Source organism: Actinobaculum suis (genome assembly GCF_900618115.1).
Lineage (GTDB): Bacteria > Actinomycetota > Actinomycetes > Actinomycetales > Actinomycetaceae > Actinobaculum > Actinobaculum suis.
Map to the genome: position 1 here is coordinate 1,382,583 of NZ_UYIO01000001.1, position 57,671 is coordinate 1,440,253.

A 57,671-nucleotide genomic window follows, 5' to 3' on the forward strand; every position below is an offset into this window, starting at 1 on the left:
GGCGGAAGTCACGCCCACCATAGTTCGCAATTCACGCACGTCTACCCGGCCGAGTTTTTCGCCAATGATTTCTACGCTTCCCGCGGTCGGGAAAAGCCGGGCCGCAGCTATTTGAATAAGCGTCGTCTTCCCCGCTCCGTTCGGACCGAGCACAACCCACCGCTCATCACTATTGACGTCCCACGTTACGCCGCGCAAAATCTCTGTGCCACCGCGGCGCAAGGCCGCGTTCTTGATTGCGATTACATCTCCCATAGCTCTAAGACTAATCGCAAATTTAGGACCACACGCCACCAGATCATGCTCGTTTTATATGCCACTGTTACAAGTTTCGGGCACCCGGTCGCTACCATCACATGGCAACAACCGGGTGCCCGAAGCTCTTATAGTGCCGGTTCTGGCAGACCGCGCCCACAACCGTCAAGCTGCCTAGTTGCCTGGCAGCCCCATACCTTCGAGCCGCTACTTACCAGCGAGCAGATCGCGGTAGAAATCCATGGTTTTTTCTGCGATCGAAGTCCACGAGAAGTGTTCTTCCACGCGGCGCCGGCCGGCCTGTCCCATTTCGCGAGCGCGCTCGCGGTTGGCAGTGACTTCGTTTAGTGCGGCGGCGAGGTCGGCTTCGAATTTTTCTGGATTAAGCGGGGTGCCACTACCGTCGTCTTTTTGTTCGATTGGTACCAGCAAACCGGTTTCGCCGTGCACGATGCAGTCGGGGATGCCGCCGGTATCGGTGCCTACTACGGGGATTCCGCAGCCCATTGCTTCGAGGTTGACGATGCCTAGCGGTTCGTAAATCGAGGGGGTGACGAATGTGGTGGAGCAGGATTCGAGCATGACGATTTGGGATTGTGTCAGTGTTTCTTCGATCCATACCACGCCTTCGCGTTCGGCTTGTAGTGCGGCTACGAGCTGGCGGGTTTCTTCCGCGATTTGGGGTGTATCGGGGGCGCCGGCGCACAGGATGACCTGTACGCTTTTATCTACTTGGCGCAGGGCGCGCAGCAAACCGGGCACGCCTTTCTGGCGGGTAATGCGGCCCACGAAAATGATGGTGGGACGGTCGGGGTCCAGGCCGTAGCTGCGGAAGTAGGTACGTGCTTCTTCCCAGCCTGCTTCGGTTTGCGGGGCTTTCCAGGCGTCGAGGTCGATCCCGTTGTGGATTACGCGTACCTTTTCTGGGGATACTGCCGGGTAGCAACGCAAAATATCTTCGCGCATGGCCCGGGAGACGGCGACTACTCCGGCTGCTCCTTCGTAGGCGGTGCGTTCCATCCAGCAGCTCAGATCGTAGCCGCCAGCGAGTTGTTCGCGTTTCCAGGGGCGTAGTGGTTCCAAAGAGTGGGCGGAGAGTACATGCGGGATGCCGTACAAGATGGAGGCGATATGGCCGGCCATATTGGCATACCAGGTGTGGGAGTGCACGATATCGGCGCCTTCTACGTCTTTTGCCATGGGAAGGTCGACGCCGAAGGTACGTAGGGCTCCGTTCGCGCCGTCGAGCGAAGTGGGGTAATCGTAACCGCTCACTTCTACGCCCGCGGGCATTTGTGCTAGTTCGGCAGCGCTGCGCGGCCCGTCAAAGGCGCGTACGTGGACTTCCGCGAGCGGAGCCAATACCTTCGAAAGTTCTTGTACGTGTACGCCTGCTCCCCCGTACACATGTGGCGGGTATTCGCGAGTCAAGAGGTCAATACGCATGGTTACCTTCCTTTTGTAGTGCGGCCAACTACTATTTTGGCTTCGCTCACTACGGTTTGCCAGATTTATTCCTGCCCGCGTGCTTTACTCGCGCGCAAGTGTTTCTTGCTGGTAAAGCCAGTGGCGGGTAGGAGCCCGGCCCCGAAACCCACGGCCGTGTGGGTGATCGTGAGCACACATGTGAGTGTGAGACAAATCTAGTTCAACCCTACCCGGGATTACAGTCTTGCTGGCAGGCCTTGCGGCACACTGGCGTGTGACTGCGATGTACGTATGGTTGCGTTGTTCGTGTGGTTGCGTTGTTCGTGTGGTTGCAATGTTCGCGCGGTTGCGGTGTTATTGCGCCCGGCCCCAGGATCGTAGGAGATAACTACGACGATAACTACGGCGTCGTAATAAGAAAGATGCAGAACCACGCCGGCACTGCATCTCACAATATGATACGCAGGGATGACTCTGCAAACGATAGCAAAAAGCACCTTCCGTTCCGTAAGTCCCTACACTTAAGCGGAAATATCGGTTAGGAAAGGCTAACAAAAGCCCCGAACTTACCGAAAACGTGTCGCACCCGTGGCACACCTCACTAAATAGGGTAGACTGGAGGTATGTCGAAAACCCCACGCGTATTAGCCATCGTCCTGGCGGGGGGCGAAGGTAAGCGTCTTATGCCGCTCACGAAAGATCGGGCCAAACCAGCGGTCCCCTTCGGGGGTATTTATCGCCTCATCGATTTCGCGCTGTCCAACATTGTAAATTCCGGATATTTGCAAATCGTGGTCTTGACCCAGTACAAGTCTGATTCTCTAGATCGCCATATTTCGCGCACGTGGCGTATGTCTAATCTCCTCGGGAACTATGTCTCCCCCGTTCCGGCCCAGCAGCGGCGCGGTACCAGCTGGTTTGAAGGTTCGGCGGATGCTGTCTATCAGTCGATGAATGTTATTGATGATGAACGGCCGGACTACGTGCTCATCACCGGGGCAGACAATATCTACCGTATGGACTTTTCGGCCATGGTAGACCAGCACATCGAAACCGGAGTAGGGCTCACGATTTCGGGTATTCGCCAACCCTTGTCACTCGCTCCTTCTTTCGGGGTGATTCATGCCCGTGACGATGACGCCACTCGGGTAGCCCAGTTCCTCGAAAAACCGCAAGATACTACCGGTTTGGGCTTACAGGACGATCCGGACCAGTTCCTGGCATCCATGGGTAACTACGTATTTACTACCAAGGCCCTCGTGGATGCTTTGCGGGCGGACGCCGCCGACCCGGATTCGAAGCATGATATGGGCGGTTCGATCGTCCCCATGTTCGTGGAGCAAAACGACTGCGGCGTCTACGATTTCACCTTCAATCGCGTCCCCGGAGAAGGTGAAGAACGCGATAAGGATTACTGGCGCGACGTCGGTACTATCGATTCCTACTACGCGGCCAATATGGATCTCATCTCGGTAGTTCCCGAATTCAATCTGTACAACGAAGATTGGCAGATCTACACCGGGTATACCGGGATTCCGCCGGCAAAGTTCGTGTACGGCCACCACGAGCGGCTCGGGCACGCCCTTGATTCGCTCGTCTCCCCCGGCACGATTATTTCCGGTGGCGAGGTAGTTGGCTCGGTCATTTCGCCGAAGGTACGCGTCAACTCGTGGTCTTCGGTACGCGAATCCATCCTTTTCGACGGCGTCAACGTGGGCCGCAACGCCACCGTGATCAAGTCGATCGTAGATAAGAACGTACAAATCGAAGAAGGCGCCCAACTCGGCGTCAACCACGATTACGATCGCGAACGCGGATTCTACGTCTCCGAAGGCGGGGTAACCGTAGTACCCAAGAACGCTATAGTGCGCCGCTAATGTGGTAGCCAGTGGCGTGCTGCCGCGTACGTGTTGCTAGCACGCGGGTGCTCCAGTGGAGCTCTGAGCACGCGGGTATCGCTACTACCGGTGGTTCTAACGACGACGCCGGGAGGCAGGCCATCTCCCTATATGGGACCGGCCGGCACCCCGGCGTCGTTTTCGCGTAAAACTTGAAAACACCAAATCGGCCAGCGGCAAACCTAGCTACCGCGTACCGTAGGACCAGCAAACACGCGTACCGTAGGACCAGCAAACACGCGGGTACCAACAAACACTCGGGTACCAACAAACACTCGGGTACCAACAAACACTCGGGTACCAGCAAACACTGGGATACCAGCAACCACGCGGCGAGCCGAACCACTAGCGAACTGGCAAACCGAACCCGAGGCGAAACGTGAGGAGCCACAATGAGCAAAGAGAGAATCGTGGTAGCACTGGGTGGAAACGCCCTTGGAAACACTCCCGAAACTCAGCTCCGACTCGCCGCTAGCACCGCCCGCAACCTGGTAGACCTTATCGCCCTTGGCGCCGAAATAATCATCACCCACGGCAACGGCCCACAGGTGGGCATGATCAAAGTCGCCACGGATTTCGCGGCCCAAGCCGGCCACAACCCGCACCTTCCCTTCGCCGAATGCGGCGCAATGTCGCAGGGATACATCGGCTACCACCTGCAACAATGCATCGATAACGAACTCCGCGCTCGCGGTATTGCTAAACCTTGCGCGGCAATTGCTACCCAAACCGTGGTGGATGCGGCAGATCCGGCTTTCGCTCATCCCACCAAACCGGTAGGTGCTTTTTATACCGAAACGCAAGCTCGCGCACTTGCCGCTGAAACCGGTAATACCTACGTCAATGACGCGGGGCGGGGCTGGCGGTGGGTGGTAGCTTCCCCGCAGCCGGTCGAAATCGTGGAGGCCCCAGTGATTGCGACGCTGGTGGAAGCCGGGGTGATTGTGATTGCTGCCGGTGGCGGTGGCGTACCCGTGGTAGATAACGGCACACTGGCTGGTACGGCTGCGGTGGTAGATAAGGATCGCACCGCCGCTTTGCTGGCATCCCAATTACAAGCCGATACGCTTCTAATTTTGACGGCGATTGACGCCGCCTACCGCAACTATGGGACACCCGCCCAAGAAAGGCTCGCCCAGCTCACCGTGAGCGCGGCGCAGAAAGCTTGTGAAAACGGAGAATTTGCGGCTGGTTCCATGCTTCCTAAAGTGGAAGCCTGCGTGCAATTTGTGCAGGGGCATCCGCACCGCCGGGCAATTATCACTTCTCTGGAAAAAGCTGCGGCTGGTCTGGCCGAAAAATGCGGTACAATTATCCACGATCACTAATAGCCCAATTGGCGGGCTGCAAGGAGCAGGCACCATGACAAGCGGAAATGCTTGGGACCCACAAAGCGGAAACAGGCGGGAGTCACAAAACGGCAACGCCTGGGAACCCAAAAACACGAATAGTGAGCCCTCCGGCGGCGGAACACAAAACCAGTACGTTTACGGCTCCGATTGGCAAGCCCAAACCAAAGCGGGCTACCAAACCGGAAACCAGCAGAGCCGCCAACCAGGAGCCGGTAATTACTATCCGGGATACGGGCAAGCTGGTCCCACCTGGAACACCGCGGGGCAAAACCCATACGGCACCTACCAGGCATATCCGCAAGGCGCGCCCTATAACTATCCATATGGTGCGCCCTACTACCAACAGAAGAGCCGCTTGATTGCGGGCCTGCTCGGCATTTTCCTGGGCGGCCTCGGGGTGCACCGCTTCTATTTGGGTTACACCGCCGTCGGCGTAGCCCAAATCGTGGTTTCGGTATTCACTTTCGGGCTGGGCTCCCTGTGGGGATTCATCGAAGGCATTTGCATTATCGCCGGGGCAGCGATCCAAGAAGACGTCCACGGCATACCGCTACGCGACTAGCCGCGCACTAACATGCGCGTAGCTGTGCACCGCCACGCGCATAGTACCGGCGCTAACCCAGCACACCCGTAGCCATCCCGACCCGTAGCCTAGGCCAGCGAAACGAGTTCCAAATAGTCATCAGACCACAAGTCTTCGTCGCCGTCTGGGAGCAACAGGACGCGTTCGGGGTTGAGGGCTTGTACCGCACCATCGTCGTGGGTTACAAGCACCACGGCGCCTTCGTATTTGCGAAGCGCATCCAAAATCTGTTCCCGCGAAGCCGGGTCTAGATTATTCGTTGGTTCATCGAGGAGCAAAACATTTGCCTTCGAAACTACAAGCATGGCCAGCGAGAGCCGAGTTTGTTCCCCGCCGGAAAGCACACCGGCGGGTTTTTCGGCGTCGTCGCCCGAAAATAAGAACGAACCGAGCACGGTACGCAAACCGGTTTCGTCATATTCGGGTGCCACGTAGCGCAAGTTATCCACAACGGTTTTCGAGGTGTCAATAAATTCGTGTTCCTGGGCGTAATAGCCCAGTTTGAGGCCGTGACCGGCAATGACCTCTCCCGAATCCGGTTCTTCCACCCCGTACAGTAACCGCAAGAGCGTAGTTTTACCGGCACCGTTCAAGCCCAACACCACGACTTTTGAGCCCCGGTCGATAGCCAAATCCACACCTGTGAATACTTCCAAAGAGCCATAAAACTTGGTTAGCCCTGTGGCGCGCAAGGGTGTTTTCCCGCAGGGGGCAGGCTCGGGGAAACGCAGTGCCGCCACTTTGTCTACCTGGCGTTCTTCTTCCAAACCGGCCAGCAGGTTCTCGGCGCGGCGAGCCATATTTTGGGCCGCCACCGCTTTAGTGGCTTTCGCCTGCATTTTCTGTGCCTGGGCGAGCAAAGCACTCGCCTTCTTTTCCGCGTTTGCCCGTTCCCGGCGGCGCCGCCGCTCATCAACTTCCAGCTGTTTGAGATAAGCATTCCAGCCGAGGTTGTAGACGTCGAGGCTGGCCCGGTTGGCGTCCAGGTGCCACACGCTCGTCACGGTTTCTTCTAGCAAGTCAACCGAGTGGGAAATAACAATGAACCCACCCGAATAGGTTTTCAAATAGTTGCGCAACCAGATGAGCGAATCATGATCCAAATGGTTCGTCGGCTCATCCAGGAGCAAGGTTTCTGCCCCGGAAAAGAGCACTCGGGCTAGCTCCACGCGCCGCCGCTGGCCGCCCGAAAGAGTTCCTAATTCTTGGGCGAGAATACGATCATCTAGCCCGAGCGAGGCCGCAATTTGCGAAGCTTGCGCATTCGCGGCCCACCCGCCCGCATTCGTGAACTCCTGGTCGAGCCGCACATACCGTTCCATCGCTTTTTGCTGCCGGTTGCCCGTGAGCTCAGACATTTGCCGCTCTGCTTTGCGGATCGCGCGAATGGTGGCATCAATTCCGCGGGCCTCTAAAATCCGGTCCCGTGCCAGCTGCTGCGGATCGCCACTGCGAGATTCTTGCGGCAAATAGGCCACGCTGCCACTCCGCGTAATCTGCCCTTCATAATCTACGGCATCCGAAGTGGTGCCTTCCCCGGCAAGCAAGCGCATCGTGGTGGTTTTGCCGGCCCCATTGCGGCCAACCATTCCCACGCGCATTCCCTTCGCAACGCGGAAGGAAGCATCTTTGAGCAGTTCGCGGCTACCGATACGTATGGTCAGATTCTGGGCACTAATCACGGTGCCCTAGTCTACGTCCCGTAGCCCTTTCGCGCACATTTGTGGTTGTGTCACGTTTGTAGTTATGTGCCGAAGCGAGCGCTAGCGCGGCGATTGCGAACCCAAGGGGAAGCAGAAGGATACCCGAGCATCCAGGAAGCAGGAGTCAGAGCAACTAGCAACGGCAGCACGCGATAGGGCGGGCACCGCCAAGTAAGACCAGCAGCTCCAGGCCTAAACCAGTAGATCCAGGCCTAAACCAGTAGATCCAGGCCTTTCGGCCTTGATGAAAAAAGCGCATACTGGAGGCGTGAGCACATCCTCTGCTGATTTTCCGCCTGAGCATCCGCGCGAACCGAAAGAGACCGCGGATACGGGCGCTGCCGTGCCGGTTCCGGAACGTAGCGGGCGGGTCGATTCGGTATCTGCCGCCGTTTTCGGGTTTAAGGATCCCACCTTGCCTGGTGACGGCACCGATTTTGCACCAACGGCAAAAGGCGCCACACCGGCAGGTGCCACACCGGCAGGCTCGGGACCTGCTAACACCAGGAGGAAAGATTCAATCGCACCTCCCGGCTCGGAAGGTACCCGCGGGCCAACGTTCTTCCTGGCAAGCGGTATTGGACTTTGGGGCTTGGTGGTAAGCATGACGGCGGAGGCTTCTCTCGTGCAGTCCCTGCTGGGCTGGTTGTTCGCCGCAGGAGCGCTAATACTTGCCGGTCGCACGCTCGCCCAACGCATGCGCTACACGGATGGGCCGATCTCGCGCCATGATACTGCGGCCGCGAGCCTAACCATTATTTTCACTTGCCTTGCCGTGGTGCTCAGTGCCTGGCCTCTCACCCAAGCACTCATGGCTTTATAAGCCAGCTTTTCACTACGCGCGGCCACGCGCCCTACGCCAACTTGGGCGCGGCCCCAGGGACTCGCTGCAAAAAAAAGACCTCAGTCTAAGACCTCAGTCTAAGAACTCAATGCGTTCGGCTACGGCTTTCGCAAAGCGGTCGAATCCGCCCTCTACGAGCCGCAAATATAGTTCGGGTTCAAAAGCTTCTGCTTCGATAAGTTGCGGCTTGCCCGAAGATGGCGTGGCCACATCCACGCGAATATAAAGCGGTAGGCCCGCGGTAGGCGCCCAGTTTTCTTGCCGGGAAACCATACCAATAGCGCGGATCGTAGCGCGTGCCAACTCTAGTTCTGCCGCGCTCGGTTCCACAATCGTAATCCGTTCCGTATAGGTGCCGCGGTAGAGCCCGCCCCCAAGTTCGAGCACCGGAGCTTTGCGCGTGGTATGCGAATACTCGCCGTTAAAGAAGAAAATTCCGCGTTCTGCCCCATCTTGCACGGTGTCAATTGCCTCTTGGACGATTACCGTATTGCCCGCGGAGAGAATCTTTTCTGCCAGGGCCTGCGCCTCTGCCCCATAGTTTTCAAACAGGCCGGTATTGCGCGAAGAAGCCGAAACCGCCGGCTTAATAATCAGCCGCCCCTTTACTTTGGCCGCCGCTTCCTGGGTTTCTTCCAACGTCCGCGCGTACGTAGTAGGAGGAATATTGACCCCTAAATCCGCCAAAACTTCCAAATAGTGTTTATCCGAATTCCAGGTGATCAGATCGGGATGGTTCAGCACATTGGTTTCTTGCCGAGCTTTTTGGAGCCAGGCCATAAACTCGGTGTACCGGTCCGGATAGTCCCACGGACTGCGAATAATTGCCGCTTTATAGCCGCGCAAAGACTTCCCCGAAGTCCATTCCACAATGTCTGCGTCTACGCCGTAACCGCGCAAAGCTTCCCGAATTGGTGCCAATTCCACGTCTACGTCACCGGAGGCACCCTTCGCCTGAGTAATAAGAGCCACGGTTCCCCGCGCATAGTCAGCTTGTTCCGCCTCGCCCACCAATTGCGAGTGTTCCGAGCTTGCGTTATTTGCGGTATCTGCCATGTGTTCCGTCTCCTTGCGCGCAACGGCGTGTTGTCCTGCGAAAACTGGGATCGAGTTTTCGTATTTTTTCGGTTACTAGTTTTTTTCGGTTACTAGTCTAGAGATTGAACCCGATCGCGCGAAGTTGATCGCGTCCATCATCGGTAATCCGGTCCGGCCCCCACGGCGGTAGCCACTGCCAGTTAATATCCACTGAATCGACGATTCCCGCCGTCGCACTCTCAATTTCCGCGGCAATATATTCATCGAGCGGGCAGGCCGGAGACGTCAAAGTCATATCCAAATGCAAATGCCGGCCTTCCGTAGTAATTCCGTATATGAGCCCTAGGTCCACAATATTGATCGAAAGCTCCGGGTCGATAACGTCTTTGAGAGCTTCCAGCACCTCCGCCGGATCTACGTCCTCCCCCTCGGCCAACGGGGCGGCCGACGCCGCGTCCCCTGCCGATTCCGTTCCCGCGGTTTCTGCCACCGCAGATTCCAGAGCCGATTCCGCGACAGGTTCTGCCACAGGTTCCGTGTTCACCGGTTCCGCAACAGATCCTGCGGCGGGCGCTGCCGGTGCGGGTGCAGTTGTGACCGGCGCCGCCGAGTTATCTGTCTCGATGGTCGCTACGCTTTCGTGTGCGTCTTTCTCCATTTTCGCCTCCCTATAATCCGCTCTGTGCCCAATTTTAGTTTTGCTGTGCGGGTGCCTCGGCGTGGTGTGCGCGGGCTGCCAGCGATTCCTCCGTTGCTTCGCGGGCTGCCAGCGCTTCCTCCGTAGCTTCGCGGGCTGCCATCCAGCCCAGAAGCGCGCATTTGATCCGCATGGGGAATTTCGCCACCCCCACAAAAGCGGTGGCATCTTCCAACTCGTCCGCTTCCTCTTCCGGCAGTTCTTTGCCGCGGCCATCCATCATTTTCCGGAAAAGTCCATACAGCTCGGCCAGCCGATCCACTTTTTGCCCAGCGATGAGGTCATTCATAATCGAGATCGAAGCCTGAGAAATCGAACACCCGTCACCCTGCCAGGCTAAATCGGAGATGGTTTCGCCGTCGTCGGAAAGCTTCACCTGCATATTCACTTTGTCACCACAAAGCGTATTCACTTGGTAAGACTCACCCTCCGGCGCTTCTAGCTCACCCTCGCCGTGCCGTTCCCGGGCCGCGTCCAAAATAATCTGCTGGTACAGTTCGTCCAGATCTCCCATACTTTCCCGTCTCTCGCTCGCTTATTCGCATCATGCTACGCGTCCATGCTTCCCGCACGGTAAGTTTCCAACTTTTGGAACCGTAACCGCGGCCCGCGTTTACGTAGGTGCCCCGGCCAGGGCGCCGATTGCGTACCTGCCGCTACCCGCCTCATTTCACGCTACTTTGCAGTAACTAGCTTTTACTCACGCTACTTTGAAGTAACGCCGTACCTGCCCCAAAGATTCCAGGAAGCTGTACACGTCCTCCGCGGTGTTGTAAATCCCCAGGCTGGCACGAGTCGAGGCGCCCACGCCGAAGTGTTGGTGGATCGGTTGCGCACAATGATGGCCCGTGCGCACAGCTATCCCCCGCGAATCCAAGAATTGGCCCACATCGTGTGGGTGTACACCAGCCACATCTACGGCTACAATCCCAGCCCGATCGCGCATGTCCAGCGGCCCGAGCACGCGCACACCCGGAATTTCTCGCAGGCCAGCCAATAGCAATGCGGTGAGTTGCTCTTCGTGGGCAGCCACTCGGTCCATCCCGATTTGCTGCAAATATTTCACCGCTAAGGCCAGCCCTACAATCTGTTGCACCGGCTGGGTGCCGGCCTCGAAACGCGCCGGACTTTCCGCGTAGCTCGTACCTTCCATGCGTACCTCAGCCACCATGGAACCACCGGTCAAAAATGGGGGCAGGGCCGCCAAGAGTTCAGCGCGCCCGTACAGCGCCCCCACCCCGGTAGGGCCATACATTTTATGCCCGGAAAAAGCCGCGAAATCCACGCCTAGCTCCGCGAAATTCACCGGCATGTGCGGCACCGACTGGCACGCATCGAGCACCACGAGCGCACCGTGACGATGCGCGTGTTCCACGATCGGCGCGACCGGCGTGACCGCCCCGGTCACATTCGAAACATGGGTTATCGCCACCACTCTCGTGGTCTTATCAATGCGCTTCAAAGTGTCCAGGTCAATACGCCCAGTTTCGGTAACGCCCAGCCACCGAAACTCGGCGCCCGTGCGTGCACACAGCTCCTGCCAGGGCACCAAATTTGCGTGATGTTCAGCCACCGTAGCAACAACGGAATCTCCCGGCCCGAGCGCGAACCGCCGTGCAGCCGGCCCGCCGCGCCCCTGCGCAGCATTCGAAAACGCATAGGCCAACAGGTTCAAAGATTCCGTAGAGCCGTGCGTCCACACGATTTCTTCCGGCCCGGCCCCCACGAAATCGGCAAGTACCTGCCGGGCTTCTTCATAGGCCACGGTGGATTCTTCTGCCAATTGGTGGCTGCCACGTTTCACGCCCCCATTGCGGTGGTTGACGAAATCGGAAATACCGGCAGAAACCGCGCGTGGTTGTTGCGCGGTAGCTCCCGAATCCAGGTAGACCAGCCTATGTTCGCCGCGGATTGGCTGCGCCAAGATAGGGAAATCTGCGCGCGGTACGAGCCTTCCGTCATTTTCGGTCACTGGGCCTAGGCCTCGCTCTCTGCCTCAATGTATTTGTCATAGCCTTCGGCTTCGAGCTCGGCAGCTAGTTCGGGCCCGCCCGTGCGCACGATCTGGCCGTTAGCAAACACGTGCACATAATCCGGTTTCACATATTCGAGGATGCGGTTGTAGTGCGTAATTAGCAGGAGCGAGTTTTGCGTGCGTTCATGCACGTCCATGATCCCTTCCGCAACCACCCGTAGGGCATCCACATCCAAACCAGAATCAGTTTCGTCAAGTAAGGCAATTTTCGGTTCGAGCAATTCCATCTGCAGCACTTCGGTCCGTTTCTTTTCCCCACCCGAAAAGCCGACGTTCAAATCCCGCTTGATGAAATCTTCGTCTACCCGCAGTTTGTTGGTTACTTGCCGCAAGCTCTTAGCCCACTCGCGCAGGCGCGGAGCTTCGCCGTCGATCGCAGTTTTCGCGGTACGCAAGAAATTTGAAACCGAAACTCCCGGCACTTCCACCGGGTACTGCATAGCGAGGAACAGGCCTACACGGGCGCGTTCATCCGGGGTGGAATCCGTAATATCTTCCCCATCCAGGAGCACTTGCCCGCTCGTTATCTCATATTTCGGGTGCCCAGCTACCGCGTAGGCAAGCGTCGATTTACCCGAACCGTTCGGGCCCATAATGGCGTGGATTTCTCCGTCACCAATATGCAAATTCGTGCCGTGCAAAATCGGCTTATCACCTTCCGGAGTATGCACTGAAACGTGGAGATCAATGATGTCCAGGGTTGCCATTTAGAAATCCTCCAATACCTTATCGACGTCTACATATACGCCGCTCTCGTCGATCTGAAGTTCATATACGGGTACCGGTTTGGTGGCCGGTAAGGTGCGCGGATGGCCGGTAACCAAATCGAAAACCGAGCCGTGCTTCCAGCATTCAATTCCGCCTTCGTACACTTCCCCTTCCGCCAGGGAAATATTGCCGTGTGTGCAAGTATCCCCCAGGGCGTGCCAGCTCCCATCCGAATCGCGCGCAATACAAACCGAGTATTGCTTCCCGGCCGCATTGTTTACCTGTACGCGCAAAGCCGCTGCGGGAGCTACCGCATCTAGGTCACACACTCGTACCCGGCTCATGCGTCCGCCTCAGTTTCCGAGTTCGTTTCGGTTTGTGTACCTGCTCCGCGCTCCGCGTTTACTTCCGCCTGCGCGCCCGCCTCAGCTTCCGGGTTCGCCGCGATTTCTTCCGCGATTTCAGTGCCTGTGCTATCCATGAGGTCGAGTTCGCGTTCGATTGCCGCCATGAGCTTTTCGCGCACCGATTCCACTTCAATTTGCACAATCAGTTCCGCAAAGAATCCGCGCACCACTAAACGCCGTGCCACATCCGCCGGGATGCCCCGCGCCATCAGGTAGAACAGTTGCTCCTCATCGAATTTTCCGGTGGCCGAAGCATGGCCGGCGCCCACAATATCCCCGGTGAGGATCTCTAGATTAGGTACCGAATCGGCCTTGGTACCTTCCGTGAGCACCAGGTTACGGTTCAGTTCGTAGGTATCGGTTTGGGCTGCCCCCGCCCCGATCAAAACGTCGCCAATCCACACCGAATGTGCATCTTGCCCCTGCAAGGCCCCCTTATAGGTACAGCGGGAAACACAATTGGGTTCTTGGTGGTCCACAAAAACCCGGTGTTCTTGGTGTTCTCCCGCTTCCGTAATATAGGCCCCCAGCAGATTTACTTCCCCGCCCGGCCCGGTAAAGGAAGTTTCCGAAGTAATGCGAACGAGGTCGCCCCCGATCGTCACCACGATATGGCGCAATTTCGCATTCCGGCCCACCTCCATGCGCTGGCTGGAATGATGCTTAGCGCTACGTTCCTGCTCTTGCACGGAAACGACGGTAATATCCGCTTCGTCGCCCACCGAAATCTCCACGGTCTCGGAAAGATTTCCCGCCCCCGTGTGCTCGAGCACCACCGTGCCAGTGGCATGTTTTTCCGCGATAATCCGCGTATGGGAGGTGTTCATGGGCGCGGGAGCGTCAATCCCGAGTACGACGTCGCTGTGCTCACCACCGTGCATGGTCACCACGTGGGAGCGGTGGAAGGCCGCGTAGGCCAGGGCCGCTGCGCGGTCATCCGGAATGCCCACGGTGCCAAGCCGGGAATCTTCCCGCCCTACCTCTTCCACGGTGGCCCCGCCCGTACAGTCCACGCTTACCGGCGCGGCCGGGCCGGCCAAACCGTCGGCAATGAAAGGTTCTATCCGGTCCATGGGCGTAAAACGCCAGTCTTCCTCCTCTCCGCTTCCCGTAGGAATCGGGAAATCATCCGGGTTGAAACTCTTAAAACGATCCGAACGGTCTGCGTGTGCAATATGGAAGTGTTCTTCTTCCAGTTGCGGACCTTCCGCTGCCGGGCCGGTTGCCGTTGCGGCCCCTGTATTTTCTGGCCGGGTAGTTTCCGTTTGTGCCATCTAGCCCACGCTTCCTTCCATCTGCATATCGATGAGCCGGTTGAGTTCCAGTGCATATTCCATGGGAAGTTCGCGCGCAATCGGCTCCACAAAGCCGCGCACGATCATCCCCATCGCCTGCTCTTCCGAAAGGCCGCGCTGCATCAGATAAAACACTTGCTCTTCCGAAACCTTGGTAACGGTAGCTTCGTGGCCCATTTCGACGTCGTCGGTACGCACATCCACATACGGGTACGTATCGGTACGCGAAATATCATCTACCAGCAAGGCATCGCACTGCACATTAGATTTGGAACCGACCGCGACTTCATCCACTTCCACCAAACCGCGGTAACTGGAGCGCCCACCCCCGCGGGAAATCGACTTCGAAACAATCGAAGAGGTAGTGCGCGGGGCCATATGGTGCATTTTTGCGCCCGTATCCTGATGTTGCCCCGGCCCGGAAAACGCAGCCGAAAGCATCTCGCCATGCGCGTGTTCACCGAGCAGCACGCAGGCCGGATACTTCATATTTAGGCGCGAACCAATATTGCCGTCTACCCATTCCATGGTGCCGCCTTCTTCCACGGTAGCCCGCTGCGTCACCAGATTGAGCACGTTATTCGACCAGTTCTGTACCGTTGTGTAGCGGCAGTGCGCGTTACGTTTCACAACAATTTCGACGACGGCGGCGTGCAGCGAATCCTCCCGATAAATCGGGGCGGTGCATCCTTCTACATAGTGCACGTAGGAACCTTCATCGCAAATAATCAAGGTCCGTTCAAATTGGCCCATAGCCTGGGTGTTAATCCGGAAATAGGCCTGCAGGGGAATCTCTACATGCACATTTTTGGGTACGTACACAAAAGACCCGCCCGACCACACAGCCGTATTTAGGGAAGCGAATTTATTATCACCTGTTGGCACTACGGTACCGAAGTATTCTTCGAATAGCTCCGGGTGCTCTTGCAAGGCCGTATCGGTATCCACGAAGATCACGCCTTGGCGTTCCAAATCTTCCCGAATCGAGTTGTAGACCACTTCGGATTCGTATTGGGCAGCTACCCCGGCAACCAAACGTTCCCGCTCCGCCTCCGGGATACCCAAACGGTCGTAGGTGTTGAGGATTTCTGGGGGAAGATCTTCCCACCGGCGCACTTGTTTATCGGTAGCTCGCACAAAATATTTGAACTGCGAGAAGTCAATCCCGGAAAGATCAGCTCCCCACTGTGGCATGGGCCGGCGTTCAAACAATTTATAGGCACGCAAACGGCGTTTGAGCATCCATTCTGGCTCATTTTTCGCCGCAGAAATATTTCGCACCACATTTTCATCTATACCGCGCGGAGCAGCTTGACCACGTTCATCAGGATCGTGCCAACCGTACTCGTAAGTACCGCTGAGGTCCGCGATGAGCGATTCTTGCTCCGCTACGACTTCGGCCACGGCGGCTTCATGCCGTGTTTGCGTCATCCTCTTCCCTTCTCTATGCGTACTATTCGCATTTCACGTCTTGTTGTTCGGTCCTTGTGGGCCCGGCCGGAACCGTCAAAGTGCAGGTAAAACTACCAGACACCTGGGTAGCTATGCGTTGCACATGCACGCCTAAGATTTCACCGAAAGCACGTGTTTCGGCCCCGCATAAAATCTCATGTTCACCAGCAATTTTCCGAATTGGGCAATGCCCTTGGCACAGTTGCAACATCTGGGTGCCGGGTACGCTGCGTACCGAAGCCGCATACCCATCATGAGTTAGCGCGCGGGCTAAGGCCTGCAATTTATGGCGCATATCTTCCCCGGCTGTTTCTACCGCTTCACCATAGCGTTGGATTATCGCTTTGGTGCGAGCGTCCGCATAGGCTTGTAACCCAGCTTTACCCAGCTTTTCCGCAATAAAATCGAGGGCGGATAGCGCCACGTTTTCAGCGCTACGTCCAAACCTTTTCTGCAAGGTATTACCGGTGGCAATATATCGCCGTGCCGGGCGTCCCCGTTTGCCTGTACCGGCCCCGGGGCCGTTCTCGCGGTAGACCGCGATCCTCCCCTCTTTTTCCAGGGCCGTGATATGCCGGCGCACCGCCGCCGCGGTGAGCACCGTGATACGAGCAAGTTCCCCAGTAGAAATAGGGCCGTTTTCGACGATAAGCCGAAACACGCGTTCGCGTGTACGCTCCCTTTCTGCTTGCACTTGCGCCATGGGCCATCCCTCCAGTCACCAATTAAACAACATTTCTGTTGCATAATCTATGGCGTAGCTTCCAGCGCGATCGCGCAACCTCGATCAACGACGACGTAGCTGCCACCGATGCACTCGCGCTGCACGCTAACACCAGGGCTAAGGCTGCACGCTAACACCAGGGCTAAAGTTACGCGCTAACATCGCTGGCAACTGGACCGCGCTAACCCCGCTGAGACGCGGCGCATACTAGCGGCACTAGCAACTGGCACGCGCTAACCCCGCTAGCAACTGGACCGCGCTAGCGGCGTGCCGCATAGGCCAGTACGGCCATGAGCAGGGTCGGGCATTCCAGGTTGCCGGCCAGCGCGGCCGCAAGAACCGTTTCAAAAGAGAACCAGCGTTTTTCGATTTCTGCTTCTTCTCCGGTGCGCACAAAATACGCCGCGCGCCCCGGGCGCAAATCGCGGGCAGTGTAGAGAGTCAGGTGTTCGTTATTGAAGCCGGTGCTACTGAAATAGCTGACGAGTTTTTCCAGTTTCCCCGCCTCGTAGTCCGTTTCCTCCAGAAGTTCGCGCCGGGCCGCGGTTTCTAGGTCCTCACCGGGGATATCTAATAATCCCGCCGGAATTTCCCACATGAGCCGCCGCACCGGCACCCGGTACTGGCGGATAAGCAAAACCTCTGTGCCCTGTTCTCCTTCCCGCAGCGGCAACACACCCACAGCGTCATCGCGGTCTACCCAGGTCCGCGCAATTTCCTCCCCGGTAGATTGCAAGACCACGGTATCTTCGCGCACCGTCACAAAGCCCTCATAAGGCGTGCGCCGCTCCACCAGCTGCACATGTTCCGGATCATAGATATCGTGCAAAACCGCGCGCTGCGCGCTTAGGTTTGCAGTTTCATCCGTGTGCTTGCTCATCTGTTCTCCTCCCGGCGCCGCCTCGCCCGGGCGGGCCAATCTACAATTCTTCGCCGCTCTTACCTGACGCTCTTATTTGTTACTTTTACTTGCCGAAGTTCATACCGATCGACGAAGAAGACCGCCCCGCCCCCAATCGCTAAGCAAATAATGCCGGCTCCCGCCGTCGCCACTAGGGCTGCAAGCAGCCCCGTACCTAGCGCGCTGAGCAACCATTGGCCACACCAATACCCGGCTAAACCTGCCACAACAGCGGCGGGTAATACCACGAGGGCGGAACGTGACAGCCCGCGCACCGCACCCGGCCCGATCTCCCGGCGAATCGCGAGCACTTGTCCAAGCGCACCGATCGTCATTCCAAAGGTGACGGCCATGCCAATCGCCACGAGTACTTGATCGCGGCCGTGCGCCCCGCTCGCCCAGGCAATAACCAGGCCGAGTACTACCGCTAACCAGGCCACAGAGTTGACGACGGTGACGGAACGGGCCGCTTCCACCGCGTAGAGGACGCGTGAGCCGTGATAGATAACCGCGTAACCGAGCAGGCCCGGAGCCATCGCGATAAGGGCTTCGGCCATGCCATCGGCCGGCCGCAAAACGTCAAAAATGCTTTGCGCGGGAACCGCCACCGCAACCAACAAAGCGATACATACCAAGCCAATATCGAAAACGAGCCGGGTAGAACGCGCCGTGATTTTCGCTAGGCCGGGCCGGCCCGGCAGTGCGGCAGCTTCCGATAGTTTGGGGAATACCGCGGTGGCGATCGGTACGGCCAAAACCGCGTAGGGAACCATGTAAATCTGGTTTGCGAACGTGTAGACCGGGTAAGTTCCTACGTCCCCGCACCCGTTGGCGAAGATCATCACCGCCACAATTTGAATTTGTTGCGCCAGCAGGCCGGCCAGCCCGGCCCCCGCGAGCCGCAAGGCCCGTTTGGCTACCCCGGGCGGGAAACGTAAGCTGGGCCGCAAGTGCAAAGTGCGTGCTACCGGAATTAGTTGCGGGAGGGAAAAAACGGCCACTCCCGCCGTCGTTCCCCACCCAAGTACGTACCGTGCCACCGTGGGGATCGCGCCCGGATCTTCTTGGTTGCCACCACCTAAGTAAGCGAAAATGGCGAAGGTGGCTATGCACACTAAAGAACTGAGCAGCGGGGCGAGCGCTGGCAAAATGAAACGTTTTTGGGCTTGCAGGATTCCCGTGCACACCACCGATAACCCGTAAAGCGGGATTTGCAGGGCAAACATGCGCAGCAAACTGGCGGCAAAGGAAATCTCGGCCGCGCTAGCGTTCACGCCAAGCAGGAAAGCCATGATTGGGCGGGCGGTCAGGGCTACCACGGCCGCGATCGGAAACCCCACGGCTAACACCCAGGTGAGAAGCGCGGAAGCGGTTTGGGAGACTTCCTGGCGCATATGTTTGGCGAGGAATCCAGAGACCAGCGGGATCACGGCAGCGGCTAAGGCCCCGCCTGCCGCTAGTTCGAAAAGCACATTGGGAACGGTGTTCGCCGTCGAATAAGCTTCGCCTGCCACAGTTGCACCCAAGGCGCCGTTTTGTGCCCAGGCGCGCACGAACCCGGCGAAACGCGAGAGGAGGGTAAGGATTGAAATAGCTCCCGCGGCGCCAAGCGCCGAACCGAGAACTCGTTTCATCTTCTTCCTGCTTCGTCCAGGCTGCGCAAGATCGGTGTTTCTGCGATGATTTTGCTGAACGAAACCCGTTCGCTCGCCAAAGTGAGCCCGACTAGCCCAGCCAGGATTGCGCAACGAACCGTGCGGCGCGGCAGGAGTGCCCAGGCGGTGCCGAGCGTTGCCCCAAAAGCGTTCGCACCGGTATCGCCGAGCATCGTTTTTCCGGAAAGGTCATCTTCCGCGCACACCAGGCCTACCCCGCACACTCCGGCCGCCAAGCGGGAAGCGGGAAGCGGAACGCTATTTCCGAGCAAAGGAAGCGCGGCCAAGCCCGCAACTTTTAGGGCCCGGCCGGGGCGCAAATCGAAAAGGTTGATGATATTCGCGCTAGCGGCGATCAGGCCGGTACGCACGGCAGTGTCGAAGAAGGGTATATCGCCGGGCTGGCGCAAGGCCCGCGCACTCAGCGCCGCGCTGGAGGCAATCAGCATTAGTTTCACGTTCCCGGAGGTGAGGACGCCGCGCCGCAAGGCTCCCAGGTGGCCACGCAGGCCTTTCGGGTTTTCGGCAAAACGCTCCGCGCAAGTATCGTCAATGTACCCGGCTGTGGCGGCCCCTCCGGTAGCGAGCAGCGCCGCTCCGCCAATTCCGCTCATCCCTGCCGTCACGCTCAACCCAGCGGCTGCCACTACGCCTTCTCCCAAGCTCACCTGCCGGCCATCATGGGCTGTGCGCTGCCAGGCCGAGTGTTCGCGACGCCGCAAAATCGCGCGGGTGCCGGCCGCGGCCAGGGCACCGGCCGCGGCTACCAGGGCGCGCCGTCTGCGCTTTCTTCTCATGCTTGTCCCCCACTTCGAGATTTCAATTCTCCCGGCACCCTCCGGTCCCCCGGCACCCTCCGGCACCACGGCGCAGCCCCGCATAACTCGCGGCGTCCCGCGCTGCACGCAATAACTTTACTCGTGGCAGGTGAAAGCGTTAGGCCGCGGGAGCCACTTAGGCCGCGGGAGCCACTTCGGCAGCGTCTACGCGGTCGCCCAAGATTTTACTGGCCCCGCTCCCCACGCCGAGGGAAACATGTTTGCCCGTAATTTCAGCGGCAGTTGCGAAGGTAGCATTCACGCCAGATAGCGCAGAACCGGCGGAATCGACCGTGGATCCGGTGCCATTGCGCCGCACTTTATCGAGTGTGGAATCCGGCACATCCGTGGTACCCACGGCTACGGCTGGGCCGCGCGCCGCCCACACCGCGAAAGCATCAGCATGGATTTGCGCAATATTTCCCCGCGGCGTGGCATCCGCACTCGGACTTACCTCTCCGTTGGCGCCGGCATGGTCGGCGTCGTAAGAAATAAAGATGATGGCCGCGGCGCCGCCTTCTGGTTGCTGGGTAATATCCAGCAACTTGTTATCCGCAGAGGTAAGCAAGGTTTGCAGGCTCTTACCATTGGGGTTGCCTGTGCCCCCGCGCAATAGTTCATCAACGCCCGCGGCAATAATCGCATCACCGGATGCGCCCGCATTGTCGCCCTGAATATAGGTTCCGAGGTTACCGGCGAGTACGCTGCGGTAAGAAGCAGAAGAAGCGGCCGCATAGTTTTCGGTGAGCCGTACTACCCCGGAAATGTGCCCGCCCGCGCCTTCCACGCGTTCCCGCACGGCCTTCACCGCTTCATCAGGAGTGTCCGGAGCCGTCACGATCGCAATATTGCGACCGTTGAGAGTACCCGCGGTAAGTTGCTCGCCCGCGGCGATCACCGCCCGGTTAGCGGCGTCGAGCTCGGATTGTGCCTCCGAAAGTTCGACCCGCATAGCATCGCGTGATTCGCGCAAGGAATCCACCTGACCGGTAAGGGTGTTTCCGATCGATCCTTGCAGGGGCCCGGCACCGAGGATGATTCCCACCGCGAGGGCCAAAAACACGGACACTAGCGAAACTACATGATATTTAAAATCTACCATCGACATCAATCCTTAAAAGAGGCTTCCCAGCCAGGCCCAGAAATCACCGAGCCTGGCACCGATCACGGAAATACTTGCTTGACCGGCTGCTGTAGAGGCGAGGGCTGCCATTATTGCCAGGAAACCGGCAATGATCAGGAGCACGATCATCCAGTTGGAAATCCGGGACCGGTAAAGCCGGGAAACGCCTTTGGCGTCTACCAGTTTGCCGCCAACCACGAGCCGGGTAAGGAAAGTAGAGGCCATCCCGGCCCGGCCTTTATCCAGGAATTCGACGAGCGTGTTGTGGCTACCTACCGCCACAATCAGCCCGGCTCCTTTCGCGTCTGCGAGGAGCATAGCCACATCTTCGGAAGTTCCGGTGGCGGGAAACACTACGTGGCTCACCCCTAAATCTTCCACCCGTTTTTTACCGGGCGCACGGCCATCCCGGTAAGCATGCACCACGATCTCGGCACCTGAACGTAAAGCTTGGTCGGATACCGAGTCCATATCTCCCACGATAATGTCCGGCTTGTATCCGGCTTCCAGGACGGCATCGGCGCCCCCGTCCACGCCAATGATCAGTGGGCGGTATTCGCGAATATAGGGCCGTAAGGTGGCCAGGTCTTCTTTATAGCGGTACCCGCGCACCACAATCAAGACATCGCGCCCTTCGATTTTGGTGCGGATATCGGGCACGCCAGCACCGTCGAGGATGAGGTTTTGTTCCTCTTCCATGTATTCGAGCGTGTTGGTGGCAAAGGCCCGCAATTGGGTGGTCATCCCGGCTTTCGCCGCTTCCATAGCGTCCGCGATTGATTCGGCGTCTTGAATAATTCCTTGCGCGATTATTTGCCCGTTGCTGGTCACGCTACCGTCTTCTTCCACGGTGATGCGGGTACCTTCGCGAATGTCCATAATCGCAGAGCCAAAATCGTCAATCAGAGGGATGCCGGCCTCATTGAGGATTTCCGGACCCAGGTTCGGATATCGGCCCGAGATCGATTTGGCCGCGTTGAGTACCGCCGCCGGTTTAGCTTCCACCAGGGTTTCTGCCGCTACCCGATCCAGATCTACGTGATCGATAATCGCAATATCTCCCGGTTGTACGCGACGCACCAAATTTTTCGTCCGCCGATCCACGCGGGCCGGCCCGTTGAGTGTTCCGGGCGTCGCGACCACCGATTTACGTCGTTTTATCCATGCCACAAGCTTTATCGTGCCACAAACGCATTGCGAAGTAGTTCAGCGGCGTGGGCGCGTGCCACGTCAGTTTCATTACCCGAAAGCATACGGGCCAGTTCAGAAATGCGTTCTTCCCCGGTTAGTTCGACCACTTCGGTGCGGGCGGTACCGCGTGTGGATTGCTTGACCACAGCTATCTGAGTGGTAGCAAACGCAGCTACTTGCGGCAAATGAGTCACTACGATCACCTGTGCGGTTTCCGCTAGTTTGGCGAGACGTTTCCCTACCGCGGTGGCGGCTTTCCCGCCGATCCCCGCATCTATTTCATCAAAAAGAAACGTATGAGATCCCTCACTGCGCTGGCTGGCGAGGCTGACCTCTACGGCGAGCATGACGCGTGAGAGTTCTCCCCCAGAAGCTCCTTTGCCTAGCGGGGCAAGGGGTGCGCCGCGGTGGGAGGCGAGAAGGAATTCCACGGTGTCTGCCCCGGAGGGCCCGGGTTCGGCTTTTTCGACTCGCACTTCAAACTTGGCGTCTGGTAAGGAAAGGGCGGGTAGTTCTGCTGTGACTTGCGCGGCCAGGGCGGCACCTGCCTGTTGGCGCGCAGTGCGTAGTTTTTTGCCGGCTTTTTCCATGTGTGCGGTGGCTTCACGTAATTCTTTTTCGAGGGTTTCCCGGGTGCCTTCGGGGTCGCCCAGTTTTTCAAGTTCGCGACGGGCATGCGTGGCTTGGTCGAGCGCACTGTCAATGTCCATACCGAGTTCTTTGCGCAGGCCCGCCAGTTCTTGGCGCCGGGAGTAAATCTGCGAGAGGAGTTCGGGTTGGGCTTCGGTGGCGCGCGCGGCGCCGGCTAGTTCTTGCCCGACGTCGTCTATTTCTGCTTCCACCGAGGCCAGCCGGCCGGCAAGTTCTTGCCCGGTGGGATCAGTAATTTCGGATAGTTTGGCCCGGGCTTCGGCTACTGCCCGGGAAGCGGGTAGTTCTACGGCATCAGAACCGGTGAGCAGACCGGCCGCGCGGGAAAACGCAGCATACAGTTCTTCGGAATTTTCGAGCCGCAAGGCTTGGGCGCGCAGTTCTTCTTCTTCGCCGGGGGTGGGCGCTACGGCTTCGATTTTTTCAAGGAAAGCCGTGTAGGCAAGCCGCCGCTGGGCAGCTTCGCGCGCCCCTGCCTCAAATTCGTGCAATGCTTGGCCGGCTTCTAAATATTGGCGGTATGCCTGTTGCCACTGCGCGTTTGCTGCCGTGATTTTTTCTCCGCCGTAGGCATCTAGAGCGGTACGTTGTTGGGACCCGCTAGCCAGGCGGATTTGGTCAGATTGGCCGTGCACAGTAACAAAAGCGGAAGCGATTTCGCGGAGCACGGCGGTGGGAACAGAACGGCCTCCCACATAGGCGCGGGAGCGTCCTTTGGCGGGCACGTGGCGGGCCACGATGAGGATGGCATTTTCTCCTTCTATTTCGAAGGCCCCGCCGGCGTCTGTTACTCGTTCTAGTACCGGCGAATCGGCGGGGATTACGAAGGTGCCTTCTACTTCGGCGGCGCGTGCTCCGGCCCGCACGCGTGAAGCATCGGCTTTTGCGCCGAGGAGTAGTTGGAGGGAGGTGACGGCCATGGTTTTTCCGGCCCCGGTTTCTCCGGTGAGTGCGGTCAGGCCCGGCCCGGTTGCGAGTTCTCCTTCGGCAATTACTCCCAGGTCTCGTATGGTGACGTGGTCGATCACTGTCCTACCTCCGTTTGGCTCCACCCCTTCACCGGTAGTTCGAATCGGGTGACGAGCCGTCCGGAGAACGGGACGTCAGAAAGCCGGGCAAGTTTCACGGGGATGGACCCGCGCACGGCCCGAATTACCGATCCGGGTGGGGCGGCCAGGCCGCGCCGCCCATCGCACCAAATTATGGAACCGGCTCGTAAAATCCGCACTTCGAGTTCCGAATCTGGGCCCACTACGAGTGGCCGGGTGAAAAGGGCGTGGGCAGCTACGGGCGTGAGGAGCATGGCTTCCACATCTGGCCAGACCACGGGCCCGCCGGCCGAAAAATTGTAGGCGGTAGACCCGGTGGGAGTGGAAATCAGCACGGAATCAGCTTTGAACGCGGATAGTTCACGCCCGTCTACCCCGATAGATACTTCGATGAGTCGCGAGCCGGAATCTTTTTCCACGGAGGCTTCGTTGAGCGCCCATCCGGTTTCGGTATGCCCATCGGGGTGGCGCACCATAACATCGACGGTCATGCGTTCTTCTACCCGCCAGTCTCCGGCGGCAATCCGCCGCGCTACTTGCGGCAAGGCGGCCGGTTCAGCTTCGGAAAGGAAACCCATATGCCCATAGTTGATTGCCATCACGGGCGCATCTACTTGCCGCCCAATTTCGGCGCCGCGCAGGAGCGTACCGTCCCCGCCGAGGACGAGAATTATGTCGCTACCTGCTGCGCCTTCTAGGGTTTCCGTTTCATCAATTTTCACGCCTAATTCGGTGAAGAGTTCTTTTGCTCGCTGGGCAGATTGCACCAGATTTTCCGGTAGTGCCTGGTTGACTACAAGCGAGACTTTGCGTTGCTTACTCACGCGCGACTCCCCTCGTTTCCTGCGCGCCGGTGCTCGTTTGCCCTATCGTAGCTGTTTTTCCGGCCGGCCCGTTAGCCACTGCCGTGCGGACCGCGTTTTCGAGGTTTTCGCCGAGCTGGTCTGGTGCGCCCGCGCGCATATACAGGAAGTATTCGACGTTGCCTGCGGGGCCGGGTAGCGGTGAGGCGGCTACCGCTTGGATACCCAGGCCGTTTGTGCGGGCACTTTGCGCCACTTTCAGCGTTGCTTCCACATGGTATTCCGGGTTGCGTACCACGCCGTGTGCACCGATTTTCTGCCGGCCTACTTCGAATTGTGGCTTGACCATGAGTAGGAATTCGGCGTCGCTGGCGGCTACCGCAACCAAGGCGGGGATTACCAAGGTGAGCGAGATGAAAGATAGGTCGCCTACCACGAGTTGCGGGGCGGGCGTGATTTGCCCGGCTTGTAGGCTGCGCACGTTCACCCGTTCCATTACCGTTACGCGGGGGTCTTCGCGCAGCTTCCAGGCTAGTTGTCCGTAGCCGACGTCGACGGCGGTGACGTGGGCGGCGCCGCGCCGCAAGAGAACGTCGGTGAACCCGCCGGTGGAGGCACCCGCGTCTAGGGCGTGTACGCCAGCTATTTGGGGGCCGGCCGAGCCGAGGGCGTCGAGGGCGCCAAGAAGTTTGTATGCCCCGCGTGAAACGTAATGTTCCAGCCCGGCTTCGCGCACTACTAAGGCTTGGGCCGGGTCCATAAGCCGGGCCGGTTTGGTTACTTCCCCGCCGTCGAGGAAGACGCGCCCGGCCCGGATCAATTCGCTAGCTTCGGCGCGAGAGCGGGCCATTTTGCGCCGCACCAGTTCGGCATCTACACGGATCATGCGGGCCATTATGCGCGTGCTCGCCCTAGTTGCCGGTTTAGTTCACTAACAATGGTTTCCAGGTCCGCGATTTGCTCCCCGATATCTTTACCTTCTAGTTCCGCCAATAGTGTTTCCACTTGTACAGGTGCCTGTGGTTTGGGCCCAGGTTTGCCAGAACCGGGCTCGGGCATAGGCGCAGTCCGCGGCGCAGGGGTAGGTGTAGGTATATGGGCAGAGGTAGGTGTAGGCCCGGTCTGGCCCGTTCCCTGTGCCTTTAGATCTTGCCCTGTTCCTTCCACCTTTACCCTTCCTGCTTCCTGTTTACTGCTTTTTGTTTCCAGCCCTCGCGCTAGAAGCACACATTTAGCCGCGTGCCTCTAGCGTCGTCCTTCTATCACCGTGCTATTCGCCCGGTCGTACTACTTGGTAATCGGGAAGCTCTGCCCCAAGCGTTTCGCGTGCCAGGCCGGCATCAATTGCTTCCCATACCGCGTGTACGGCCGCTCGGTAGGCGTTGAGGAAAATCTGGTCACCTTGTTGGTTGGAAATTTCCAGTTTGGTTCCCACTAGCCGGGCGGTTTCCTCGCCGCATGTCCAAGTATCACCGGTTTTGGTTATCTGCGGGTATACCTCGTTGAGGGCCCGCAAATCATCAGCGAGGAAGGTCGGCCGTTCTTCTGGTACGGCAAGCATAATGTCGCGCGCCGAATTCACTCCCGTAAGTACATGCAGGGAAGGAATCCCGGCAGCGACCGCCCCACGCACATCCGTGTTGAGCCGGTCCCCCACCGCGAATGGGTTTTGGGCTCCAAGTTTTTCGGCTGCAATCTTATATATTCCGGGATCTGGTTTGCCCGGAGAAGTAGGTTGCACACCGGTCGCGTTAACGATCGCGGCAACTAGGGAACCGTTACCGATCATATGTCCGCGTTCTTGGGGAAGAGTGGCATCCAAATTTGTGGCGATAAACCGAGCACCTTTTTGGATGGCGAGTGCTGCTTCGGAAAGCTGTTTCCATCCGATTTCCGGATAGAAGCCTTCTATCACCGCCGCCGGATTATCATCAGCCGAGGCTACCTGTTGGAAACCGGATCCTTTCATGGCCTCATGTAGCCCGGCCCCGCCAATCACGAGGACTTTCGCGCCTTCCGGCAAAAGCTGCTGTGCGAGTAGCACGGCTGCTTGCGCCGAAGTGAGGATGTCTTCCGGCCGGGTTTCTAATCCGAGTTCGTTTAGCTGTGCTGCCACTGTCTCTGGTGGGCGGGAAGCATTATTCGTCACGAACACGGCTTTCATGCCGGCGGCACGGGCCGCGCTATAGCCTTCCGCCGCGTGCGGAACGGGATCCCCGCCCAGGTAAGCTACTCCGTCCAGATCGAAAAGTGCTCCGTCATAGTTTTGTGCGAAAGGCTTTTGCATAGCTTTAGTCTTCCTTCTTATTTTTTTCTGCGGCAGTTGCGTCTACGTTCGCCGTCTTTTCCGAATTTTCTTGTGCTTCTTCCGGTTCCGCCACATTATCCGTCTCCGGTTCCGGCTGAGAATCCGCTACCGGTGCTGTTTCCGCTGCGGCTTCGACAAGCGTTTTGCTATTAGATTCCGCCGCCGCATCGCTTTCCGAAACGGTCGGCTGCGAGACAGTTTCTTCCGCACCCGGCGTTTCTTCTTCTGCAGCCGACGTTTCTTCCGGTACCCGAGCTTCTTCTTCCGTCACCGATTCGGATTCTACTGGCAGTTGCGCCGGGGCTACTGTTTCAGCTTCTGCCGTTTCCTTGCCTTCCACGGACACTGTAGCGTCTTGTGATTCCTCAGCTTGGGCTGGGGCTTCTTTCTCCGTTGTGGCTTCGGGGGCTGTGTCTTCCGGCATTTCGGCCCCAGCCGCTTCAACCCCAGCAGCTTCAACCCCAGCAGCTTCAACCCCAGCAGCTTCAACCCCAGCAGCTTCAGCCCCAGCAGCTTCAGCCCCAGCAGCTTCAGCCGCGGCGGCTTCATCCTGTGCCGCTTCTTCATCTCCTGCGCCGGCTGCTAGGTCTTCTGTGGCGGCTTCTTCCGCTGTTTGGTCTTCTTCCGGTTCTTCTTCGATTTCCATGAGGAGATCGACTTCGCCTTCACCTTCGTATACCGGCGTCCAGCGGCGGCGCAGTTCTTCGGCTTCCTCGGTCTGCCCGACCTCTGCGAGCCGGTCTGCCTTCACGAGTTCTACCCGGGCGCGGAGTTCTTCCCCGAGGTTTTCGGATTTGATTCTTTCGATCACCGAGAGTCCGCCGGCATAGTCGCCCGTGTCGGCGCGCGCCCCGGAAGTGACAATTGCGAGTTCGATTTGTGCTGCCGGGGAGAGTCGCTTCAGTGGGACTTCCGCAATGAAGGAAAGCGCCTTTTCAGGTTTGCCGAGCCCGCGTTCGGCGTCTGCTTCTAGTGGCGCATGGGAATAGTCGTCCGTCATGCGCCGGTAGGTGCGTAGTTCGCGTAGCGCTTCGCTGTAGCGTCCGGTCAGGTAGGCGGCAATACCCAGTGCCTCGCGTACGACGTCGACTCGGGCAGCTTGCCTATAAGCTGCCTTTGCGTGTTCGTAGGCGAGTTCGGGGTTTTCGTCCATCATCATGCCGGCATAGACGAGGTGTCGTGCAACCCGATCAGCGGTCCGCTTGGACAAGGATTTCAGGCTACGTGAAGTCTGGGGGTCCAGGTCAGAGGCCCGTACTGATTCGGGGACTTCTGGATCGCGGCGTCCTGCGCGTTGTTCCTGCGTGGTTTCGCGTTCCGGCCGGTGGGAGCGAAAGTCGCGCCGCGGTTCACGTTCTTGTGTAGCGGAGGCCTGGCTGTCGCTATGCACGGCTTGTTCTTCAGTGTTTGTTGCAAGTAGGTCTTCTCGTTGGTCGCGGTCTTGGTCGCGGAAGTCGCGGTGCCCGCGACCACCTCCACCAAAGTCGCGGCCGCGCCGATCATCCCGATCAAAACGCCGACCCCGACCGCCATCATCACGACGATCCCGGTACCCACGTGAATCTTCCCAACCACGCCCACGCCGATCATCACGACGCCGATCACGACCACCGAAATCACGATCCCGGCCACGGAAATCACGGTCCCGGTCCTGGAAATCACGCCCACGCCCGCGACCACCATCTCCAAAGTCACGACCGCGCCGATCATCCCGATCAAAACGCCGACCCCGACCACCATCATCACGACGATCCCGGTACCCACGCGAATCTTCCCAACCACGCCCACGCCGATCATCACGACGCCGATCACGACCACCGAAATCACGATCCCGATCACGGAAATCCCGGTCCCGGCCACGGAAATCACGGTCCCGGTCCTGGAAATCACGCCCACGCCCGCGACCACCATCTCCAAAGTCACGACCGCGCCGATCATCCCGATCAAAACGCCGACCCCGACCACCATCATCACGACGATCCCGGTACCCACGCGAATCTTCCCAACCACGCCCACGCCGATCACGGTGCCCGTCGCGGTCGCGGCCACCGTCGCGGTCGCGGAATCCGCGGTCTGATCTCCTATCGCTAAAATCGCGCCGACCACGATGCGCTTCACCGGAGCCATCGCTCCAGAAGTGGCGGTCTCTGTTATCTCGCCGGCGGTCGCTTCTGTGACCCGAGGATCCCCGGCGCCCGGAAGCCGATTCCCATCCGCTCGAAGAGTCGTTACGGTCCCGACGCTCATTATCAGACATTAAATAAATCCTCGCAGTTCACTTATAAGCCAACCGAGCCATCCGGCTCTGAATACCGTTTCATTCTACCTTCTACACGTACCTGAAACCACGTGGCGACGCCATTGGAGCGATCACCACCACAGACCCTTCAGGCTGGTTAAATAAAAAATGGGGGCCTACCCCAGCCCCCAAACAAAAACCAAAACCCGCACACCAACAGGCCGACCAACCAACAGGCCAACCGACCAGCCAACCACCCAGCTGCAACCAAAAACCAAACAGATTAGCCCGCAGACCAACCCGCAACCAAGCCCGAACAGACTAGCCCGCAGGCCAAACCAAACCCGCAAACCAGCCACAACAAACCCACAAGCCAAACAAGCAGTTAAACAGGGAAAGCGGGAAACACCCCAAAAAGAGTATCCCCGCTAAACCCACAAAAATATTTTTGGCGGCAGCGACCTACTCTCCCACGCCCTCCCGAGCGCAGTACCATCAGCGCAGGCGACCTTAGCTACCGGGTTCGAAATGGAAACCGGGCGTAACCCCACCGCTAAAACCACCGCCAAAAACCAAACACCACCAACCACACAAACACACACAAACCATATGCATACATGTGTGCGTGTGGCCGTGCTGGTCTGGTAGTCAAGAATCGCATAGCAGACACAAACACCAAAACAACCGTAAAAACCATGAAAAACAATCTTTGTAGATGGTCGGTCATTAGTACCAGTCAGCTCCACCCCTCACAAGGCTTCCACCCCCGGCCTATCAACCCCGTAATCCACAGGGGACCTCACCCAAAACAAAAACTTTGGTTGGAGAACTAATCTCGAAGCAAGCTTCCCGCTTAGATGCTTTCAGCGGTTATCCCTCCCGAACATGGCCAACCAGCAATGCCCCTGGCGGAACAACTGGCACACTAGAGGTTCGTCCGTCCCGGTCCTCTCGTACTAGGAACAGCCCTTCTCAATTCTCCTACGCGCGCAGCGGATAGGGACCGAACTGTCTCACGACGTTCTGAACCCAGCTCGCGTACCGCTTTAATGGGCGAACAGCCCAACCCTTGGGACCAACTCCAGCCCCAGGATGCGACGAGCCGACATCGAGGTGCCAAACCATGCCGTCGATATGAACTCTTGGGCAGGATCAGCCTGTTATCCCCGGGGTACCTTTTATCCGATGAGCGACAGCGCTTCCACACGCCACTGCCGGATCACTAGTTCCTACTTACGTACCTGCTCGACACGTCCGTCTCACAGTCAAGCCCCCTTATGCACTTACACTCAACACCTGATTACCAACCAGGCCGAGGGAACCTTTGAACGCCTCCGTTACCATTTAGGAGGCAACCGCCCCAGTTAAACTACCCACCAGGCACTGTCCCGAACCCGGATCACGGGCCACAGTTAGACATCCAACACGACCAGAGTGGTATTTCACCAACGACTCACTGACAACTAGCGCCACCAGATCACAGTCTCCCACCTATCCTACACAAACCGCACCAAACACCAATACCAAGCTATAGTAAAGGTCCCGGGGTCTTTCCGTCCTGCTGCGCGAAACGAGCATCTTTACTCGTACTGCAATTTCACCGAGCTCATGGTCGAGACAGCGGAGAAGTCGTTACGCCATTCGTGCAGGTCGGAACTTACCCGACAAGGAATTTCGCTACCTTAGGATGGTTATAGTTACCACCGCCGTTTACTGGGGCTTAACATCCCAGCCTCACCCCCACAAAGAGGGATCACCAGTCCGATTAACCTTCCAGCACCGGGCAGGCGTCAGTCCGTATACATCACCTTACAGCTTCGCACAGACCTATGTTTTTGATAAACAGTCGCTTCTCCCCAAACTCTGCGACCCCCAACCCCTAGCCACGCAAAGGCAGCTTCAAGGCAAGGGCCCTCCTTCTCCCAAAGTTACGGAGGCATTTTGCCGAGTTCCTTAACCACGATTCACTCGCAAGCCTTAGTATGCTCTACCCAACCACCAGTGTCGGATTACGGTACGGGCAACCCCAAACCTAACGTCGATGCTTTTCTCGGCAGCACAGGCTCACTCTACTTCCCAACCAAAAAAGGTCAGTCACCATCAGGCCTCACCCACACGCTTCCCGGATTTACCAAAGAAACAGGCCACACCCTTAGACGTGCCAAGCCATTAGGCACGCGAAGCTACCACTCTGCGTCACACCCGTTAACACGCTTGCACCACACATCTTGGTTCCCACAAATCCACCACCCAAACCAACCCAAACAAATGGGAAGACCCAAGCAACTTCATGGCAGTTAACATCAACACGCAGCACACTTGACGGTTCAAGGCCGGTACCAGAATATCAACTGGTCACCCATCGACTACGCCTGTCGGCCTCGCCTTAGGACCCGACTAACCCAGGGCGGACAAACCTACCCCTGGAAACCTCAGTCATACGGCCGGCAGGATTCCCACCTGCCAAACGCTACTCATACCTGCATTCTCACTCGCATCCAGTCCACCAGTCATCACCAACCAGCTTCACCCCAAACACGACGCTCCCCTACCAAACAACCCCCACACAAACATAGGGACCATCTTCACGGTTTCGGCGGTGCACTTAAGCCCCGCTACATTGTCGGCGCGGAACCACTAAACCAGTGAGCTATTACGCACTCTTTCAAGGATGGCTGCTTCTAAGCCAACCTCCTGGCTGTCAACGCAACTCCACATCCTTTCCCACTTAGCACACACTTAGGGGCCTTAACCGATGATCTGGGCTGTATCCCTCTCGACAATGGAGCTTATCCCCCACAGTCTCACTGCCCTGCTCGCCTTGCAGCATTCGGAGTTTGGCTGACATCAGTACCCACAACAGGCCATCAACCAACCAGTCGCTCTACCACCACAAAACAACACAAAACGCTGCACCTAAATGCATTTCGGGGAGAACCAGCTATCACGGAGTTTGATTGGCCTTTCACCCCTACCCACAACTCATCCCCCAGGATTGCAACCCTGGTGGGTCCGGACCTCCACACGCTCTTACACGCGCTTCACCCTGGCCATGGGTAGATCACCCCGCTTCGGGTCTAGAACACGCAACTAAACGCCCTATTCAGACTCGCTTTCACTACGGCTACCCAACAAAAGGTTAACCTCGCCACATGCCACTAACTCGCAGGCTCATTCTTCAAAAGGCACGCCATCACCCCCACAAAAAAGGGCTCTGACGGATTGTAGGCGCCCGGTTTCAGGCACTATTTCACTCCCCTCCCGGGGTACTTTTCACCATTCCCTCACGGTACTATCCACTATCGGTCGCAATGGGTATTTAGCCTTACCAAGTGGTCTTGGCAGATTCACACGAGATTCCACGAGCCCCGCGCTACTCGGGCACACACCAACGCAGCCACACCAGTTTCATCTACACGGCTATCACGCACTACGGCAGGCCATCCCAGACCCTTCAACTACCAGCACGGTTTATCACTACGCTCCCCCACGTCGGCAAGGGAAAAGGCACGCCCCACAACCCCCCGCACGCAACACCCGACGGCTATCACACGCACAAGGTTTAGACTCCTCCGCTTTCGCTCGCCACTACTCACAGAATATCTCTTCCAGCAGGTACTAAGATGTTTCACTTCCCCACGTAACCACCCACCACCTATCAATTCAGCAGCAGGCGACCCACAAAAAGCAGGCCAGGTTCCCCCATTCGGACACCCTCGGATCAACGCACGCAAGCCAACTCCCCGAGGCATATCGCAGGCCACCACGTCCTTCTTCGGCCCATCACACCAAGGCATCCACCGAACGCCCTAAAACACCTACAAAAAACTCAACAAAACACAGAAATTACAGAAAAATGCTCGCATCCACTATACGATTCACAACCACCACACCAACACCACACAACCCACACCAAACAAACAATGCGAGCCACGCAGGCAGCACGGGCACAAGTACCCAAGAGCCCAACAGCATGCCAGAAAGAAAAACCCCGATCGCAAAAAACAAACCCCACACAAAAAACAGGACACCAACACAGCACCCCAAGCGCAGGAAACCCCTTAGAAAGGAGGTGATCCAGCCGCACCTTCCGGTACGGCTACCTTGTTACGACTTCGTCCCAATCGCCAACCCCACCTTCGACCGCTCCCCCCAAAAAATGGTTAGGCCACGAGCTTCGGGTGTCGCCAACTTTCGTGACGTGACGGGCGGTGTGTACAAGGCCCGGGAACGTATTCACCGCGGCAATGCTGATCCGCGATTACTAGCGACTCCCACTTCACGAGGTCGAGTTGCAGACCCCGATCCGAACTGAGACCGGCTTTCAGAGATTCGCTCCACCTCACAGTATCGCAACCCACTGTACCGGCCATTGTAGCATGCGTGAAGCCCAAGACATAAGGGGCATGATGATTTGACGTCATCCCCACCTTCCTCCGAGTTAACCCCGGCAGTCTCCCGTGAGTCCCCGGCCAAAACCGCTGGCAACACAAGACAAGGGTTGCGCTCGTTGCGGGACTTAACCCAACATCTCACGACACGAGCTGACGACAACCATGCACCACCTGTACACCACCAAAAAAGCTACCCCATCTCTGGAATATCGCAATGTATGTCAAGCCTTGGTAAGGTTCTTCGCGTTGCATCGAATTAATCCGCATGCTCCGCCGCTTGTGCGGGCCCCCGTCAATTCCTTTGAGTTTTAGCCTTGCGGCCGTACTCCCCAGGCGGGGAACTTAAAGCGTTAGCTACGGCGCAGAACCCCGGAAAAGGACCCCACACCTAGTTCCCAACGTTTACAGCATGGACTACCAGGGTATCTAATCCTGTTCGCTACCCACGCTTTCGCTCCTCAGCGTCAGTAATGGCCCAGTGACCTGCCTTCGCCATCGGTATTCCTCCAGATATCTGCGCATTCCACCGCTACACCTGGAATTCCAGTCACCCCTACCACACTCAAGCCTGCCCGTACCCACTGCACGCGCGAAGTTAAGCCCCGCGTTTTCACAGCAGGCGCAACAAGCCGCCTACAAGCCCTTTACGCCCAATAATTCCGGACAACGCTCGCGCCCTACGTATTACCGCGGCTGCTGGCACGTAGTTAGCCGGCGCTTATTCAGCACATACCCTCAACCCACCCCAAGTGCGAGCCTTGTTCTGCACCAAAAGAAGTTTACAACCCGAAAGCCTTCATCCCCCACGCGGCGTCGCTGCATCAAGCTTCCGCCCATTGTGCAATATCCCCCACTGCTGCCTCCCGTAGGAGTCTGGGCCGTATCTCAGTCCCAATGTGGCCGACCACCCTCTCAGGCCGGCTACCCGTCAACGCCTTGGTAGGCCATCACCCCACCAACAAACTGATAGGCCGCGAGCCCATCCCCAACCGAAAAAACTTTCCAACCACCCCCATGCGAGGACAGAAGAATATGCAGTATTAGACCCAGTTTCCCAAGCTTATCCCACAGTTGAGGGCAGGTTACCCACGTATTACTCACCCGTTCGCCACTCGAGCACTCCAATCAAAAAAGAAAGAAGCCTTTCCGTTCGACTTGCATGTGTTAAGCACGCCGCCAGCGTTCGTCCTGAGCCAGGATCAAACTCTCCACAAAAAACAAAATGCAAAGAGCCCAAAACGACTCCAAAAAAACAACCACACCCAAAAACCAACCCAAAAAAGAGCCAGCCCCCAAGGCGCAGCCAAAAAACACACCAACACAACAACACCAACCACACCCCAAAACAACCCCAAAAAGGCCATCCCAGAACTGCAGCCAGCACTGCCACATCAGCAACAATCAAAATCAATCAAACTGGCACACTATCAAGCACCCAAACACCACACCCACACCCCACAAAACCAACACCCAAAACAAGGCACCAGCCCCACAAGGAGAGCGACCAGCAGTCTAACAACCAAACAAACAAAAGTCAAACCCAAACCAAACAAGACCCAAGCCCAACCTCTGCCCGCCAGCCAAAACCACCAGCAAACAACCACCAACCAGAACCAAAACCCCAGGAACAAGCCAAAAAACCAGCCCACCCGAAGCAACAACCCCAACCGGCGACAGCAGAAAACAATACCCACCCCACCCCAAAAACACAAACCAAAACCCCAGTGACACCAAACACACACCCACAAAACCCCACCAACACAACAAAAACACAAACCAAAAACAACAAGTAGCCCCGCAAGTCAGCGTGACTTGCGGGGCTACTTGGGAGCTATTTATTTGCTTCTTACTGGTTTGGCCACTCTCTTGCGAGGCTCACTGTTTTCTGAGGTTTGACCGCTTGTTGAAACGCTCGCCGCTTTTACGAGATCAGGCCCTTCTTACGAGGTTTGCCTGTTTCGTTTCCCTGCTTCGTAGGCGTTTATTGGACTCGTACAGACTTCGCACTTACTCGCGGGCGCGCTCAAACAAACATGGTGTCTACTCGCGTGCGGTACCGTCCAGCACACCAACTGCCAAGTTCTTCTTGCCCTTGCGCAGAAGCACATATCCGCCATCGAGTACTTGTTCGGCACTGAGTACGGCGTTTTCGTCTTCTACTTTCTGGTTGTTGATGTACAGGCCGCCGGAGCGAATGGTGCGGCGTGCCGCGCCCGTCCCCCTTTCTTGGCCGGTAGCGGCAAAGAGTTCTACGACGGGCTGGCCTACCTCGGCATCGGCTGCCGGAAGTTCGGCGACGGCGTCGTGCAGGGTGGCAGCGTCCAGATCGAAAAGCTCATCGCTTCCGAAAAGTGCGCGGGAAGCTGCTTCTACCCGCGCGGTCGCCTGCGCACCATGCACCCAGGTGGTTACGTCACGGGCAAGCACCCGCTGCGCCTCGCGTGCCTGGGGGCGTTCCGAAACCTGTTTGGCAAGCTCTTCGATTTCTTCCCGAGTACGGAAAGTAAAGACTTTGAGCATACGGACGGCGTCTTCATCAGCGGTGTTGAGCCAGAACTGGTAGAAGGCGTAGGGAGACATCATCTCGGGATTAAGCCAGATTGCGCCACCTTCGGATTTACCGAACTTGGTGCCGTCTGCCTTGGTGATGAGCGGGTTCGTCATCACGTGCACTTCTTTTCCTTCGACCCGGCGGATGAGGTCAAGCCCGCCCACCAAGTTGCCCCACTGGTCGTTTCCGCCCAGCTCCAACGTGCATCCGTAACGCCGATACAGTTCGAGGAAATCGTAGGCTTGCAAAATTTGGTAGGAGAATTCCGTGTAGGAAATACCTTCTTCAGATTCCAAGCGCCGCGCCACAATATCTTTATTGAGCATGGTTCCTAGGCGGAAATATTTTCCGATATCGCGCAGGAAATCGATGGCGGAGATATCTTTCGTCCACTCGTAGTTATTGACGATCCGCGCGGCATTTTCGCCCTCAAAATCAAGCAAACCGCTGATCTGGTTGCGCAACGCTTCCGCCCATTGCGCCACGGTTTCGCGCGCATTGAGCTGCCGCTCCGAAGTGGGCCGCGGGTCACCAATTAGCCCGGTTGCTCCCCCAACCAAAGCAATCGGTTTATGGCCGGCAAGTTGCAAGTGCCGCATTACCTTAATTGCTACGAGATGCCCGTGATGCAAAGAAGGAGCGGTGGGATCGAAACCGCAATAATAGGTAACTGGACCCGCCGCCAGGTGCGCGCGTAGCGCCTCCAGATCGGTATGTTGCGCGATCAGTCCGCGCCACTCAAGTTCGTCCAGAACGTCCGTCACTATTTGTCCTTTCACCTATTTTGCGGGCCGCCCAACACGTACCCACTAAAGAAATCTTGCCTGTTTCTGCCCGCTAAGGCAAAACCATTTCGCAACCGTTTCGCGGTGCAGTGCCCGCTCAGTTCCCTGCTTTGCCTGCCGGTTCAGTTCCCTGCCGGCTCTCCGCACCAGAAATCACACTTTCACGCCGCATACCGGTGGCGACGCCGTCGTACCCCGGATCCCCGGTGCTCGCCTAACGCATTTCCACGCGCGAATCCGTGAATTTACGTGCCGCTGCCAGCGCATTTTCTGCTTCGCTGAGTTGCTCGGCCACGCGGACAGGCGCGGTACCACCAATACCATTGCGAGCTTCTACCGAACCGCGCGCGCTCAGCACTTCACGTACTTCGGGTGTGAGCCGCGAGTCGATTTCTGCGAGCTCATTATCCGTAAGATCCCACAGTTCAATGCCGCGTTCTTCACACCGGCGCACGCACTGCCCGGAAATCTCATGGGCGTCGCGGAAAGCCACCCCCTGGCGGACGAGCCATTCGGCGATGTCCGTGGCGAGGGAGAAGCCGCGCGGCGCCAAGTATTCCATGCGCTCATAGTCGAAACGCATGGTGGAGATCATGCCGCTGACGGCCGGGAGCAGCACATCGAGTTGGTCAATCTGGTCAAATACGGGTTCTTTATCTTCCTGCAAATCCCGGGCATAGGCCAAGGGCAGGCCCTTCAAGGTGGCAAGCAAACCGGTGTGGTCGCCAATGAGCCGGCCGGCCTTGCCGCGCGCGAGTTCCGCAATATCGGGGTTTTTCTTTTGCGGCATGATGGAAGAGCCGGTGGAGTAGGCGTCGTCGAGCGTGACGTAACCAAATTCCTGGGTGTTCCAAATAATGATTTCTTCAGAGATGCGCGAAAGGTCGATGCCGATCTGTGCCATGACGTAGGAAAACTCCGCAACTACATCGCGCGCCGAAGTACCGTCAATCGAATTGTGGGTAACGGCAGAAAAACCGAGGTCGGCAGCTACTTGTTCGGGATGTAAGCCAAGCGTATTTCCCGCTAAGGCACCGGCCCCGTATGGCGAATAGGCAGCGCGCCGGTCCCAATCTTGCAAGCGCTCCAGATCCCGCAAGAACGGCCACGCATGGGCAAGCAACTGGTGGGCTACGAGCACCGGCTGGGCGTGCTGCATATGAGTGCGGCCCGGCATAATCGCATCTCCAGCTGCCCGCGCCTGCGCAATTAGCGCTTCTACTACGTCTAGGAGTTTGCCGCCCAAGATCCGTGCTTCATCGCGCAAATACATGCGGATTTCGGTAGCAATCTGATCGTTGCGAGACCGCCCTGCGCGCAGCTTGCCACCAAGTTCGGGACCCGCATATTCCAGCAGGCCACGTTCCAAAGCTGTATGTACGTCTTCATCATCCGGGCGAGGCCGGAACTCGCCCGATTCCACCGCCCGTTCGAGCTCCTCCAGAGCCCGGAGCATTTCGCCTAGTTCCTCTTCCGTGAGCAGCCCGGCTTTTGCTAAACCGCGGGCGTGTGCGCGTGATCCAGCTAGGTCATACGGGGCTAGCCGCCAATCAAAATGGGTAGAACGGGAAAGCTCCGCGAGGGCTTCAGCTGGCCCGCCAGCGAACCTGCCACCCCAGAGCGCGATGTGTTCGGTATTTTTCGACATGCGCCCATGGTAATAGGAAAACGCTACGCGGCCCGCCTTCGGCTCTCCTCGTGAACAGCGCGCGTGGGTTCAGCGCGAGCTACGTACGGGCCAAGTGAGCGAATGTACGCCCGTGCAGAACGGCGCGAATCGTCAGAAGCACGCTAAATCCCCGCGAGCAGAAACTCGCTACTTCCCCGCGGGCAAAACCCACTAATTCCCCGCAGGCAGGAACTCGAAACCTTGCTCCAGGATGATCTGCGCGTTTTCAGCCCGGCGAGCGGCAATATGCTCCATTCGAGAAGCAACCGTTTCCGTGAACGGTCCCACTTTTTTACCGTAGCGGGTATCCACCCAGTCTTTAATTTGTTCATCATACGCGGCCAGCGCCTGCGTCCAAGATTCTGGTTCCGTATACTGGTTTTCCATCATCCGTAATTCCGCGGCCATTCGCGGCTTTACCTCCGGTTCTTCAGCCGGATGCCCAAAGATCACGCCGAGCACCGGATAAGTGAGCTTGGGCAGTCCCAAAATTTCGATCAGCCGGCGCGTGTCATTTTGAATCGAACCAAGGAAGCAAGTTCCCAGACCTAAACTTTCCGCCGCTACCACCAAGTTTTGTGCCATCAGGCACGCATCGGTGAAAGCTGCCGTAAACGCATCGTAGGAAGAGGCGGCCATGCCGCTCACCCCATTTTCTTGGGAGATACGCCGGGCGCGGCGCGTATCAACAATGAAAATCCACAGTTCGGGAGCCTGCGCCACATAATCTTGCGTGCACACCTGCGCGATCTGCGCGGCAATTTCCTTATCGGTTACCCGAATCATCGAAGAATGCTGCAAACCTTGTGAACTCGGCGTGCGGTTAACCGCGGCCTGCAAGGCAGCAAGGGTTTCCGCCGAGATCGGTTCCGCCGTGAATTTCCGAATTGTCCGATGGTCAAGTTGCGTTTCAATTGTGCTATTCATTTCCATGGTCAAATTCTCTCACGTTTCTGGAAGGCTCGGCGCTGCTCCTTCTTGCACCCCACTTGCCCACACTTGCACCCCGCTTGTCCACACTTGCACCCCACTTGCCCACACTTGCACCCCACTTGTCCACACTCGCACCCCGCTTGTCCACAGTGCGGACACTTCTGCAAAAATCGCAGACCTCAGGTTCTGTGACGCGAAAAGCATTTTGCTTAGCCTTCCTTTTTCTTGAAGCCTGATAGAGTGCAAGTGCAATGGAGCATCCCTCCAGCTGCATCCCAGCTCGCGGATACCGCGGGCTATTTTTTATGCGGCAGGTGGGCCTCCATGCATCCTGGTTCCGGCGCCCGCGGGCTAGAAACGGTGAGTATTCACCGGGTTTGTATAGCCCCTCGCGTTCCGTTCCGGGAAAATCTCCGGTACTGGAGTTGCGAAGCCACCTGCCGCGTATTTGCTACGTATTTACTGCGTGCGGCAGGTCTCATTCGGCAAGTCCGTATCGGACTCATCGTCTTTCATATAAGGGTTTAATGGAAAATAACGGAAATACACGGTTTTTTAGGGTCCCCGGATCCGATCGCGAGTACGACCGCAATAAGCTTCTGCTGGTTCTTCTGGTCTCACTTGTTATCTCACTTATTCAGGTCAGTTCAGTAAATAATCTTTTGCCTGTTATTACTTTGGACTTGCATGCAGAACGTTCGGACCTGCAGTGGGTGCTTTCGGGGTATGCGCTTCTCTTTGGTTTAGCTTTGGTCCCGGCCGGGCGGCTGGGTGATATTTTCGGCCGCTCAATGACCTGGATGATCGGGGTAGCGATTTTCACGCTCGGTTGTGTTTTGTGTGGAAGCGCGACGACGCCGACCATCTTGAATCTGGCGCGAGCACTACAAGGATTGGGAGCTGGCGTCTTTTCACCGCAGGTAACCGGCTTGATCCAACAGTTCTTCTCCGGGCACGCCCGGGCCAAGGCTTTCTCCTATATGGGCTTGGCTATTTCCGCGTCCGTGGCCGTTGGTCCGCTTATTTCCGGCAGCCTTGTGCAATTCCTCGGTAATGCTGGCTGGCGTTGGAGCTTCTTCTTCAACGTGCCGCTCGGCCTGCTGGGTATCGTCCTCGGTTTCTTCTGGCTACCTTTCTCGAAGGAACGGCGCACAATTGGTCCGTCTGCTTCCGCAGCGAACCGCGAGTATCGGGCCAAGCAGCGCGCCCGCGGGCGTAAACCGGCCCGCAAGCGTGGCGACCGGATCGATTTGGACCCGATCGGCATGCTTTTGCTAACGGTATCCGTGCTGGGCATCATGTTGCCTTTCATGACGGACTACAGCTGGCGTTGGTTCATGTTGCTCGGCGCGGTGGTGCTCATGGCCGTCTGGGTTTGGTGGGAAGGCTACTACCCCAAGCGGGGCGGGATTCCCATGGTTAACCTCAGGCTCTTCACGATCGAATCTTTCTCCTACGGGGTGGCTATTGCCGGTATCCAATTCCTGGGTACTACCTCTGTTTTCGTAGTTTTGGCTTTGGTCTTCCAGCAAGGTTTGGGCTTTTCCGCGCTAATGGCAGGTTTGATTGGCTTGCCCAATGCGCTACTGTCTGCATATTTCGCAGTATGGTCTGGCAAGCGGGCAGTAACACACGGCCGGCGTTTGCAGACGGATGCTTTGCTCATTATGTTTGTTTCGCTGCTGGCCTCGATCGGGGTTGCCTGGGGTGTTTTGACCGCCGGCTGGAACCCATGGTGGATCATGGTTCCGATCGGGTTCTTCGGTATCGGGCAGGGCATTATGGGCTCCGTCAACCAGACGGTTACCATGTCTGATGTGCCCCGGGCACACGGCGGTACCGCTGGTGGTATTCAGCAAACCGCGCAGCGTATTACCACCGCAATCGGTAATGCGATGATCACGGCGATTCTGTTCACTTTCGTCAGCGATCAAGATAATGCTTCGCTACATGACTGGGCGATTGGTTATGCCGGTTCTATCGGTACGATCTGCGTGATCGTTGCATGCTCGCTAATTCTTGCCTTTATCTTCCAGCGTCGCCCGCTGCAGCCCGCGCCCGCCGACCGCGGCGACTAAAACCGCAACTATTAAGGTGCGGCGAATAAGACGCCGTCACTAAGAACGCGGTCACTAAGAACGCGGTCACTAAGAACGCGGACGCGGCACTAAAACGCGTGGCTAAAATGCGCGGCGAGTAAGGCACTTTTCGCTAGCTACATATAAAAGACGAGGCAGACATGCCAAGGGCCGGGCGGGAAACACACGAATCGTGTTTCCCGCCCGGCCCTAGTCACTTTCTAGCTGTATAACGGCAACATAGCTATAGCTGCGAATAGCTGCGAGCATAGCTGTATAGCTGCGAATAGCTGCGAGCACAGCATAGCGGCGAGCACAGCTGTGAATTGCCGGGAGCACAGTGCTGCGGCTAACCGCAGCACTGGCGCGGTTAACCGCAGCACTGGCCTATTAATCGCAAACTAGCTAGCCGCACTTGTACCGCAAACTCTTTGGCCACATACTTGCTCGATAATCGTCGATTACCGCAAGCTAGCTGGCCGCTTGTTTGCTTAGTTGAGAGCGGACTTGCCGATGGCTTCGCCGCGGCCGAACTTGACGTCCCGGGCTGCTGCGAGCTGGCTGGGAAGCCCGGTTAGTTCGATGAAGCCCCGCGAGAGGGACTGATCGAAGGAGTCGCCGGCGTCATACGTGGCAAGGTTGAAATCGTAGAGCGAAGTTTCGGAGCGCCGGCCGTTCGGCGTCGCCCGCCCACCATGCAAAACCATGCGCACATCACCGGAAACATACTGCTGCGTATCATCAATAAACGCATCGAGGGAACGCTTGAGCGGGCTGAACCACTGACCTTCATACACCAGTTCCGCCCAGCGTTCAGATACGCGCCGCTTGAAACGTGCCTGTTCGCGATCCATCGTTACGTTTTCGAGGTCCTTGTGCGCTTCAATCAGGGTCATGGCGCCGGGAGCTTCGTAAATCTCACGGCTCTTAATCCCCACCATGCGGTCTTCGACGACGTCGATGCGGCCGATCCCCTGCGCCCCGGCACGCCGGTTGAGCTCTTGGATAGCTTGCAAAGGCGTAACGTCACGGCCGTCAATTTGCACCGGGATGCCCTGTTCGAAAGTAATGATTACTTCATCTGGAACCGGCGAATACGTGGGATCATCGGTGTATACGTAAACATCCTTCGTAGGCGCGTTCCACAGGTCTTCCAAGTAACCGGTTTCGACGGCGCGGCCCCACACATTTTGGTCGACCGAGAACGGATTATGATGCGTCGTTTCGATCGGCAAATCATGCTTATTGGCGTAATCGATCGCAAATTCGCGCGTGAGGGCGAGGTCGCGCACCGGAGAAAGGCACTTTAGATCGGGCGCCAAAGAGGTAATGCCGTTTTCGAAACGGACTTGGTCGTTCCCCTTGCCGGTACAACCGTGGGCCACCGTGGTGGCACCGAACTGGCGGGCAGCCGAGACCAAGTGCTTCACGATTACCGGGCGCGAAATCGCGGATACCAGCGGGTAGCGATCCATGTACAGGCCGTTCGCCTTCAGTTCCGGCATGCAGTATTCATTCGCGAACTCGTCTTTCGCGTCTGCCACATAAGCTTCTACCGCACCGCAGTCCAGGGCTCGCTGGCGAATAGTTTCGAGGTCTTCGCCTCCCTGCCCCACATCCACCGCAACGGTGATAACTTCCGCTCCGGTTTGTTCTCCGATCCAGCCGATTGCTACCGAGGTATCGAGCCCACCTGAATAAGCGAGCACCACCCGATCTTTAGCCATTTCTCTCCTCCCGCGCTACGCGCGATACTTCTCTTCGTTTTGCCGGCGGAATTGCCTCCGCCTTACCAACAGGCTTGCTTCGTTTTGCCAAGGGATTTACTTCGTTTGCCGGCGAACTTGGCCCGCCCAGGTCTTACCGGCGGGTCTGTTTTCATACCTGGCCACCTAAGCCAACTGCACTGCCTAGGCCAGATTGAGCAGATGCTCCGTAAGGTTTTGTGCCCGCTCTTCCGATTCGGTAACTACGAGCACAGTGTCATCCCCCGCTATGCATCCCAACACGCCGGGAAAATGTGCCCGGTCTACCCCGGAAGCTAGCAATTGTGCCGCTCCCGGCGGGGTGCGAAGCACTATTTGGTTTAGTGAATAGCGGGCACTCGTCATAATTTCCCGTGCCCAGCGAGCAAGTTGACCGCGCGCCTCCGAATCCGGGGAATCCGGAATCTTGTACACGCTCACTCCATCGACTTTGGTTTTCACCGCGCCGAGTTCATCGAGGTCGCGCGAAAGCGTGGCCTGCGTGACGTCTACACCTTCCGCTGCGAGCAACTGCCGCAAATCGTTTTGGGAACGCACCTGATGCGAATCCAAAAAATCCGAAATAAGGCCTTGCCGCGCTGCGCGGGTAGCCGGAATGTTCATACTGTCACCGCCTATTCACTTCACTACGAAACATGCCGTTTTAGACATGCATAACTATACACGCGATCTAATACAAAGAGCGCTGTAAGGCTGTGTTTCTCCTCGCACCATGCGCTGGTTATACCCACAGCCTCTGACGGTAACGCTGAGGCTTCGGGCGTTATCCTCTAAGCGCTACTTTCTCGCGCATAAACTCCGTGAAAGGAGCCAATTCCTCGCGAGTGATACCCAACGGCGGCGCTATGCGCAAAGTGTTTGCATTGGCGGGGTTGACGATAAAGCCCGCTTCGAGCAGTTCGGCGGCAAGTTCCGACGCATTTTCTACCGCGATGCCCAGTAACAGCCCTTTACCTCGCACCGCATATCCGGCCGCGCTTAGTTCTTCTTGCAGCCAAGTACCGGTGGCCTGCACGTGCCCGGATTGCAGATAGCCCGAGATTACTTCCAGGGTGGCAAGCGCTGCCCGCGTAGCCAGCGGATTGCCACCGAAGGTAGAGCCGTGATCTCCCGGGCCTAATAATTCCCCGGCCTTGCCAATACCGATGCAAGCTCCCACAGGAACGCCCGAACCTAGCCCTTTGGCAAGGGTGACGACGTCGCCCCGTACCGTTTCACTCGAGGCTAACCAGCTGCCGGTGCGCCCCACCCCGGTTTGAACTTCGTCAATAATGAGTAGGGCGTTGTGGCGGTCGCATGCCTGGCGGGCCGTCTGCAAAACTTCCGGAGCGAGCGGTACCACACCCGCTTCCCCTTGAATCGGCTCTACAAAAAGCGCGGCCACGGAATCGTCAACCCCGCTTTCGATACCGGCAACGGTTGCCGGAACCAACCCTGTTTGTCCCACTAGCGGCGCGAAAGGCTCACGCAGCGAAGCTTTCGAGGTAACCGAAAGAGCCCCGAAAGTACGGCCGTGGAAAGAACCTTCTAGCCCCAAGATTTTCCCGCCGGGCTTATGGGCGCGGGCAATTTTCAGGGCCGCCTCATTAGCTTCCGTACCGGAGTTGGTAAAAAACACGCGGGCCGGCTGTGTATATCCGGCCTCCGCAATAATTTCCGCCAGCTTTTCGGCCAGGGCGAGTTGCGGGGCGGTTGCAAAGAAATTCGAAGTGTGTACGAGCTGCCCTAGCTGCTCGCGCAAAGCCGCCACCACGTGCGGATGACTATGCCCCGTGGAATTAACCGCAATCCCTGCCAGTAAATCCAGATAGCGCCGCCCTTCGCTATCCCAGACGTACACTCCTTCCCCGCGCACCAATTGCCGCGCCGGAGTAGGGAAAGTCCGCATCATCACGGCCTCATAGCGTTCCTGATAACTCTTCATTGCTTCGTACCTTTGCCTCGTACCTTTGGCTCGTGCCTTTGCCTCGTAACTTTTACCGCGTGTCTTTTGCCTTTTACATTTGCTGTTCTTTTTGGTTGTCTCTAGTTTCCCCGGCGAAGTAGTTTCCCCGGAGGGCTATTCCCAACCGTGCCAGCTTTCCCCGAGGGCTAGTTTTCCAACCGGGGCTAGTTTTCCAACCGGGGCTAGTTTTCCAACCGGGGCTAGTTTTGCCCGGCGGCCAGTTTCCCCCAGCCTGCGAGAATCCCCAGCAGCTTATTTCCACAGCCGCTAAGTTCTTCACCGGAAAAACTACTCATCGGGATAAAAAACTACTCATCGGGATAAAAAACTACTCATCGGGATAAATTGCAGTGCCAATACCCTCGTCGGTGAAGACTTCGACGAGCATGGAGTGTTCCAGGCGCCCATCAATCACGTGTACTTCCGGCACGCCCCCAGAAAGGGCTTGCAGGGCCGCTTCCATTTTCGGAATCATGCCCGAGCTCAGTGCCGGCAAAAGCTCCCGCAACTCCCCCGCCCGCATACTGGTAATGAGCGAGTTTTTATCCGGCCAGTTGCGATACACGCCTTCCACGTCCGTCACCATAATGAGTTTGCGAGCTCCCAGCGCCGCGGCCAGATCTGCGGCCGCCAGGTCCGCATTAATATTGAGCACTTCTGTGGTGGATTCAACGTCCACGCCTATGGATGACACTACGGCGATCCGCCCGTTTTCTAATACCCCTTCAATCGCGGCCGGATTCACCCCTACCAGTTCTCCTACGTGCCCTAAATCAGCAGACTTCCCAGCTCCATCGGTACGGGCGCGCCGTGCCATAAATAGCTGTGCATCTTCCCCGGAAAGCCCAATCGAATACGGATGGTCCGCATTGAGGAGTGAAACCAATTCGCGTTGCACTTTCCCGGTAAGGACCATGCGCACCACATCCATGGTTTCTGCGTCTGTATACCGAAACCCACCCCGAAATTCCGGTTCCATGCCAAGCCGGCGCAACATTTCATTAATTTGCGGGCCGCCCCCATGCACCACGACCACGCGAATCCCCACATGATGCAGGAAAATAATGTCGTGCGCTAGGGCCTGGCGGAGCTGATCGGAAACCATCGCATTTCCGCCATATTTGATCACAAATACTTCTCCTGCAAACCGGCGCATCCACGGCAAGGCTTCTACGAGCACGCTCGCTTTGCGCCGCGCCCACGCGGTTTCGCCGTTTGGCTCACCCGAAACCGGGTGGTCTTTGGCCGCCGGGCCAAGTGCTGTTTCAGTTTCTGTTTCTGGATTGACCATTGCTTACTGCCTTCGCGTCTATCGTTAGTGGGTGGTATTTACGGGCTTGCCGTTACCGGGCGCCCGGATTGCGCGTGCCCATGTGCCCAGCACAGGTGCGCCCGCCAGGAGGTCCCTTTGCCTTTAGGAGCGCGTCAGCCAGCTCGTTCGCACAGGTGCGCCCGCCAGGAGGTCCCAGCAGTTGCCCCGCAGGCGAGTTTCTGGCTACGTGCTGTACGCAGAGTTTTCGTGCACATAGTCATGCGTAAGATCATTTGTAAGGAGCGTTGCGGTTGCCGAGCCCGCATTCAAAACGAGGCGGATATGGGTTTCCCGCGGGCTCAGATCCGTGCTGTTTCCGGTACCGCTCCCCTGCCGAGCCAGGCATACCCCGTTTATATACAACTCCACTTCCGCCGGATCATAAGGCGCAATATCGGCAGGTACGGTTCCGGCAGCCGCCAAAACCCGGCCCCAATTTGCGTCATTACCAAAAATCGCCGTTTTCACTAGGTTCGACCGCGAAATCGCGCGCGCTACTGCCAGCGCGCCAGCTTCCGTGGCCGCTTCTGCCACTTCCACGCGAATCACGTGGCTCGCCCCTTCGGCGTCGTCAATCAACTGCGCGGCAAGATCTGCGCACACGGCCGTGAGGTTCGTCGTAAAATCCGTGGCGGATGGAGTGTGCGCGCTCGCTCCCGAAGCTAGGAGTACCACGGTGTCGTTCGTAGACATACACCCGTCCGAATCGAGGCGATTAAACGTCTTCCCCACGGCTTCCTGCAAGGCGGTTCGCGCAAGTTCGGGGGCCACCACCGCATCCGTAGTAATAACACAAAGCATGGTTGCCATTTCAGGGGCGAGCATCCCCGCACCTTTCACGATTCCGCCAAGGCTATAACCGGTACCTTGCACCGCCGCGTTTTTCGCGTACGTATCAGTGGTCATAATCGCTTGCGCCGCGTTTTGCCCGGCTTCTTGAGAAGATGCGAGTTCCTTCGCCGCGGTTTCTATACCCGCCAGTATTGTTTCCACAGCTAAGGGTTTGCCGATTAGCCCGGTAGAACAAACGACGACGTCGTTCGCCGCTACGTCTAGGGTTTCGCCAACTTTTTTCGCTGTGGCCACGGTATCGGCATACCCGGCCGGGCCGGTGCACGCATTCGCATTCGCCGCATTCAGAACTACGGCACGGGCCTGACCATTTGCCACCACTTCCCGCGTATACACAACCGGTGCGGCCGTAAAACGGTTCGCGGTAGTCACGGCCGCCGCGGTGTACTGCGGGCCTTCATTTACGATTAGGGCCAGATCTTTCGCCCCGCTTTTGCGCAACCCGCAGGCAATGCCGGCCGCGCGAAATCCTTGTGGCGTGGTAACCGTCATGGCGTTACTCCATTTCCTGGTAGGCCCAGGGTTTCGGGTAGCCCTAGCGCCAAATTCAAACTTTGGATAGCAGCACCTGCGGTGCCTTTCACGAGATTATCGAGTGCGCAAATCACCGTCATCCGCTCCCCGCTACGATCCAGCTCCGCATGCACGAGGGCAGTATTGCTTCCATATACCGCCGCGGTGGTAGGCAAATCTTCACTCCACTGCACAAAAGGTTCGCCTGTATACGCCGCTTGATAAGCATCGCGTACATGCTCGCCGGTAGTTCCGGGCCGCACCGGCAAAGAGACACAGGCTAAAATCCCGCGGGCCATGGGTACCAAAATCGGCGTCATCGAAAGCGAAAAAGTAGTTTCTGGCGCGGCCACATATCCCAGTTTTTCCTGGATCTCGGGAATGTGCCGGTGGCGCCCGGCGATGTTGTATGCGGAAGCTGATTCCAGAGCTTCAGCGGCAAGCAAATGTGGGGCCGGGTTTTTTCCTGCCCCGGAATAACCAACGGCAAGGGTCGCCACCATGTCTTCTCCGGAAACAAGCCCGGCCGCCAAGGCCGGCTGGATAGCAAAAATCATTGCCGAAGCATTACAGCCCGGCCCGGCAATCCGCCGCGTAGTAGCCAATGCAGCGCGCTGTGCTCGTGCCGCAGCTATTACAGCGGTGGCGCTTCCGGTAGTGCTTTCTGCCTCACCGCCACTATTTGTGGAAAACGCATCCTCGCCTCGTGAGGGAAAAACGACGCCCCCAGGAAAGGCCTCCTCTTCCTTTGCGGATAGCGGTCCCTCGGTGGGAAGCGCCTCAGCGTTGGGAAGCTCGTCACCTTTATCGCGGCGTAGCAGTTCCGGCATTCCATACGTCCAGGCCGAGCGGTAGGTACCGCCATAAAAAGCATTCCAAGCCTGTTCGCTTTCTAGACGATGATCCGCGCCCAGATCAACAAGAATTGCATCCGGGTTTATTTCCGCGATTTCTTGTGCCAATTGGCCGGAGGCTCCGTGCGGGAGGGCAAGCACGACTACATCGCCTTCTGCGAGCCGCGCCGCCGAAGTTTCAACGACGTCGTACTTTGCATAACTACGCAAATGCGGGTGGTACTTACGCAAGCTGCCACGCGAGGAGCCCGCGCTGAGAACCCCGGGCGTAAATTGCGGATGACACGCGATTAAACGCAGAAACTCGCCCCCTGCATAACCGGTGGCACCGGCAAGATTAACGGTGAACATGCGTGTACTATATCCGCCAGAGTGCATAAATAAAAGTTTGCTCATTTTGTAAGATGACGGTACGGCAGGCGCGCCCAGTTTGCCTCCGGAAATGCCTTTCCCGTTACGGAAAGCGGTATTCCACCAGGAAGGAAAAACGAAAATGGTCAACCTCAAGGGGCGTTCATTCCTCAAGGAACTTGATTTCACGAGCGCAGAGTGGCGGCATTTACTAGACCTGGCTGCTCAGCTCAAAGCACATAAGAAGGCGGGCACTGAGGTGCCGCATTTGGCGGGTAAAAACATTGCCTTGCTCTTTGAGAAGACCTCCACGCGCACGCGTTGCGCTTTTGAAGTGGCGGCCTACGATCAAGGCGCGAATGTGACTTATTTAGATCCAACCGGTTCACAGTTGGGCCACAAAGAATCAGTGGCCGATACCGCGCGGGTACTGGGGCGTTTTTATGACGGGATTGAGTTCCGCGGGCACCGGCAAGCCGATGTGGAAGAACTGGCGCGGCTCGCGGGAGTGCCAGTGTGGAACGGGCTTACCAACGAGTGGCATCCCACCCAAACTTTGGCCGATCAACTCACGATGTTTGAACACGCGGGCAGGGCTGATTATGCCGATATAACTATCGCGTATGTGGGCGATGCTCGGAACAATGTGGCCCATTCTTTGCTTGTGGGTGCGGCCTTATTGGGCATGAAAATGCGGGTAGTAGCCCCCTCCTCACTTCAGCCAGAACCACAAGTATTGGCACAAGCGCAGGCGCTTGCCACCCAAACCGGCGCACAACTGATAGTAAGCGACGATCCGCGCAACGGCGTCGTTGGTTGTGATTTTGTTTACACTGACGTGTGGGTATCCATGGGTGAACCGGAGGAAGTGTGGGAGGAACGGATCTCGCTTTTGCAGCCCTACCAGGTAAATCGGGAAATGTTGGCAGCTACTGGAAAGCCCGCAAAATTCCTGCACTGCCTACCGGCCTTCCACGATAGGAATACTGCTATTGGCGAGGAGATTTACCAAAAGTACGGTCTGGAATCCATGGAAGTAACCAATGACGTCTTCGAATCTGCGGATTCGATCGTGTTCGATCAGGCCGAAAACCGGATGCACACGATCAAGGCAGTTATGGTCGCCACCATAGGAAATCCGCTTATTTAAGACGCCGTAGCTGGCAGGAAACAGCCGAGCAGCCGGCGGGAAAAAGCCGGGCAGGCGGCAGAAGGGCAGGCGGCGCGAAAAAGCCGGCAGCCGGATGGAAGGCAGCCGGCGGGAAACCGGCAAGAAACGGGTGGGATATTAGCGGTAGATGGGCGGGGATTGGGCGCCCACAACGAATTGAAAGCAAAGTACGCAGAAAGCTGGTGGGCCGAGTGGGTACCGAAACCGGCACTCCGCGTACCTTACTTTCTACTATTTTTCTTTAGGTATCTTCAACCTTGGAAAAACCTTGAAACACAAGGTTTTAGGTCGTTTTGCCTTGCAGATACCACTTCGGTATAAATATTATTACTATCGTGCCGGGGGTACCGGCGTGAGGTAAAGTATACCTCCACTAAATTTAAGGAGAACAGGGTGCGGGGAGTCGCGGCGTCGGATAATTCGACTGCTTTGACCAAGGGTGAAAGACGGCGCCAAGAGATAATTGAGGCTACGGCAAAGATTATTCTGGAGGAAGGCCCCGAGGCTGTAACACACCGAAAAGTTGCCAGCCGCGCCCGTTGCTCACTTTCAGCCACCACCCATTATTTCAAGAACATTGATGAACTTCTTTCCGAAGGCGGCCGGTACAATATTTTCGCTTGGGCACGCGCTGCCGAGGAGGCCGTGAAGTTTGTTGAGAAAACTGATCCGCCCCAAGCACTAACCGCAAAAATCGAGTTGATTTTGCGGGCCTGTTTGCCGCACTCTGGCGTTTTACCGAATCATTATCGGCAACTTTTAGCAGCTTTTGAGTACCCGAAGGTAGCCGAAGCATATGCTCAGTGCCGTGGTGATCTAGAAACAGCGGTGGCTTCTTTGCTGGACTTTCTGAAAATTGAGGCGCCAGTGCCAGTGATTATGGCTTTAGTGGATGGCGGTGCGGTAGCCGCAATTTCGGGTGGACGGGATGTGCGGGCCACCGCCGCCGAAATATTAGAACAGTATTTGGGCTAGCGGGCCGCGAGATAAATCAGAGCACACCCTGGGATAAAACCATCGCTACGCCCCACCTCGGCTTCAGCGCCGGCCCCAGTTCAGCGCCGGCACCGGCGCTCACCTCTAGCTTAAAGCTCACCCCTAGCTCAAACAGTTACGGTACGCAGGCTTTCAGCTGCCTGCCGGAACTCGGCGTAGTTTTTGCGTTCTTGTAGGAGCGGTGCACAGAAGGACTTCCGGGTTTGTTCTTCTACCCTTTGCATAATCCGTTCCCGTACGCGCCGGGCCAGTGCTTCTGCATTGTCATGGCGGAGCACACGGGCGAGGACCGAAACCACGAGGCCGAGCAGACCTCCCCCAACTACCAGCACGAAGGGCCAGGGTAGCGAGCCAAGGCTCGGGGCTGGGCCCAATCCAAACCCGAACAAAGCACCGAGGGCGCGAACAATCACCCACGCCAAGCCAAGTACCAATGCCAGCACGCCGATCCATTGCAAAATCGCGCCAACAGTCCAGCGGAACGGCCGCCTATCCGCCTCGGTATCCGTAGTAGTCACAATCCGTGCCCCGAGATCAGCAAGGTCAGCTCCCGAAGCAGCCACGCGCTCACGCACAGAATTGCGCCACCGCAAAGGCAAAGGCTCACTCACTGCTTCCGCGTAGCGTCGCAATTCTAATTCTGCTCGTCCCGCTTCTACCGGACTGAGTGCTAAGCTCACTACCCCGCCCGCCAGATTTGGCACAGCGGATTCGGGCGCCGCAACTTTTCGCGATCCGTCTTCCGGAACGCCAGTCTTCGAGGCTCCGGTTTCCAAAATCGCAGTCTCCGCGTTCCCGGGTTCCGGAGCGGTATTCTCCAGGTTCTCCGTGCTCCCAGTTTCCGCATTTCCAGCCGGAGTGTTCCCCGTTTCTGGTGCGTGATCTTCCCATCCCTGAGCAACCGGTTCTACAGTATGTTCGGTTCTCGTAGACGGCGCCAATGCGGGTGTGGTTTCTGCGCCCCCAGTACTAATTGTTTCGGCCCCGGTTCCAGTTTCTACGGCTTCTGCGCTAGTTCCGGTATTCCCGGTACTAGCTACTGCCGGCCCGGTGCTGCCTTCCGCTGTAGTGCTGGTGGCTATGGATGGCGCGCTCCCGCCAGCAAACCTTGCCGTTCCCGAACGCAAACCGATAGCTTCTAAGGGATCAACGCGGTGCCGCAAGCGGAAGCGAGTTAGCGGCCAGCCGGTGGCTAGCGCCGAACGTTGCGTGTACGACTTTGCGGCCGCGCGGGTTACTTCTTCCGCACCGGCCGCCCGGGCCACCGCTGCTGCGAGCGGCCGGCTATCCGGTTCGACTTCCGCCACTTCGGTGCCGCCCGCTTCCTCAATATCTGCGCTGATAGCCCCACCCACGGTCCGTATATCGCCCGCGATGCGTTCTGCCGAAGCCCGTTTACTTGCCGCAGCTTCCCGTAAGAAGCCACGCAGTTGCCCAATACCGTGCCCCTGCACTGCCGAGGTCACTAGGATCGGTGCGGCCAGCCCGTCCGCGGCTAACAGTTCACGCAAATGCTGCACAATTTCGGCGCGTTCTACTTCCGGTACCGAATCAGCATGGTTAAGTACCACGGCGCTGGCCCGGCCAAGTTCGGCCAGGGGCCGCAAATAGTCTTCGTGGATCACCGCATCCGCATATTTTTGTGGGTCCACTACCCAAATGATCACATCAGCCCGGGCAATAATCCGGTTCGCGATCTCCCGATGTTCCAGATGTGAAGAATCCAAATCGGGCAAATCAACCAGCACCAAGTCCGAAAGTGGCGCCGTCGAAAGTTGCATCACTATCTTCCGGTTTGACACGCCAAGCCAGTCTCCGATTTCTGGGGCGTGATCTCCGGAAACCACCACAGGTTCGTGAGTTGCCGGCCGGATTGGCGAAACCTTCACCACTTCTTGCCCTACGAGAGCGTTAATAAGCGAAGATTTCCCGGACCCGGTAGCACCCGCAAAAGCAATAATCGTGCGCGAAGTACCGATGGTTCCCCGCTCCTGTGCTTTCGCCAAGACGGCTTCGCCCTGCTGACGCACCTCTGCAGATAAATACCGACCCCCGAGTTCCAGGGCTCGGTCCAAATATGAAAGTCCATTCGGGAGGCTTAGAGCCACGCTGTCTCCCCTCCGCGTGCTGCCTTGCCAGCTTGCGTAAAAGCAGCTTGCGCGGCCGCACGCTTTTCTGTACTGATCCCCAACCGCTTTATCTCATCTTCATAAGGCTGGGTATCTTCATTGAAATATTTTTCTGCCCGGATCAGGAAATCTTTCCGCGCGGTAGTGGTCATGCGGCGTACGGCGTCGTCGCCGAAAATCGCCTCCAACACTTTTTGTGCCACCACCGCGGTACCACCCGCGATCGCTATTTCCCCACCGGAGATTCCCGCGGTTTGCGCGAAAACCACCACCATAAGCGCTATCCCCACGGCATTTACCCCCAGGGCGGCGATACGTGCCGTGGCCCGCTTATCTTGCCCCTCAGCGCGCAGCAAATCGAGCACGGCGCGTTGCCAGTCGCGTACCAGCCGGCCCGCGGTTTCTTCCCGTACCGGCCGGGTGCGTAAATTCTTTTCCGCGGCCATGGCCAGGCCTGCTCCGCTGGCATTGCTTTCGAAACTGCTCCGGATCTGCGAAACCATATTTTCCGCCGTGGCCACTAGCACGGCCTGCAGGGAATCTTCGATCGCTTCCCGGGTTTTTGTTTCGCGGCGCGCCGTGTCTACCCCGCGAATCCAGGTGCTCAACCGGTCGCGTACCGAAGCCACTCCGGTCTCAATTTTCCGCATTACATCCCCGGTGCCGACGACGTCTTGCCAACGCCGCAGCACTTCCCCGCGCAAAATCTGGTTATCGGCCAAACTTGCTGCAATGGTTGTACCGGCCGCGTTACGGGCTTCGGAGATGATTTCTTGCAGGCGGGTTATTTCCGCAAGTTGTGCCTCATATGCGGGCAGGATCGTACTGGCACGGTCGATAATGGTAGCCACCGTGCCCTCGAGGGTTTGCCGGGCTACCGAGGTGCGGGCCCGGCCATCTTCGGTCAAACCTTCCAGCCAGCCGCGCAGGGGCGCAATATCGGCATTCGGTAGTAGATCTACCGGCCCGGAAGCTTCTCCGATTACGAACAGTGGAGCCCTACCTAGCCCGTGAGCTTCAAGTTCGCGGAAAAAATCAGGACGTACTTGCCCGGACGTACCAGGTGGCACGCGATTGAGCACTACGGCGAGCACGATCTTCCGGCGCTGCGCGTCATCAAGCATGGCCCAGGGGATCGCATCCGCATAACGGGCGGCCGTGGTCACAAAAATCCACAAATCTGCAGCCGCCAAAAGCTGGCCGGCTAACCGCCGGTTTTCCACCACTACGGAATCAATATCTGGCGAATCGAGCAAAGCCAATCCGGAAGGAACGGCATCCGATTCCACCACATGTAGCTCTACCGGGCCCGGTGTCTCGGCGTCTACCGGAACGAGTGCGGCGTCCCCCATACCCGGTGCCGTTTCTTGCGACGCCGCGACAGTTTGCACGCGCGGCAGGGAAGGCAAGATCCGTTGATCGGTAAACCAGTGGCCTTCGCCCGGAGCGTGAATGAGTACTGGTTGGCGAGTGGTGGGCCGTAAAGCTGAAGAGCGGCTCACTTCCCGGCCAAGTAGCGAGTTGACGATAGTGGATTTACCCGAACCGGTAGAACCACCAACCACTGCCAATAAGGGTGCGTCCACTGCCCGCAAGCGTGGCAATACGTAATCCTCAAGCTGCCCGCGGGTTTCCGTAACCGCATCCCTACCGGCTTCATGTTCGGGCACAGACAGCGGGAAAGACAGTGCGACTAAGGAATCCCGAAGTTCTTCCAAGGCCACGATGAGCGGATCTTCGGCTCTGCTCTTACTGCTTCCACTGCCACTGCGACTACTCACTTGTTTTCACCTCCAGTATTTGCCTCTGCCTCCTCCTGCGGCTCCAAAATCTGCACTGATAGGTCTTCAATTGGCGGCATCCAGCTGCTCGGATCGGCGTCGTACTGTTCTCCGCTGCGGATATCGCGCACCTGCTCCCCTTCTGCGGTAGTGAACCACACATAGGGAATGCCGCGCCGATCGGCATTGCGGATCTGCTTACCGAATTTCACCGAGTTATGGGAAACCTCGCACGGAATCCCGCGCCGGCGCAAAGCCATCGCGATCCCTTCGGCGTGCATGCGTTCTGTTTCATCGTTTACCGCCACGTATACGGCCACCGGTGTGGCACGGGAAGCTACCAGTTTGCCGGTAGGAATAAACCGCGAAAGCAAACGTGAAACCCCGATCGAAAGGCCCACACCCGGATACTTCTTCTTGCCGCTACTAGCCAGTTGGTCGTAGCGCCCACCCGAACAAATAGAGCCGAGATCTTCGTGACCTACCAGAGTTGATTCGTACACCGAACCCGTGTAGTAGTCCAGGCCGCGAGCAATCGACAAATCCGCTTGCAAAGAACCAGGGAGCAACTCGTTGGCACCCTCGATCAACACGGTTAGCTCTTCCAAACCGGCATCCAGCAAATCCCCGGTAACGCCAAGTTTACGTACCACATCTGCAAAGGAAGCATCCGGCGTGCGGATCTGCGCCAGTTGCAGGGCCAGGCGGGCTTGGGCCGGTGTGGCCCCCACCTGTTCGCCCAGCAATTCGGTAACAGCATCCGGGCCGATCTTGCCCAGTTTGTCAATAATCCGCAAAGTTTCTTCCGTATCCGCAATCCCAATCGCTTCGTAGAATCCCTGGGCCAGTTTGCGGTTGGAAGCACGAATAATCACCTGTGGCAAAGGCAACTGAGCAAATGCATCCACCATGGTGAGCGGCACTTCAATTTCGTGGTGGAAAGAAAGCTCGCCATCGCCAATCACATCTACGTCTGCCTGGTAGAACTCCCGGAACCGACCATCTTGGGGCCGCTCGCCGCGCCACACCTTCTGGATTTGATAGCGCCGGAAGGGGAAAGTGAGCTTGCCCGCATTTTCCAAAACGTAGCGGGCCAGCGGAACCGTGAGGTCAAAATGCAATCCCAATTCTGCCGGTTCTTGCCGCGCATGATCTTGGAGCCGGGAAAGCACGTAGACCTCTTTCGAGGTCTCACCTTTGCGCAGTAGCTGGCTCATAGGTTCTACCGCGCGGGTTTCGATCTCTGAAAAACCGTGCAGTTCAAAAGTAGAACTGAGAGTATCGAGCACGCGGCGCTCAATGAGCCGCTCCTGCGGTAGCCATTCCGGAAATCCTGACAGCGGAGCAATCTTCATGCGTAGATTCTTTCACGTTTTGCGAGCCCGGGTGGCGATCACCACTCGGGCACAAATTGAAGTAATGTTGAATTTTATTTATATTCGTTTCGGTTTTATGGGCAACTCTACTGCAAGGAGGCCTACTGCAAGTAGGCGCGCAGGAAGGGCGAGTGTTTCAATTCTCGGCCGATAGTTGAAGGACCGCCGTGCCCCGGGAAGAAGGGGTGGCTGTGGTCAAGTTCGTCCACGATTTTCCGAAGCGTGGAGCGCATAACGGCGTCGTTCCCGCCAAGCGTATCGGTACGCCCAATACCGTCCCGGAATAGCACATCGCCCGTGATGATGTAATTATCGCCAAAACCCCAGTCCGGCAGCGCGGGAGTGTACTCATCGCGCGCGAACCGCCCCGAGAACAAGAAGAGCGTGGAACCTTCGGTATGCCCGGGCGCGGCAAAAGCACTCAGCTGCACACCTTTAACGATTTCAATCCCTTCCCGAGTGAAAATCTCCTCGGGCAGTGGCAAGACCCTGCCCGGTGCAACCCAATCATGGCCACCAATCCGGCGCACCAGATCCCCAGCGATCGTGGTGCCCAGCGGATCTTCCATCCGGTAGGCATCGTGCCGGTTAATATAGAAGGGCACTTCATCGCCGGCGATAATGCCAGCATCAAAAACATGATCGGAATGCCCGTGTGTGGCTACCACCGCCGCTAAACGCAAGCCGCGTGACTCCAGTACCTCGGAAACCCAGCGCGCACTTCCCGCGCCCGGATCGATCACCAGTGCTTCCCGGGCCTCAGTATCTGCCAGGAGGTAACAGTTAGCCTCGAGGGCTGTTCCATTGAAACGCAAAAACAGCATACAAATACGCTAGCGCGTTACCAGCTTCCTAACAAATAAAAGCCTCACCGGGCGAAACGTGAATCATACCGGGCAGGAGGTATTTGAGAGGTATTTGAGAGGGAATGCCACCGCGCGAAAACGGCCCCCGCCGCTGAAACATGTATAAACGCCAACCGAAAAATGCCGAAAAACCGTGGGGGCGTGCCCACTTTCGGCTATTTTTCGTCGCATTGCGCACCCCATTGCGGTAAC

At 57.6% G+C, this 57,671-nt stretch carries 44 protein-coding genes and 3 rRNA genes (1 of these 47 only partly in view); 7 read left to right on the forward strand and 40 right to left on the reverse strand.

Annotated elements, in window-relative coordinates; all coding sequences use genetic code 11:
• The 3 genes from H8274_RS05685 to H8274_RS05695 all read right to left on the reverse strand — a co-directional run.
• Positions 1–255, reverse strand: the 5' portion of a protein-coding gene (locus H8274_RS05685) for an ABC transporter ATP-binding protein (protein ID WP_049620342.1). The gene continues 531 nt to the left of window position 1, outside the view; the window shows 255 of its 786 coding nt (coding positions 1–255); the start codon lies at positions 253–255; its stop codon lies off the left edge, out of view.
• A gap of 207 nt (positions 256–462) precedes the next feature.
• Positions 463–1,701, reverse strand: coding sequence for a glycogen synthase (gene glgA / locus H8274_RS05690; protein ID WP_049620341.1), 1,239 nt, complete (start codon positions 1,699–1,701; stop codon positions 463–465).
• A gap of 218 nt (positions 1,702–1,919) precedes the next feature.
• A complete protein-coding gene (locus tag H8274_RS05695) occupies positions 1,920–2,135 on the reverse strand; it encodes a hypothetical protein (protein WP_156181545.1) in 216 nt (71 codons plus the stop codon).
• Between the two features lie 171 nt (positions 2,136–2,306).
• Between H8274_RS05695 and glgC the strand changes: the two genes are divergently transcribed.
• The 3 genes from glgC to H8274_RS05710 all read left to right on the forward strand — a co-directional run bounded on the left by glgC (position 2,307) and on the right by H8274_RS05710 (position 5,495).
• Positions 2,307–3,560 (forward strand): glucose-1-phosphate adenylyltransferase, encoded by a 1,254-nt coding sequence (glgC, locus tag H8274_RS05700; protein ID WP_049620340.1) that lies wholly within the window; start codon positions 2,307–2,309, stop codon positions 3,558–3,560.
• 413 nt (positions 3,561–3,973) lie between these two features.
• Entirely contained in the window at positions 3,974–4,909 is a 936-nt protein-coding gene (gene arcC, locus H8274_RS05705) for a carbamate kinase (RefSeq protein WP_074663582.1), read from the forward strand.
• A 34-nt stretch (positions 4,910–4,943) separates the two neighbouring features.
• On the forward strand, positions 4,944–5,495 hold the full coding sequence (locus tag H8274_RS05710; RefSeq protein ID WP_185934064.1) for an NINE protein: 552 nt from the start codon (positions 4,944–4,946) through the stop codon (positions 5,493–5,495).
• Positions 5,496–5,584: 89 nt separating this feature from the next.
• On the opposite strand, the gene H8274_RS05715 is transcribed toward H8274_RS05710, so the two are convergent.
• Entirely contained in the window at positions 5,585–7,198 is a 1,614-nt protein-coding gene (locus H8274_RS05715) for an ABC-F family ATP-binding cassette domain-containing protein (protein ID WP_065415267.1), read from the reverse strand.
• Positions 7,199–7,487: 289 nt separating this feature from the next.
• Between H8274_RS05715 and H8274_RS05720 the strand changes: the two genes are divergently transcribed.
• The gene (locus H8274_RS05720; RefSeq protein WP_141670165.1) at positions 7,488–8,042 is read left to right on the forward strand and encodes a hypothetical protein; all 555 of its coding nucleotides are present in this window, start codon (positions 7,488–7,490) and stop codon (positions 8,040–8,042) included.
• 93 nt (positions 8,043–8,135) lie between these two features.
• Here the strand turns inward: H8274_RS05720 and H8274_RS05725 are convergent, their stop codons facing one another.
• The 26 genes from H8274_RS05725 to H8274_RS05850 all read right to left on the reverse strand — a co-directional run bounded on the left by H8274_RS05725 (position 8,136) and on the right by H8274_RS05850 (position 39,489).
• Positions 8,136–9,119, reverse strand: a complete 984-nt coding sequence (locus tag H8274_RS05725) for an ATP-grasp domain-containing protein (RefSeq protein ID WP_083078666.1) — start codon at positions 9,117–9,119, stop codon at positions 8,136–8,138.
• A gap of 97 nt (positions 9,120–9,216) precedes the next feature.
• Positions 9,217–9,759 (reverse strand): metal-sulfur cluster assembly factor, encoded by a 543-nt coding sequence (locus tag H8274_RS05730; protein WP_083078665.1) that lies wholly within the window; start codon positions 9,757–9,759, stop codon positions 9,217–9,219.
• 34 nt (positions 9,760–9,793) lie between these two features.
• On the reverse strand, positions 9,794–10,312 hold the full coding sequence (sufU, locus tag H8274_RS05735; RefSeq protein ID WP_065415265.1) for a Fe-S cluster assembly sulfur transfer protein SufU: 519 nt from the start codon (positions 10,310–10,312) through the stop codon (positions 9,794–9,796).
• A gap of 186 nt (positions 10,313–10,498) precedes the next feature.
• Positions 10,499–11,770, reverse strand: a complete 1,272-nt coding sequence (locus tag H8274_RS05740) for a SufS family cysteine desulfurase (protein ID WP_185934065.1) — start codon at positions 11,768–11,770, stop codon at positions 10,499–10,501.
• Positions 11,771–11,775: 5 nt separating this feature from the next.
• Positions 11,776–12,540 (reverse strand): Fe-S cluster assembly ATPase SufC, encoded by a 765-nt coding sequence (gene sufC / locus H8274_RS05745; RefSeq protein WP_074663567.1) that lies wholly within the window; start codon positions 12,538–12,540, stop codon positions 11,776–11,778.
• Positions 12,541–12,885 carry a non-heme iron oxygenase ferredoxin subunit gene (locus H8274_RS05750; protein ID WP_049620332.1) on the reverse strand — a complete coding sequence of 115 codons (345 nt, stop codon included), beginning with the start codon at positions 12,883–12,885 and terminating at the stop codon, positions 12,541–12,543.
• Entirely contained in the window at positions 12,882–14,222 is a 1,341-nt protein-coding gene (gene sufD, locus H8274_RS05755) for a Fe-S cluster assembly protein SufD (RefSeq protein ID WP_083330168.1), read from the reverse strand. The genes H8274_RS05750 and sufD overlap by 4 nt, the downstream gene beginning before the upstream one ends.
• Positions 14,223–15,674 carry a Fe-S cluster assembly protein SufB gene (sufB, locus tag H8274_RS05760; protein ID WP_074663562.1) on the reverse strand — a complete coding sequence of 484 codons (1,452 nt, stop codon included), beginning with the start codon at positions 15,672–15,674 and terminating at the stop codon, positions 14,223–14,225.
• Positions 15,675–15,696: 22 nt separating this feature from the next.
• On the reverse strand, positions 15,697–16,398 hold the full coding sequence (locus tag H8274_RS05765; protein ID WP_074663559.1) for a helix-turn-helix transcriptional regulator: 702 nt from the start codon (positions 16,396–16,398) through the stop codon (positions 15,697–15,699).
• A gap of 280 nt (positions 16,399–16,678) precedes the next feature.
• Positions 16,679–17,299: an NUDIX domain-containing protein gene (locus tag H8274_RS05770; RefSeq protein WP_185934066.1), complete on the reverse strand. Its 621-nt coding sequence runs from the start codon at positions 17,297–17,299 to the stop codon at positions 16,679–16,681.
• A gap of 59 nt (positions 17,300–17,358) precedes the next feature.
• Positions 17,359–18,954 carry a murein biosynthesis integral membrane protein MurJ gene (murJ, locus tag H8274_RS05775; protein WP_185934067.1) on the reverse strand — a complete coding sequence of 532 codons (1,596 nt, stop codon included), beginning with the start codon at positions 18,952–18,954 and terminating at the stop codon, positions 17,359–17,361.
• On the reverse strand, positions 18,951–19,772 hold the full coding sequence (locus tag H8274_RS05780) for a hypothetical protein (RefSeq protein WP_065415259.1): 822 nt from the start codon (positions 19,770–19,772) through the stop codon (positions 18,951–18,953). The genes murJ and H8274_RS05780 overlap by 4 nt, the downstream gene beginning before the upstream one ends.
• Positions 19,773–19,929: 157 nt before the next feature.
• Positions 19,930–20,895 carry a copper transporter gene (locus H8274_RS05785; RefSeq protein ID WP_176764507.1) on the reverse strand — a complete coding sequence of 322 codons (966 nt, stop codon included), beginning with the start codon at positions 20,893–20,895 and terminating at the stop codon, positions 19,930–19,932.
• A gap of 12 nt (positions 20,896–20,907) precedes the next feature.
• Positions 20,908–22,086: a putative cytokinetic ring protein SteA gene (steA, locus tag H8274_RS05790; protein WP_049620325.1), complete on the reverse strand. Its 1,179-nt coding sequence runs from the start codon at positions 22,084–22,086 to the stop codon at positions 20,908–20,910.
• Positions 22,087–22,091: 5 nt separating this feature from the next.
• A complete protein-coding gene (gene recN / locus H8274_RS05795) occupies positions 22,092–23,786 on the reverse strand; it encodes a DNA repair protein RecN (RefSeq protein WP_083078660.1) in 1,695 nt (564 codons plus the stop codon).
• Positions 23,783–24,631 carry an NAD kinase gene (locus H8274_RS05800; protein ID WP_049620323.1) on the reverse strand — a complete coding sequence of 283 codons (849 nt, stop codon included), beginning with the start codon at positions 24,629–24,631 and terminating at the stop codon, positions 23,783–23,785. Before H8274_RS05800 ends, recN begins: the two co-directional genes overlap by 4 nt.
• Positions 24,624–25,505 (reverse strand): TlyA family RNA methyltransferase, encoded by an 882-nt coding sequence (locus H8274_RS05805; RefSeq protein WP_065415255.1) that lies wholly within the window; start codon positions 25,503–25,505, stop codon positions 24,624–24,626. Before H8274_RS05805 ends, H8274_RS05800 begins: the two co-directional genes overlap by 8 nt.
• Positions 25,506–25,880: 375 nt before the next feature.
• On the reverse strand, positions 25,881–26,897 hold the full coding sequence (locus tag H8274_RS05810; protein ID WP_065415254.1) for an HAD-IIA family hydrolase: 1,017 nt from the start codon (positions 26,895–26,897) through the stop codon (positions 25,881–25,883).
• 4 nt (positions 26,898–26,901) lie between these two features.
• Positions 26,902–28,128: a tetratricopeptide repeat protein gene (locus H8274_RS05815; RefSeq protein ID WP_185934068.1), complete on the reverse strand. Its 1,227-nt coding sequence runs from the start codon at positions 28,126–28,128 to the stop codon at positions 26,902–26,904.
• Between the two features lie 5 nt (positions 28,129–28,133).
• Positions 28,134–29,045 (reverse strand): hypothetical protein, encoded by a 912-nt coding sequence (locus H8274_RS05820; RefSeq protein WP_185934069.1) that lies wholly within the window; start codon positions 29,043–29,045, stop codon positions 28,134–28,136.
• A gap of 561 nt (positions 29,046–29,606) precedes the next feature.
• Positions 29,607–29,724, reverse strand: a 5S ribosomal RNA gene (gene rrf / locus H8274_RS05825).
• A 140-nt stretch (positions 29,725–29,864) separates the two neighbouring features.
• A 23S ribosomal RNA gene (locus tag H8274_RS05830) occupies positions 29,865–32,981 on the reverse strand.
• Between the two features lie 241 nt (positions 32,982–33,222).
• Positions 33,223–34,766 (reverse strand): 16S ribosomal RNA (locus tag H8274_RS05835).
• The 16S, 23S and 5S rRNA genes sit together here, the layout of an rRNA operon.
• Before the next feature lie 825 nt (positions 34,767–35,591).
• Positions 35,592–36,866, reverse strand: coding sequence for a tyrosine--tRNA ligase (gene tyrS, locus H8274_RS05840; RefSeq protein ID WP_185934070.1), 1,275 nt, complete (start codon positions 36,864–36,866; stop codon positions 35,592–35,594).
• A gap of 235 nt (positions 36,867–37,101) precedes the next feature.
• Entirely contained in the window at positions 37,102–38,535 is a 1,434-nt protein-coding gene (gene argH / locus H8274_RS05845) for an argininosuccinate lyase (protein ID WP_185934071.1), read from the reverse strand.
• Positions 38,536–38,727: 192 nt separating this feature from the next.
• Positions 38,728–39,489 (reverse strand): nitroreductase family protein, encoded by a 762-nt coding sequence (locus tag H8274_RS05850; protein ID WP_083078540.1) that lies wholly within the window; start codon positions 39,487–39,489, stop codon positions 38,728–38,730.
• A gap of 527 nt (positions 39,490–40,016) precedes the next feature.
• Between H8274_RS05850 and H8274_RS05855 the strand changes: the two genes are divergently transcribed.
• Entirely contained in the window at positions 40,017–41,567 is a 1,551-nt protein-coding gene (locus H8274_RS05855; RefSeq protein ID WP_074661769.1) for an MFS transporter, read from the forward strand.
• Positions 41,568–42,058: 491 nt separating this feature from the next.
• Here H8274_RS05855 and H8274_RS05860 read toward each other — a convergent pair whose 3' ends face one another.
• From H8274_RS05860 to H8274_RS05885, 6 genes are all read right to left on the reverse strand, one after another.
• Positions 42,059–43,294, reverse strand: coding sequence for an argininosuccinate synthase (locus H8274_RS05860; protein ID WP_049619785.1), 1,236 nt, complete (start codon positions 43,292–43,294; stop codon positions 42,059–42,061).
• Positions 43,295–43,477: 183 nt separating this feature from the next.
• Positions 43,478–43,936 (reverse strand): arginine repressor, encoded by a 459-nt coding sequence (gene argR, locus H8274_RS05865; RefSeq protein WP_049619784.1) that lies wholly within the window; start codon positions 43,934–43,936, stop codon positions 43,478–43,480.
• A gap of 160 nt (positions 43,937–44,096) precedes the next feature.
• Positions 44,097–45,257 carry an acetylornithine transaminase gene (locus H8274_RS05870; RefSeq protein ID WP_185934072.1) on the reverse strand — a complete coding sequence of 387 codons (1,161 nt, stop codon included), beginning with the start codon at positions 45,255–45,257 and terminating at the stop codon, positions 44,097–44,099.
• Between the two features lie 349 nt (positions 45,258–45,606).
• A complete protein-coding gene (gene argB, locus H8274_RS05875) occupies positions 45,607–46,434 on the reverse strand; it encodes an acetylglutamate kinase (protein WP_244924615.1) in 828 nt (275 codons plus the stop codon).
• A 339-nt stretch (positions 46,435–46,773) separates the two neighbouring features.
• Positions 46,774–47,934 (reverse strand): bifunctional glutamate N-acetyltransferase/amino-acid acetyltransferase ArgJ, encoded by a 1,161-nt coding sequence (gene argJ, locus H8274_RS05880; RefSeq protein WP_185934074.1) that lies wholly within the window; start codon positions 47,932–47,934, stop codon positions 46,774–46,776.
• Complete coding sequence (locus H8274_RS05885; RefSeq protein WP_185934075.1) at positions 47,931–49,160, reverse strand: Asd/ArgC dimerization domain-containing protein; 1,230 nt, start codon at positions 49,158–49,160, stop codon at positions 47,931–47,933. The genes argJ and H8274_RS05885 overlap by 4 nt, the downstream gene beginning before the upstream one ends.
• 142 nt (positions 49,161–49,302) lie before the next feature.
• Between H8274_RS05885 and argF the strand changes: the two genes are divergently transcribed.
• Together argF and H8274_RS05895 are read left to right on the forward strand one after the other, a co-directional pair.
• The gene (gene argF / locus H8274_RS05890) at positions 49,303–50,310 is read left to right on the forward strand and encodes an ornithine carbamoyltransferase (protein ID WP_185934076.1); all 1,008 of its coding nucleotides are present in this window, start codon (positions 49,303–49,305) and stop codon (positions 50,308–50,310) included.
• A 414-nt stretch (positions 50,311–50,724) separates the two neighbouring features.
• Positions 50,725–51,306, forward strand: coding sequence for a TetR/AcrR family transcriptional regulator (locus H8274_RS05895; protein ID WP_049619779.1), 582 nt, complete (start codon positions 50,725–50,727; stop codon positions 51,304–51,306).
• A gap of 128 nt (positions 51,307–51,434) precedes the next feature.
• Here H8274_RS05895 and H8274_RS05900 read toward each other — a convergent pair whose 3' ends face one another.
• The 4 genes from H8274_RS05900 to H8274_RS05915 form a co-directional block, all read right to left on the reverse strand.
• Entirely contained in the window at positions 51,435–53,435 is a 2,001-nt protein-coding gene (locus H8274_RS05900; protein WP_185934077.1) for a dynamin family protein, read from the reverse strand.
• Positions 53,426–55,237 (reverse strand): dynamin family protein, encoded by a 1,812-nt coding sequence (locus H8274_RS05905; RefSeq protein WP_065419423.1) that lies wholly within the window; start codon positions 55,235–55,237, stop codon positions 53,426–53,428. Before H8274_RS05905 ends, H8274_RS05900 begins: the two co-directional genes overlap by 10 nt.
• A complete protein-coding gene (gene hisS, locus H8274_RS05910) occupies positions 55,234–56,592 on the reverse strand; it encodes a histidine--tRNA ligase (protein ID WP_049619776.1) in 1,359 nt (452 codons plus the stop codon). Before hisS ends, H8274_RS05905 begins: the two co-directional genes overlap by 4 nt.
• A gap of 122 nt (positions 56,593–56,714) precedes the next feature.
• Positions 56,715–57,437, reverse strand: a complete 723-nt coding sequence (locus tag H8274_RS05915) for an MBL fold metallo-hydrolase (RefSeq protein ID WP_049619775.1) — start codon at positions 57,435–57,437, stop codon at positions 56,715–56,717.
• Between the last annotated feature and the right edge of the window lie 234 nt (positions 57,438–57,671).

Bases quoted from the DNA above. Each gene is read 5' to 3' on its own strand.
- glgA (WP_049620341.1), bottom strand. From the start codon at position 1,701: ATGCGTATTGACCTCTTGACTCGCGAATACCCGCCACATGTGTACGGG.
- glgC (WP_049620340.1), top strand. From the start codon at position 2,307: ATGTCGAAAACCCCACGCGTATTAGCCATCGTCCTGGCGGGGGGCGAA.
- arcC (WP_074663582.1), top strand. From the start codon at position 3,974: ATGAGCAAAGAGAGAATCGTGGTAGCACTGGGTGGAAACGCCCTTGGA.
- H8274_RS05710 (WP_185934064.1), top strand. From the start codon at position 4,944: ATGACAAGCGGAAATGCTTGGGACCCACAAAGCGGAAACAGGCGGGAG.
- H8274_RS05725 (WP_083078666.1), bottom strand. From the start codon at position 9,119: ATGGCAGATACCGCAAATAACGCAAGCTCGGAACACTCGCAATTGGTG.
- H8274_RS05730 (WP_083078665.1), bottom strand. From the start codon at position 9,759: ATGGAGAAAGACGCACACGAAAGCGTAGCGACCATCGAGACAGATAAC.
- sufU (WP_065415265.1), bottom strand. From the start codon at position 10,312: ATGGGAGATCTGGACGAACTGTACCAGCAGATTATTTTGGACGCGGCC.
- sufC (WP_074663567.1), bottom strand. From the start codon at position 12,540: ATGGCAACCCTGGACATCATTGATCTCCACGTTTCAGTGCATACTCCG.
- H8274_RS05750 (WP_049620332.1), bottom strand. From the start codon at position 12,885: ATGAGCCGGGTACGAGTGTGTGACCTAGATGCGGTAGCTCCCGCAGCG.
- sufD (WP_083330168.1), bottom strand. From the start codon at position 14,222: ATGGCACAAACGGAAACTACCCGGCCAGAAAATACAGGGGCCGCAACG.
- sufB (WP_074663562.1), bottom strand. From the start codon at position 15,674: ATGACGCAAACACGGCATGAAGCCGCCGTGGCCGAAGTCGTAGCGGAG.
- H8274_RS05765 (WP_074663559.1), bottom strand. From the start codon at position 16,398: ATGGCGCAAGTGCAAGCAGAAAGGGAGCGTACACGCGAACGCGTGTTT.
- H8274_RS05770 (WP_185934066.1), bottom strand. From the start codon at position 17,299: ATGAGCAAGCACACGGATGAAACTGCAAACCTAAGCGCGCAGCGCGCG.
- murJ (WP_185934067.1), bottom strand. From the start codon at position 18,954: ATGAAACGAGTTCTCGGTTCGGCGCTTGGCGCCGCGGGAGCTATTTCA.
- H8274_RS05780 (WP_065415259.1), bottom strand. From the start codon at position 19,772: ATGAGAAGAAAGCGCAGACGGCGCGCCCTGGTAGCCGCGGCCGGTGCC.
- H8274_RS05785 (WP_176764507.1), bottom strand. From the start codon at position 20,895: ATGGTAGATTTTAAATATCATGTAGTTTCGCTAGTGTCCGTGTTTTTG.
- H8274_RS05805 (WP_065415255.1), bottom strand. From the start codon at position 25,505: ATGGCCCGCATGATCCGTGTAGATGCCGAACTGGTGCGGCGCAAAATG.
- H8274_RS05810 (WP_065415254.1), bottom strand. From the start codon at position 26,897: ATGCAAAAGCCTTTCGCACAAAACTATGACGGAGCACTTTTCGATCTG.
- H8274_RS05820 (WP_185934069.1), bottom strand. From the start codon at position 29,045: ATGGCTCCGGTGAAGCGCATCGTGGTCGGCGCGATTTTAGCGATAGGA.
- argH (WP_185934071.1), bottom strand. From the start codon at position 38,535: ATGTCGAAAAATACCGAACACATCGCGCTCTGGGGTGGCAGGTTCGCT.
- H8274_RS05850 (WP_083078540.1), bottom strand. From the start codon at position 39,489: ATGGAAATGAATAGCACAATTGAAACGCAACTTGACCATCGGACAATT.
- H8274_RS05855 (WP_074661769.1), top strand. From the start codon at position 40,017: ATGGAAAATAACGGAAATACACGGTTTTTTAGGGTCCCCGGATCCGAT.
- H8274_RS05860 (WP_049619785.1), bottom strand. From the start codon at position 43,294: ATGGCTAAAGATCGGGTGGTGCTCGCTTATTCAGGTGGGCTCGATACC.
- argR (WP_049619784.1), bottom strand. From the start codon at position 43,936: ATGAACATTCCGGCTACCCGCGCAGCGCGGCAAGGCCTTATTTCGGAT.
- H8274_RS05870 (WP_185934072.1), bottom strand. From the start codon at position 45,257: ATGAAGAGTTATCAGGAACGCTATGAGGCCGTGATGATGCGGACTTTC.
- argB (WP_244924615.1), bottom strand. From the start codon at position 46,434: ATGCGCCGGTTTGCAGGAGAAGTATTTGTGATCAAATATGGCGGAAAT.
- argJ (WP_185934074.1), bottom strand. From the start codon at position 47,934: ATGACGGTTACCACGCCACAAGGATTTCGCGCGGCCGGCATTGCCTGC.
- H8274_RS05885 (WP_185934075.1), bottom strand. From the start codon at position 49,160: ATGTTCACCGTTAATCTTGCCGGTGCCACCGGTTATGCAGGGGGCGAG.
- argF (WP_185934076.1), top strand. From the start codon at position 49,303: ATGGTCAACCTCAAGGGGCGTTCATTCCTCAAGGAACTTGATTTCACG.
- hisS (WP_049619776.1), bottom strand. From the start codon at position 56,592: ATGAAGATTGCTCCGCTGTCAGGATTTCCGGAATGGCTACCGCAGGAG.
- H8274_RS05915 (WP_049619775.1), bottom strand. From the start codon at position 57,437: ATGCTGTTTTTGCGTTTCAATGGAACAGCCCTCGAGGCTAACTGTTAC.